Raw genomic sequence first — 55,081 nt, 5'->3', positions numbered from 1 at the left:
CCCGCTCGGCCAGCCACCGGCTCGGCGCGCTGTCGGCCGCCACCCTCTACACCGCGACCGTCGGGCGTGCCCAACTCGCCGCCCGCGCCGATCCGTCGGCCGCGACCGTGCGGCACGCGACCATGACCGGGATCCACGGCATGGTCCCGCTCCAGGCCGCGCTCGCCGCCCGCCGGGGCTCCCTGCTCGGCGCGCTCGCGGTGGTCGCCGCGCTGCCGCTGGCCCGCAGGCTGTCCAGGAAGGTGAGTCCGACATGACCACGTTCCACCTCGGCTACGGCACCAACGGCTTCGCCAACCACCGCCTCGACGACGCGCTGCGGCTGATCGCCGACCTCGGCTACACGGCCGTCGCGCTCACCATCGACCACCACCACCTCGACCCCTACGGCGAGCACGTGCGGGCCGAGACCGACCGGGTCGCCGGGCTGCTCGGTCGCCTCGGGCTGCGCTGCGTGGTCGAGACCGGTGCCCGCTTCCTGTTGGACCCCACCAGGAAACACCATCCGACCCTGGTCTGCGACGAGCCGGAACGCCGGATCGACTTCCTGTGCCGCGCGGTGCGTATCGCCGCCGAGCTGGACGCGGACTGCGTGTCCTTCTGGTCGGGCATCCGTCCCTCCACAGTGGACCCCGAGGTGGCCTGGCAGCGGATGCGCACCGGCGTGGCCAGCGTGCTGGCGGAGGCGACCGCGCGCGGGGTCCGGCTCGGCCTCGAGCCGGAGCCCGGCATGTTCGTCGAGCGCCTCGCCGACGCGCTGCGCCTGCACACCGACCTCGACGCCCCCGAACCGCTCGGCATCACCCTGGACGTCGGCCACTGCGTCGCGGTCGAGCCGATGAACGCGGCCGCGTGCATCCGCGAGGCCGCCGGCCTGCTGGTCAACGTGCAGCTCGACGACATGCGTCCCGGGGTGCACGAGCACCTGGAGTTCGGCGAGGGCGAGCTGAACCTGCCGGCGACCCTGGCCGCGCTGACCGAGGTCGGCTACAGCGGGATCGCGGCGGTCGAACTGCCCCGGCACAGCCACGCGGCCCCGACCGTGGCGGCCAGGGCGATCGGCGCGCTGCGGGCGGCACTGGTGCCCGACCCGGCGCAACGAGCAGAGGAACGCGAGGTGGAGTGGGTGACACAGGTGGACCATCCCTGGTTGGTCGATGCCGAACGCCGGGTCCGCGCCGACCCGGGCACGATCGCGACGTTGTTCCCCGCCGTCGGGCGCAAGGTCGGCCGCGCCGCCCTGCGCCCCGAGTCCGACCAGCAGGGCCTGGTGCACGGCACCGTCGACGACCTCGCCCGCACCCGGCTGCTCACCGTGCTGGCCGAGGTGCTCGACGGCGACACGCTGGCCGAGGAGGTCTCCCGGCTGTACCGCTACGGCGACGACGCCGAACGGCGAGGCGTGCTGCGCGGCCTGCCAGCACTGCCGGCCACGATCGCCCAAACCGGACTGGAGATCGTCAAGGACGCGTTGCGCGCCAACGACATCCGGCTGGTGGCCGGCGCGATGGGTGAGTTCGCGGCCAGGAACCTGGACGCGCACACCTGGCGCCACGGCGTGCTCAAGTGCCTGTTCGTCGGGGTGCCGCTGGCCGCGGTCGCCGATCTCGACCGGCGCGCCGACAGCGAGCTGCTGCGCATGGTCGCCGACTACGCGCAGGAACGACGCGCCGCCGGCCGGGACGTCCCGGCCGACGCCGAACGACTGCTGGAGGTTCGCTCGTGAGGATCTTCGACCCGCACATCCACATGACCTCGCGGACCACCGACGACTACGAGGCGATGTTCTCCGTCGGCGTGCGCGCGTTGGTCGAGCCCGCGTTCTGGCTCGGCCAACCGCGCACCAGCGTCGCGTCGTTCACCGACTACTTCGACAGCCTCATCGGCTGGGAGCGGTTCCGGGCGGCGCAGTTCGGCATCCGCCACCACTGCACGATCGCGCTGAACCCCAAGGAGGCCAACGATCCCCGGTGCCGCGAGGTGCTCGACGTGCTGCCCCGCTACCTCGCCAAGGACGGCGTGGTCGCGGTCGGCGAGGTCGGCTACGACTCGATGACCCCGGAGGAGGACGCGGTCCTGGCCAAGCAGTTGGCGCTCGCCATCGAGCACGAGCTGCCCGCGCTGGTGCACACCCCGCACCGGGACAAGCTCGCCGGCACCCGGCGGACCCTGGACGTGGTCGACGAGTCCGGCCTGCCGCCCGGCCGGGTGCTGATCGACCACCTCAACGAGCCGACGGTCGCCGTGGTCGCCGACTCCGGTTGCTGGATGGGCTTCTCCATCTACCCGGACACCAAGATGGACGAGCAGCGCATGGTGGCGATCCTGCGCGAGTACGGCACCGACCGGATGATCGTGAACTCGGCCGCCGACTGGGGCCGCTCGGACCCGTTGAAGACCTACAAGACCGGCCTGGCCATGCTCGAGGCCGGCTTCGACGAGTCCGATGTGGACAAAGTGCTGTGGCAGAACCCGGTGGAGTTCTACGGGCAGGGCGACCGGCTGGTGCTCGACGAGCTACCGGGGTTCACCGCGTCCGGCGAGACCTTCGCCGGTAACTCGGTGCTGCGCGGCGGTGGCGCGTGACGCCACTGTCCTACTGCACCAACGTGCACCCGGCCGAGGACCTGCCGGGTGTGTTGGCGCAGTTGGACCGGTACGCCGAACCGGTGCGCAGGCTGGTCGGCGTCGACGTGCTCGGGCTCGGGCTGTGGTTGCCGGCCGGGCTCGCCTCGGTGCTGGCCGACGACCCTGCGGCGCGCGCCCGGCTGCGCACCGAGCTGGACGCGCGCGGGCTCGAGGTGTACACGCTGAACGCCTTCCCCTACGGCGGTTTCCACGACGAGGTGGTCAAGCACTCGGTGTACCGTCCGCAGTGGACTGACCGGCGCCGGCTCGAGTACACGTTGGACTGCGCGACCGTGCTGGCCGACCTGCTGCCGGACTCGGCCACCTACGGCAGCATCTCCACCCTGCCGCTGTCCTGGCGCACCCCGTGGGACGAGGCCGACGACGCCGCGGCCACCGCGGCGCTCACCGAGCTGACCGCGGTGCTGGCCGGGATCGCCGACCGCGACGGGCGGCCGATCCGGCTCGCCGTCGAGCCAGAGCCAGGGTGTGTGCTGGACACCGTGGCCGACGCGGTGCGCTGGCTCGCGCCCCGGGTCGACCCGCGCTATGTCGGACTGTGCCTGGACACCTGCCACCTCGCGGTGTCCTTCGCCGACCCGGCCGAGACGGTCGCCGCGATCCACCGGGCGGGCCTGTCGGTGGTCAAGGTGCAGGCCTCGGCCGCGCTGCAGGTGGAGGACCCGGCGAGCGAACCGGCCCAGCTGGCGCTCGCGGACTTCACCGAACCGCGCTACCTGCACCAGGTGCGCGAGCGCACCGGCGACGGCGTGGTGCTCGGCGCGGACGATCTGCCCCAGGCGCTGGCCGAACTGCCGGCCAAGCGCACCTGGCGGGTGCACTTCCATGTGCCGCTGCACGCCCGCCCGGCCGCCCCGCTGTCGGCGACCACCGACGTGCTGCGGGCCGCCGTCGCCGCCCTTGAGTCCACTGTGGATGATCTGCCGCACATCGAGGTGGAGACCTACACCTGGAGTGTGCTGCCCGAGACCGCGGGCAACGGCGGGGACACCGCCCTGATCCGCGGCATCGCCGCCGAGCTGCGCTGGGCCGCCGCCCAGCTGCTCGGCCAGGAGGGAGGGGTCCGGTGACCAAGTCGATCACTCAGCTGGTGTTGCTCGACGTCGTCGGGTTGACGCCGAAACTGTTGCGGCACATGCCGAACCTGTCCGCGCTGGCCCACAGAGGCTGGCAGGCCGAGCTGGGCACCGTGCTGCCGGCGGTGACCTGCAGCGCGCAGTCGACGTTCCTGACCGGCACGATGCCGGCCAAACACGGGATCGTCGGCAACGGCTGGTACTTCCGCGACGTCGGCGAGGTCCACCTGTGGCGCCAGCACAACCGGCTGGTGTCCGGCGACAAGGTCTGGGAGACCGCGCGCGCCCGGCACCCGGAGTTCACCACGGCGAACGTGTGCTGGTGGTACGCCATGGGCGCGAGCACCGACATCACGGTGACCCCGCGGCCGATCTACCACGCCGACGGCCGCAAGTCGCCAGACGCCTACGTGCGCCCGCCCGCCCTGCACGACGAGCTGGTCGGCGCGCTCGGCGAGTTCCCGCTGTTCCAGTACTGGGGCCCGACCGCGTCCCTGCGGTCCAGCGAGTGGATCATCGGCGCGTCCCGCAAGGTGCTCGCCGAGCACCACCCGGACCTGCTCATGGTCTACGTCCCGCACCTGGACTACGACCTGCAGCGCTTCGGCCCGGACGCGCCGCAGGCCGCCAGCGCCGCGCGCGCGGTGGACGCCGCGCTCGGCCCGCTGCTTGCCGACGCGCAGAACGCGGGCGCCACCGTGGTCGCGTTGTCCGAGTACGGCATCACGCCGGTGCGCCGCCCGGTCGATATCAACCGGCTGCTGCGCACCGAGGGGCTGCTCGAGGTCTACACCCAGGCCGGCATGGAGTACCTGGACCCGTGGACCTCGCGGGCCTTCGCCGTGGCCGACCACCAGGTCGCGCACGTGTACGTCGACGACGAGCAGGACCTGCCGAGGGTGCGCGACCTGCTCGGCGGACTGCCAGGGGTGGACGAGGTACTCGGGCGCGACGAGCAGTCCCGGTACGGCATCGACCATCCCCGGGCCGGGGAGTTCGTGGTCACCGCCGAGCCGGACGCCTGGTTCACCTACTACTACTGGCTCGACGACGACCGCGCGCCGGACTTCGCGCGTGGGGTGGAGATCCACCGCAAGCCGGGCTACGACCCGGCCGAGCTGTTCTTCGACCCGGCCGACAAGTTGGCCAAGGCCAAGGCCGGGATGAACCTGGTGCGCAAGAAGGCCGGGCTGCGCTACGCGATGAGCGTGGTGCCGCTCGACCCGACCTGTGTGCGGGGTTCCCACGGCAGGCTGCCCGATCGGCCGGAGGACGGGCCGGTGCTGCTCTGCTCGGTGCCCGATGCCGAACCGGGCGGGGCGCTTGGCGCCACCGAAGTGCACGACCTGCTGTTGCGACTGCAAGGAATCGGCGTACCGGAAGGAGTTCGACGATGAGTCGACCAGTCACCTTGTTCACCGGCCAGTGGGCCGACCTCCCGTTCGAGGAGGTGTGCAAACTCGCCGCGCAGTGGGGCTATGACGGGCTGGAGATCGCCTGCTCCGGCGACCACTTCGAGGTGGACCGGGCGCTGGCCGAGGACGACTACGTGGCGAACAAGCTCGCGCAGTTGGAGTCCCACGGTCTGAAGGTCTGGGCGATCTCCAACCACCTTGTCGGACAGGCGATCTGCGACGACCCGATCGACGAGCGGCACCGCAACATCCTGCCGGCGCGGATCTGGGGTGACGGCGAGGCAGAGGGCGTGCGCCAGCGGGCCGCGGCCGAGCTGGCCGACACCGCGCGGGCCGCCGCCAAGCTCGGTGTGTCCACGGTGATCGGGTTCACCGGGTCGAAGATCTGGAAGTACGTCGCGATGTTCCCGCCGGTGTCCCAGGAGGTGATCGATGACGGGTACGCCGACTTCGCCCGCAGGTGGAACCCGATCCTGGACGTGTTCGACGAGGTGGGTGTGCGGTTCGCGCACGAGGTGCACCCGTCGGAGATCGCCTACGACTACTGGACGACCAAGCGGACGCTGGCCGCGGTGGACAACCGGCCGGCGTTCGGGCTGAACTGGGACCCGTCGCACTTCGTGTGGCAGGACCTCGACCCGGTCGGGTTCATTCTCGACTTCGCCGACCGGATCTACCACGTGGACTGCAAGGACACCAAGAAGCGGTTCGACGGGCGCAACGGCCGGCTCGGCAGCCACCTCGCGTGGGCCGATCCCCGGCGGGGCTGGGACTTCGTGTCCACCGGCCACGGCGACGTGCCGTGGGAGGAGTCGTTCCGCGCGCTCAACGCCATCGGCTACACCGGGCCGATCTCGGTGGAGTGGGAGGACGCCGGCATGGACCGGCTGCGTGGCGCAGAGGAGGCCGTGACCTTCATCCGGAACCTCATCTTCGACAAGCCGACGGCCGCCTTCGACGCCGCGTTCTCCACAAAGGACTGATTGCACGGAAGGGATTCGGCATGGCTCTCTCCAGAAGGACGATGTTGCGCGGGGCGGCGGCCGGTGCGGTCGCGGCCGGCGCGGCGGCGGCGTTACCCGCCACCGCGAGTGCCGATGGCACTGGCCGCTGGTGGTCCAAGCGGGTGCCCCGGGACAAGATCAGCATCCAGCTCTACACCCTGCGGTCGGTCCTCGAGACCGACCTGGAGGGCACCCTCTCGGCGCTGGCCGACATCGGCTACCGGAAGGTGGAGCTGGCCGGGACCTACGGCCGCACCGCCACCGAGTTCCGCAGGATCCTGGACCGCTTCCACCTGCGGGCCAGCTCGACGCATGTCGGCATCGACGGCGACCTCGACCAGGCCATCGCCGACGCGAAGATCCTCGGCAACCGCAAGAGCAACGTGGCGTACGCGAACTACCCGACACTGGCCGAGTGGCGGGAGTTCGCCGGCAGGCTCGACGCGGCCGGCAAGCTCTACCGGCGGGCCGGGATCGAGTTCGGCTACCACAACCACGCGCACGAGTTCGCCGCGATCGATGGCGTGCGGCCGTGGGACGTGCTGGTGAACGGGACCTCGCGGCGCAACGTGAGCCTGGAGATGGACCTGTACTGGGTGGTGGTCGGCGGGGCCGATCCGGTGCGCGAGTTCTACAAGGTCGCTGGGCGGGTCAAGCAGTACCACGTGAAGGACCGGGCGCCCGATGGCGGCTTCGCCGACCTCGGCGAGGGGAACATCGACTTCCCCCGGATCTTCCGGAAGAACTGGCCGCTGGAGGTCGACGAATACATCGTCGAGAACGACGAGCCGGTGGACGCCCTGCGCTGTGCCGAGACCGGGTATGACTACCTCGTCGACGTCAGGTTCTAGTTGACTAGTAGGTAGGCATCGTCCTAGTAGTCAGTTGTCGGAGGTGGTGACCATGCCGCTGGTGGCCGGGATCGACTCGTCGACCCAGTCCTGCAAGGTCGTGGTGCGGGACGCGGAGTCCGGTGCGCTCGTGCGCAGTGGGACCGCCCGGCATCCGGAGGGGACTGAGGTCGATCCGGCGGCGTGGTGGGACGCGTTGCGGCTGGCGGCCGAGCGGGCCGGTGGCGTCGAGGACGTCGCCGCCGTCTCGGTCGCCGGCCAGCAGCACGGCATGGTGTGCCTGTCGGCGGCCGGTGAGGTGGTCCGGCCCGCGCTGCTGTGGAACGACACCCGCTCCGCACCGGCGGCGGCGGCGCTCATCGAGGAGCTTGGCGGCCCGGCCGCCTGGGCCGACGCGGTCGGGGTCGTCCCGGTGGCGTCGGTGACCGTGACCAAGCTGCGCTGGCTGGCCGAACACGAGCCGGCGTCGGTGGCCGAGACCGCGGCGGTCTGCCTGCCGCACGACTATCTGATGTGGAAACTGCGCGGCAGCGGGGACATCGCCGACCTGACCACCGACCGCGGCGACGCGTCCGGCACCGGCTACTACGCGCCGGCGACCGGCAAGTACCGGTCGGACCTGCTGGAGCTGGCCATGGGCCGGGTCCCGGAACTGCCGGCCGTGCTCGGCCCATCGGACACCGCCGGCCGGTTGCCCACCGGTGCGCTGGTCGGCGCCGGCACCGGGGACAACATGGCCGCCGCGCTCGGCGTGGCGGCCGAACCGGGCGACGTGGTGGTGTCGATCGGCACGTCGGGCACGGTGTTCGCGGTGGCCGACAAGCCGAGCGCCGACGCGTCCGGTCTGGTGGCCGGCTTCGCGGACGCGACCGGCCGGTTCCTGCCGCTGGTGTGCACCCTCAACGCCGCCAGGGTCCTGGACATGGTCGCCAGGATGATCGGCGTCGACTACGACACGTTCGCCGAGCTGGCGCTGACCGGCCCGCCCGGCGCCGACGGCCTCGTGCTCGTGCCGTACCTGGAGGGCGAACGCACCCCGAACCTGCCAACGGCGACCGGCGCCCTGCACGGCCTGCGCCTGGTCAACGCGACTCCGCAGCATCAGGCAAGGGCCGCGGTGGAGGGCGTGCTGTGTGGACTGGCCGACGCGATGGACGCGCTGGTGGCGCAGGGTTGCCGAGCGGACCGGATCCTGCTGATCGGTGGCGGGGCGCGGTCGGTGGCCGTGCGGCAGCTGGCGCCACTGGTCCTCGGCCGGCCGGTCGTCGTGCCGGAGCCGGGCGAGTACGTCGCCGACGGCGCGGCCAGGCAGGCGGCGTGGGCGTTGACCGGTACCGACAGCCCACCGCGGTGGCGACTCGGTTCGGTCGAGCAGGTGACCGGCGAGCCGACCCCGGGCCTGCGCGAGCGGTATGCCGAGGCGCGCGCGAAGGTCCTCGACCGGCCAGGTGACAGCTGACCGGCTGGCGCCAGAACCGGTCGTCGCGGTCGCGTCCGGTGGACCTGCTAGAACTGGGGTGCTACCACGGGCTGACCCGGCCTGGCCGACCCAAGGAGACTTTTCGTGGAGTTCGTGCGGCTGTTGCTGGTGTTCCTCCATCTGCTCGGTATGGCTGTGCTGGTCGGTTCGTTCCTGGTGCAGCGCCGGGCGACCACGGATGGGCCGCCGAACGCCGGGTGGTTGCACGGCGCCGGGTTGCAGCTGGTGACTGGCCTGGCGCTGCAGTTGCTGGCGCCCGCAACGGATGCCGAATACAACAACATGAAGCTCGGCATCAAACTGCTGGTGCTGTTGGTGATCGGCGGGTTGGCGCTGACGTTCACGTTGAGGAAGACGACACCGTCGTGGCTGAACCCGACGCTGGGCGGCCTGGTCGTGCTGAACGTCGGGTTGGCGGTGTTCTGGACCTGACCGGGTGTTGGCCCGCCGCCACGGCGGCGGGCCAACACCGTCACGCCCTGTCGCCGGCCTTCCCAGCTCCACTCCGGACGATGGTGAGCACCTCCGCCAACTGCGCCCCGAGCGAGTCCACCTTGTCCCCGATGCGATCCAGCCGGATGCCGTGCTGATGCTGCTGCTCCGCGAGCACGTCGACTTTCTGCTCGAGTCCGGTGAACTTCTCGCTGAGTTCGGCGACGGTGTGATCGAGTCCAGCGACCTTCTTGTCGAGTCCGTCGACCTTCTGCTCGAGGCTGCTGACTCGCTCGTCGAGTCCGGAGACCCGTTCGTCGAGTCCGGAGACCCGCTGGTCCAGTCCGGTGAACTTGTGCTCAAGCCCGGTGAATCTGTGGTCGAGCTTGGCGACCTTCTGTTCGAGTCCGGTGAACCTCTGCCCAAGGCCGACGAACTTGAGGTCCAGTTCGGTGAACCGTTGGTCGTGGTCGAGCAGTTTCTGGTCGAGCCCAGTGAACTTCTGGTCGAGTCCGGTGAGCCTCTGGTCGAGTCCGGTGAGCCTCTGGTCGAGTCCGGTGAACTTCTGGTCGAGCCCAGAGAATTTCTGGTCGAGTCCGGTGAACTTCTGGTCCAGTCCAGCGAACTTCCGGTCCAGTTCGGTGAATCGGCGGTCGTGGTTGAGCAGTTTCTTGTCGAGGCCGTGGACGGTGTGTCCGATGCCCTGGACTGTTTGTTCGATGCCCTGAACTCGTTGGTCCAGGGCGTGGACTGTCCGGGTCAGACCCTGGACACTCTCGTTGATCTCGGTGGTGATTTCGTAGATGGCGATGATGTCGTTCGTGTTCCTGGTGACCGTGCGTTGGAGGTCGGGCTGGGCCATGACGGGATCCTAACTTCGGGGGCGGCGGGTCGATGCCCGCTCGGGGACGGGTGGGTAGGGTCGGCTACTTGCGAGTAGGAAAGGGGTTTCTGGCATGTCGGTGGGCCGTGAGTTCGATGTGGTGTTGTTCGGGGCTACCGGGTTCACCGGCGGGTTGACCGCCGAGTACCTGGCGGCGGAATCGCCGGTCGGTTGTCGGTGGGCGGTGGCCGGTCGGGACCGGGCGAAGCTCGAAACCCTGCGCGACCGCTTGGCGACGATCAACCCGGACTGCGCGAAGCTGGAACTGCTGCACGCCGACATCACCGATGTCGACTCGCTGCGCGACATCGCCGCGCGGAGTCGGGTCGTGGCCAGCACGGTCGGGCCCTACCTCGCCTACGGCGAACCGTTGGTCGCCGCCTGCGCGGACGAGGGCACCGACTACCTCGACCTCAGCGGCGAGCCCGAGTTCGTCGACCGGATGTACCTCGGCTACCACGACCGGGCGGTCGCCACCGGCGCCCGGCTCGTGCACTGCTGTGGGTTCGACTCCATTCCCGCCGACCTCGGCACCTACTTCACCGTGGCGCAGTTGCCGGCGGACGTGCCCATCCAGGTCCAGGCCTACGTCTCGGTCTCGGCCACGGCCTCCAGCGGCACCATGCACTCGGCGATCACCGCCGCCTCCCGGTTGCGCAAGGCGGCCTCGATCGCCGCGCGGCGTCGGCAGGTCGAGGAGCGGCCGGCCGACCGGAGCGTGCACGGCGCCAAGGCGGTCCCCCGCTACGAGAGGACCGTCGGCGCGTGGGCGCTGCCGGCACCGTTCGTCGACCCGTTGGTCGTGCTGCGCTCGGCGCGGGCGTTGCCCCACTACGGGCCGGACTTCTCCTACGGCCACAACATCGCGATCCGGCGGTTGCCGTTCGCCGCCGCGGTGACCGGTGGGGTCGGCGCGCTCGTGCTGCTCGCGCAGCTCCCGCCGGTGCGCAAGCTGATGTTGAGCCGGTTCAGCCCGGGGGCCGGGCCGGACGCCGACCTGCGGGCCCGGTCGTGGTTCCGCGTGCGGTTCGTCGCCGAGGGTGGTGGGCGGCGGGTGCTTGCCGAGGTCAGCGGCGGTGACCCCGGCTACGGGGAGACCGCCAAGATGCTCGGCGAGTCGGCGCTGTGCCTGGCCTTCGACGACCTGCCGGCCACCGCCGGCCAGGTGACCACCGCCGTCGCCATGGGCGAGGCGTTGATCAACCGGCTGACGCGGGCGGGCATCGCCTTCCGGGTGGTGGACGAGCGGGCGTCGGTGTGAGTGCTGGCTGGTGGGATCGCATGCCTCGATAGTGCCGGGGGAACGGCGGGGGTGCGGGGTGTGCCGGCGAACCTGTGGACAACTGGGTGGGTTGTGGACAAGTCGCCGGTGAGGGGCCTTCGAGGCCGTGGATTGTCGGGGTCGTGTGATACAAGCCGGCGCGATCTGTCAGACCGCACGCAGATGTTCACTCTCCGTGCATACCGGACTCAAGACCGAAAACGATTGGGTCACGCGCGTCTACGTGGCGGTAGCGCTCGACCTGCTGCGGAGTACGGTCTCGCGAATAAGTTTGCGTCCGGTGCTCGCCGGGCGTAAGGAGCCCGGGAGGAGAAAGCCTTGCGCTTCAAGCGGGGAGTCGCGGTCACCGCGATCGCTCTGACCAGCGTGCTGTCCGTGGTTGGGTGTGCGAAGGATTCCGCATCCTCGGACGATCCGCCAGGCAACCAGAACGGTGCCGCGGCGGGTTGTCAGACCGTGGACAAGCCGGCGGCAGCCGAGGGAACGACCAGTACGTCCGAGACCGCGGCCGACGTCGACGGCAGCACGCTCAAGGTCGGTCTCGCCTTCGACATCGGCGGCCGTGGTGACGCGTCGTTCAACGACTCGGCCGCGGCCGGGCTCGACGACGCCGTCGCCGACCTGGGTGTGAAGAAGGAGAACACCAAGGAGCTCACGGCCACCGACCAGGAGAGCGAGGACGCCAAGCAGACCCGGCTGCGCCAGCTGGCCCAGGAAGGGCACAACCCGATCATCGCGGTCGGCTTCGCGTACTCCGAGGCGGCGGTCGCGGTCGCCAAGCAGCAGCCGAACGTGAACTTCGCGGTGGTCGACGGCTTCGCCGAGGGCGCGCCCAAGAACGTCACCTTCCTCGGGTTCGCCGAGCACGAGGGCTCGTTCCTGGTCGGCGTCATCGCCGCGCTGAAGAGCGAGAGCTGCACGATCGGCTTCGTCGGCGGCGTCAACGTCCCGCTGATCCAGAAGTTCCAGGCCGGCTTCGAGCAGGGCGTCAAGGCCGTCGCGCCGGATGCCAACGTGGTCTCCCGGTACATCACCGAGGCCGGTGACCTGACCGGCTTCACCGACGCGCCCAAGGGCCAGGTGACCGCGAAGGGCCTGATCGACGAGGGTGCCGACGTCATCTACCACGCCGCGGGCGCGTCCGGTAAGGGTGTGTTCGCCGCGGCGTCGGAGGCCAACGTGATGGCCATCGGCGTCGACTCCGACCAGTACAACCAGGAGACCGTCGCGGAGTACAAGGACGTGATCATCTCGTCCATGCTCAAGCGGGTCGACGTCGCGGTGTTCGACTACATCGCCGCGGTCGCGGCGAAGGACCTCGGGAGCCTCCCGCCGGTGTTCAACCTGGCGGAGGACGGGGTCGGCTACTCCACCACCGGCGGCAAGATCGACGCCGAGACCCAGGAGTGGGTCGACGCGTACAAGCAGCAGATCATCGACGGCAAGGTAACGGTCGCGGACACCCCGGCCGGCAGCTGACGATCGGCGGCGAACCCGTGGGTGCACGGCTTACCAGCTGTGCACCCACGGGTTTGACGTGAGAGAAGGGCGTCATCCGATGACCGATACCGCTGTCGAGCTGACCGGCATCACCAAGCGGTTCCCTGGCGTGGTCGCCAACTCCGACGTGCACCTGACCGTGCGCGTGGCCGAGGTGCACGCCCTCTGCGGGGAGAACGGCGCCGGCAAGTCGACCCTGATGAAGATCCTCTACGGGATGCAGAGCCCGGACGAGGGCACCATCGCGGTGCACGGCGCGCCGGTCAGCTTCCGGTCCCCGGCAGACGCCATCAAGGCCGGCATCGGCATGGTGCACCAGCACTTCATGCTCGCCGACAACCTGACCGTCCTGGAGAACGTCGTCCTCGGCGCCGAGGGCCTGCACGGCATCGGCCGCAAAGCACGGGCCAGGGTCCGCGAGCTCGCCGGCGCGACCGGTCTGGACGTCGACCCGGACACGCTGGTCGAGCGCCTCGGCGTGGCCGACCGGCAGCGGGTCGAGATCCTCAAGGTGCTCTACCGCGGCGCCCGCATCGTCATCCTCGACGAGCCGACCGCGGTGCTCGTCCCGCAGGAGGTCGACGAGCTGTTCGACACCCTGCGCTCGATGCGCGCCGACGGCTACACGTTCCTGTTCATCTCCCACAAGCTCGACGAGGTCCGGGCCATCGCGGACATGGTCACCGTGATCCGCCGCGGCACCACGGTCGGCACGGTCGACCCGAGCACCGTCACCAGCCGCCAGCTGGCCGAGATGATGGTCGGCAGCGAACTGCCCAGTCCGCAGACCCGTACCTCGACGGTCACCGACCTCGAGGTCCTGCAGGTCGAGGGCCTCACCCTGCGCACCCCGGACGGTCGGGCGCTGCTCGACTCGCTGGACCTCGTGGTCCACTCCGGTGAGGTGCTCGGCGTCGCCGGGGTCGAGGGCAACGGGCAGACCGAGCTGGTCGAGACGATCATGGGCATGCGCAAGTTGTCCGCCGGCCGGGTGTTGCTCGCCGGCCGGGACCTGACCAGAGCCGGCACGCTGACCCGGCGCAAGGCCGGCATCGGCTACATCCCCGAGGACCGCACCCGGCACGGGCTGCTGCTCACCCAACCGTTGTGGGCCAACCGGATCCTCGGCTACCAGACCAGGCCGCCGACCGCGCGCGGCGCGATGCTCGACATCGCCGGCGCGCGCCGGGACACCCAGCGCATCGTCGAGGAGTTCGACGTGCGCACCCCCGGCATCGACGTCGCCGCCGCGTCGCTGTCCGGCGGCAACCAGCAGAAACTGGTGATCGGCCGGGAGCTTTCCGGCGATCCGGCGCTGCTGATCGCCTCCCACCCGACCCGTGGCGTCGACGTCGGCGCGCAGGCGGCCATCTGGGACCAGATCCGTGCCGCGCGGGCTCGTGGGCTGGCCGTGCTGCTGGTCTCCGCCGACCTCGACGAGCTGATCGGCCTGTCCGACTCGATCAAGGTCATGTTGCGCGGCCGCTTCGTCGCCGACGCCGACCCGGCCACGGTGACGCCGGAGGACCTCGGCTCGGCCATGACCGGCGCCGGCGAGGTCGACGCGGCCGGGCAACTGGTCGTCGACCACACCGGCGCGCCGGAGGAACGGGAGCGACCGGACAGCAGCGGGGCCGAGGCTGTGGAACGGCCGGACGGCACCGGAGCCGGCATCGCTGAGCGGCCGGACGACACGGAAGGGGAGAAGCGGTGAACGGCGGCGATGCTCCGCTCAACGGAGGCAGGACGCGCGCCAAGCTGCGCTCGTCGCTGCTGGCGCCCGCGCTGGCGATCGCGTTCTCCGCGTTGCTGTGCGCGATCGCCCTGCTGGCGTCGGGTGCCAACCCCGTCAGCGCGCTCGGGGTGATGATCGGTCAGGTCGGCGAGGGCCAGGTCGCGGTCGACATCGTCAACAGCACCGCCATCTACATGCTGGCCGCGTTGGCCGCGGCCATCGGCTTCCAGATGAACCTGCTGAACATCGGGGTCGAGGGCCAGTACCGGATCGGCGCGGTGGTCGCGGCGATCGTTGGCAGCACGCTCGTGCTGCCGCCGGTGCTGCACTGGCTGGTGATCCTCGTGGTGGCTGCGGTCGCCGGCGCGCTCTGGGCCCTCTTACCAGCCGTGCTCAAGGTGACTCGCGGGGTGCACGAGGTGCTCTCCACGATCATGATGAACGCGATCGCCTTCGGGCTGGCCGCCTACCTGATCCGCCGCGACAACTTCGGCATCCTTGTTGGCAACAACGTCTCCACCGAGCGGATCCCGGAGTCGGGCCAGGTGCCCGGCCTCGACCTCGGCGACCGGGGCACGATCTTCGGCCTGGTGCTGCTGGCCGTCGGCGCCGCGGCGGTCTACGGCATCGTGATGCAGCGGACCAGGGTCGGGTTCGAGCTGCGGGCCTCCGGTGAGTCGCCGACCGCGGCCGCCGCCGGTGGGGTCAACGCCAAGAAGATGATCGTGGTCGCGCTGCTGTCCTCCGGCGCGGTCGCCGGCCTGGTCGGCATGCCGGAGATCCTCGGCCGCGACCACGCCTACACGTTGAACTTCGCCGACGGCTACGGGTTCGCCGGGCTCGGGATCGCGCTGCTCGGCCGCAACCATCCGGTGGGCATCGCGTTCGGCGCGCTGCTCTGGGCGTTCCTGGAGAAGGCCCAAGTCGCGCTGGACAACGTCGGCGTGCCGAGGGAGATCGCGACGATCATGCAGGGCTCCATCGTGATCTCGGTGGTGGTCGCCTACGAGATCGTCAAGCGCATGGACCTGGCCGCCGAACAGCGCCGGGTCGGTCGCGCGCTGGGCACCGCGGAACCCGTCGACGCGGACTCGGGGAGTGCGAAATGAGCATGGTCGAGGTCCAGCCGGGCGGCGCGTCCGGCATGACCATGCCGACGGCGCCGAGGCGGCGGATCCTGCCCGGCTGGGCGATCTTCGTGATCGGCGTCGTCGGCGTGATCGGGGTGCTCGCCACCACCTCCTACCTCACCGGCGAGCCGCGCCTGACCTCGTCGTCGACCATGCAGAACACGGTGACCCTCGGGATGCCGATCCTGCTGGCCGGCCTCGGCGGCATCTGGGCCGAGCGGTCCGGCATGATCAACATCGGGCTCGAGGGCATGATGATCCTCGGCACCTGGGGCGCGGCCTGGGGTGGTCTGCAGGGCGGGCCGTGGGTCGCGGTGATCGCCGGCGCGGTCTTCGGCGCGCTCGGCGGCGTGCTGCACGCGATCGCCACCGTGAGCTTCGGCGTCAACCACATCGTCTCCGGGGTGGCGATCAACCTGCTCGGCCTCGGCGTGGCGAAGTACCTGTCCACGCTGCTGTTCGCGCCGCTGTCGAACAACCCGCGCGACTCGCCGCCGATCGAGCGGTTCGAGACGTTCTCCGCGCAGCCGCTCGCCGACTGGCTCGGCGAGCTGGAGGCCGAGCAGCGGGTGGTGATCTCCGACGTCGCCGGGCTGGTGCGGGGGCTGGTGACCAAGGTGTCGCCGATGCTGCTGATCACGATCGCGCTGGTGGTCGCCACCTACGTCGTGCTGTGGCACACCCGGTTCGGGCTGCGGCTGCGCTCCTGCGGGGAGAACCCGGTCGCGGCCGAGTCGCTCGGCGTGAACGTGTACTACCACAAGTACGTGGCCGTGATCGCCTCCGGCGGGTTCGCCGGTCTCGGCGGGGCCGCGCTCGTGCTCGGCTCGAGCCCGGCCATCTACTCCGAGGGCCAGACCGCGAACCGCGGGTTCATCGGCCTGGCCGCGATGATCTTCGGCAACTGGCGGCCCGGCGGCACCCTGGCCGGCGCCGGCCTGTTCGGCTACGCCGACGGGCTGCGGCTCTCGTCGGGACCGGCGACCGTGCACGCGCTGCTCTACGCGGCGGTGATCGCGGCCGGGCTGATGGTGGTGTGGCAGCTGTTCCGGCGCAAGTGGCTGAGCGCGGCGTTGGCGGCGGCCGGTGCGGTGGCGGTGTACGTGCTGTACTACGCCAGCGACGAGCTGCCGACCGAGTTCCTGGCCTACACCCCGCACATCATCACGCTGGTCGTACTGGCGCTCGCGGCCCAGCGACTACGCCCACCCGCCGCGGACGGACTGCCATACCGGCGAGGCGAAGGTGACTAGCGTCGACCAGATGAACTGGGATGAGCTGCGCGCGGCGGCGACGACGGCGGCGGCCTCGGCCTACTGCCCGTACTCCGGGCTGCGGGTCGGTGCGGCCGCGGTGGTGGACGACGGCCGGCAGGTCGTTGGCTGCAACGTGGAGAACGCCTCCTACGGCCTCGGTCTGTGCGCCGAGTGCACGATGGTCGGCCAGCTGCGGCTCACCGGCGGCGGCCGGCTGGTCGCGGTGGCCTGCCGAGGGGGCGACGGCGAGCTGTTGATGCCGTGCGGGCGGTGCCGGCAGGTCATCTACGAGTTCGGCGGCCCGGACTGCCTGCTGGACACCCCGGTCGGGCCGATGCCGATGAGCGAGGTCCTGCCCCACGCCTTCGGTCCGGACGACCTGCCGTGAACTCGATGTCGGCGGTCGACGTCATCCGGGCCAAGCGGGACGGCGCCCGACTCGCCGACGAGCAGATCGACTGGGTCGTCGGCGCGTACACCAGGGGCGAGGTGGCCGACGAGCAGATGTCGGCGCTGGCGATGGCGATCTTCCTGAACGGGATGACCGCCGCCGAGACCGCCCGCTGGACCAGGGCGATGATCGACTCCGGGGACCGGCTGTCCTGGCCGGCCGGGCGGCCGACCGTGGACAAGCACTCGACCGGCGGCGTCGGGGACAAGATCACCCTGCCGCTGGCGCCGCTGGTGGCCGCGTGCGGGGCGGCGGTGCCGCAGCTGTCCGGGCGCGGACTCGGGCACACCGGCGGCACGCTGGACAAGCTGGAGTCGATCCCGGGCTGGCGGGCGCAGCTGTCGACGGCCGAGATCGGGGCGCAGCTGTCCTCGGTCGGCGCGGTGGTGTGCGCGCCGACGGCCGGGCTGGCGCCGGCGGACCGCAAGCTCTACGCGCTGCGGGACGTGACCGGGACGGTCGAGTGTGTGCCGCTGATCGCGTCGTCGATCATGTCCAAGAAGATCGCGGAGGGCGCGGGCGCGCTGGTGCTCGACGTCAAGGCCGGGTCGGGCGCGTTCATGCCGGACGTGGCCGCCGCGCGGGAGTTGGCCTCGGCGTTGGTGGAGATCGGGGTCGATCACGGGCTACGGGTCTCGGCGCTGATCACGGACATGTCGGTGCCGCTCGGGCGCGCGGTCGGCAACGCGGTGGAGGTGGCCGAGGCGGTGGCCGTGCTGCGTGGTGGCGGTCCGGCCGACGTGGTGGAGCTGACGCTGGCGCTGGCGCGGGAGATGCTGGCGCTGGCCGGGATCGCCGTCGACCCGGCGGAGGTGCTGGCGTCGGGCCGGGCGTACGAGACGTGGTGCGCGATGATCACCGCCCAGGGCGGCGACCCGGACGCTCCGCTGCCCCAGCCGGCGCACACCCACCTGGTGACCGCCCAGCGCGACGGGGTGCTGGCGACGCTGGACGCGCGGGCGGTCGGCGTGGCCGCGTGGCGCCTCGGTGCCGGCCGCGCCCGCAAGGAGGACCCGGTACAGGCCGCCGCGGGCATCATCTGTCACGCCAAACCAGGCGACCGGGTCACCACCGGCGACCCGATCCTGGAACTACGCACCGACACCGAGCACGCCATCCCCGCAGCCCTGACGGCCCTCGAACACGCCTACACCGTCACCGACACCCCACCCCCGACCACCCCACTGGTCCTGGAAACCCTCCGCCCCTAGCCACCCGCGAGTCCACCGTTGCCGGCTGGTGGGTTCGTCGTTCCGGGCTCGGCTGTCTGGCGCGGGGGGTTTGCGGGTTCAACGGTCGGGGGCGACGTTCGGCTGGCGTGCGAACGCCCCCGGTGTCTGGCGGCCGGGGGCGTTCGCGGGTGTCAGGTCAGGAGGTGGCTTCGGCGTCGTCGGCCTCGTCGGTGCGGATGACCTTCTGGGGCTTTCCGTTGCGGCGGCGGGCGGTCTGCCGCGGCAGGGTGGCCGGCGGTCGCGGCGGCTGGGCGCCGCCGCCCATCATCAGTTCGGCGAAGGTGGCCATCGCCTCGTCGAGGTGGCCGCCGATGCGGCGCTCGGACTCCTCGTTGCTCTTGCGCACCATCGTCGCCAGCTGGTCGTTGTCCGGCTGGTTGGTCAGGGTGCCTTCGACCTTGAGCAGACCGTCCGTGACCACGCCACCCAGTTCGCCGATCTTCTGGGTGAATCCGTCCTCGACGGTGTCGAGTCGGGTGGTGAGCGAGTCCAGACGGCCGGTCACCTGCTCCAGCCTGGCCGCCAGCGACTCCAGGCGCTCGGTGCCGTCGACCGTCGACTTGGTGTCGTCGATCGCGTCCTGCACCGACTTGCGGGCCTCGGCGACCGCGCCGCGCACGCCGGTGGCCTTCTCGTCGATGTTGTTGTGCAACGCGTTGGCCGTGTCGCCGAGCCTGCCCTGCACCTTGTCGACCGCCTCGGACACCGACTGGCGCAGTGCCTCCTTCGTCGCGTCGACCTGGCCGCGCAGCGCGCCGTCGACCTCGTCGACGCGGCCGCGCAGGTTCTGCTCGGCCAGGTCCAGCCGTTCGCGCACCGGTCCGTGCACCGCCGCCGGCAGCGCGTCGAGCTTGAGGTCCTGCTTGTCGAGGTGCTTGTCCAGGTGCCCGTCGAGCTCGTCGATCCGGCGGTGGATGTTGGCCAGCTTGTCCTCGAGGCCGTCCATCCGCCCCGCGACGCCCTCGAACCGGCCGGTCACGCCGTCGAGCCGGCCGTCGAGCTGGGCGAACGGGGTGGCCAGCTTGTCCACGATGGCCTCGACGGCGCGGGTGAGCGCGGCGATGGCGCCGTCCTGGGCCTCGAGCCGGGCGATCGCGTCCTCGACCCGGGTGCTCAGGGTGTTCAGCTCGGTCCGGTCGGGCATTTCGGACAGGCGCTTGCGCACCGAGCCGATGGACTCCAGGGGGGACAGCCGTGCGTGGATCTCGTCCAGGGTGTCGAAGATCTGCTGCTGTTCGCTCTCACGGATCTCGGCTGCACGCACCAGCATATTGCGCATCCGGTCGAATGACACCGTCGAATTGTTCTCGTTCACAGAGGTGACCTTCGTCGTGGGGAGGGGCAGGGCCGGCCACTGCGAGCCTAGCCACTCCGGGAACGCATCCATACACCACCCGTTAGTTAGTTGCAGGTCTAATGATCGTCATGTTGGGCCAATCAGTGGAGAATCGTGACGCAAATGCCATGACCTGGGCTGACCTTGCGTGGCGCGGTGGCTACTCGATCGGGTGACATCCCCCGTTGAGTACCGTTGCGCCATGTTGACGTCGAACCCCGTTCCGGTGACCCCGGAGGTTGTCCGTTCCGCGCCCAAGGTTCTGCTGCATGATCACCTGGATGGTGGACTCCGTCCGGCAACGGTGATCGAACTCGCCGATGCCGTTGGCTATGCCGATCTCCCCACCGACGACACCGAGGCGCTCGGCCGGTGGTTCCGCGATTCCGCCGACTCCGGCTCGCTGGTGCGCTATCTGGAAACCTTCGCGCACACCTGTGGCGTGATGCAGACCGAGGACGCACTGGTGCGGGTGGCGGCCGAGTGCGCGGAAGACCTCGCCGACGACGGCGTGGTCTACGCGGAGGTCCGGTACGCGCCGGAGTTGTTCAGCGAGAAGGGGTTGCACCTCGACGCGATCGTCGCCGCAGTGCAGGAGGGCTTCCGGCTCGGCGAGCAGCGCGCGCTGGAGCGGGGCAAGCGGATCCGGATCGGCACGTTGCTGTGCGCGATGCGCCAGAACGCCAGGTCGCTGGAGATCGCCGAGCTCGCGGTGCGCCACCGGGACAGCGGCGTGGTCGGGTTCGACATCGCGGGGCCGGAGGCCGGCTTCCCGCCCACCAGGAACCTGGACGCCTTCGAGTACCTGCGCCAGCAGAACATGCACTTCACCATCCACGCCGGTGAGGCGTTCGGGCTGCCGTCGATCTGGGAGGCGATCCAGTACTGCGGCGCCGAGCGGCTCGGCCACGGCGTGCGGATCGTCGACGACATCAAGGTCGACGAGGACGGCACCATCCACTTGGGACGGTTGGCGAGCTACGTGCGGGACCGGCGGATCCCGCTGGAGATGTGCCCGTCGTCGAACGTGCAGACCGGTGCGGCGCCGTCGATCGCCGAGCACCCGATCGGCCTGCTGACCAAGCTGCGCTTCCGGGTCACGGTGAACACCGACAACCGGCTGATGTCCAACTGCCTGCCGTCGACCGAGATGGCCGCGCTCGTGGACGCGTTCGGCTATGGCCTGGCGGACCTGCAGTGGTTCACCATCAACGCGATGAAGTCCGCGTTCATCGGTTTCGACGAACGCCTGGCCATCATCAACGAGATCATCAAGCCGGGCTACGCCGCGTTGCTCGACTGAGGTGCTACGGCCGCAGCTCCAGGCGGTCCTCGAAGGACTCGACCAGGCTCTGCCAGGCCCGCTGCTCGGTGTCGAACGGCGGGCTGGGGGCCAGCCTGGTCGGGTCCGGCCGCAGGATGAACGACACCAGCCAGCCGAGGCTCTCCGACTGGGCGAGCGCCTCGGTCACGGTCTTGTCGTCGGCCCAGTCCGCGGCGTCGGTGAGCAGCTCCACCGCGAGGTCGAGCTGCACCGGGTCGACGGTGTCCGGGCCCTCGCCGAGATCCTCGGCCAGACCGTTGAGCACGTAGGTGTTGTCGGTCTCCACGTCCAGCTCGAGGCTGCCGTCGGTGGCCTTGGCGGCGACTTCCTCCCAGGTCGACACCTCGGCCAGGTCGTTGTCCTCCGGGGCGGTGGCGAGGTATTTGGCCAGTGCGCGCGGGGACTTGGCCACCGTGATCTTGCCATCGGAGCCGAGGAAGATCGGCTCGTCGTCGAGGTAGCAGCGCAGCGTGTAGTACTCCGCCTCGACCGTGACGATCTTGATCGGGTCGATGCCGACCTCGCCCCAGAAGCCGACCGGCGCCGGCTCCTCGTCCTCGGCCACCACCACCGCGGTGTCCTTTTCGGACTCCTCGTCGTCGGTCTCGGTGTCGACGTCCTCGGCGTCCTCCGCGTCCAGGGCGTCCTCGGCCTCTTCGGACTCCGCCTGGTACGCGGCCAGCTCGTCGGTGGTCTGGTCCAGGATCGCCTTGTCGACCTCGGGCACGAGCACGACGTCGTCGATGGCGTCGAGCACCTCGTCCCACCGCTGGGCGATGGTCTCCGCGAGGTCGGTCCACAGCTTCTCGCCCTCGCGCCCGGTGAAGGGGAAGGTCCCCTGCTCGAGCACGGAGAACCCGGCGGCCGAGTTCAGCACCTCGTGCACCTCGTCGAGCTCACACACGTCGGCCAGCGAGCGCACGATGGCGACGATGTCGGCCAGCTCGCCGATGGTCCAGGTGTCCGGCTCCTCGGCGGCGAGCTCGGGCACCCCGACGAGGTCGTAGGTGTGCGCCTCGTCCGGCAGCAGCTCGGGCACCGACAGCTCGGGGACCACGTCCCACGCGGGATGGTCGGACAGGTCGTGCTCGGTGACCGTGCGGACGAACGCCGCGAGGTGCGCGGCGTCGGGGAAGGCGTAGAGGTCGTCCTCGTGGCCGAGGAAGGCCTCCCACTCCTCCCCGTCCTCCCGCCAGCGCGGCGCCCACAGCGTCACAAGGTCGCCCTGCGGCAGGCCGAGCTCGATGGAGACGATGTCCTGAGACATTGCTGGACCTCCTGGTCACGCGATCCATGGGCACACGGAACGTCGGCACTCTACGGGGTGCCGGCTTCGAGGTGGATCACCGGTCGGAGCGTAGCGAGGATGGGTCGAAGGAGGCGAGTTCGTTATCCGGTTCGACACCCTCGCCACCTGCCCGTTCGTCGACCTTACCGGTCGTGGCCTGGCGTTGTCGCTCGTCCCGGCGTGCCTGGAACTCCTCGGCGGTGATACCGCCGTCGCGTTGGCTCCTGGCGGGGGCGGCCCGGCCGGAGAGCTGTTCGAGCGCGTAGGTGAGGTTGTCGCCGAGCAGCAGCGCGACCTTGTTGTAACCCGACTGGGTGGCGTCGTCCATCGCGACGGCGGCGACTCGCACGATCAGTTGGCTGAGCCCGTCGGCGCCGTAGCGGGCGGCCTCCGGGGCGAGCCACAGCCGCAGGAGCTTGCCCCGGCCGTCGACGGTGACCTCGACCGTCTCGTTGCGGTCGTGGGCGGTGCCGGTCACCGTGCCCAGGATCTTGTCCACTTGGGACAGTGCGTCCTGGCGGGCGCGGCCGTCGTCGATCATCTGCTTGGTGCTGCGGTTGAGCGGCTCGCGGTCGATCACGGGCGGCCGTCCCGGTACTTGAGCGGGTCGTCGAAGCCGGCGTCCTGGTCGGCGTCGGCGTCGTCGACCGGGACGTAGCCGAGCGACTCGAGGTCCTGCTCGCCGACCACCGGGGCCAGCGCCTTGTGCATGTTGCCGCCGGCGAGCCTGGTCGCCCGCTCGGCGACCGCGACGATGCGCCGCGCGAGGGTCTCCATGTCGACCTGCAGGGCCGCCGGGGTCAGTCGCAGATCGGTCGGCAGCCCGCCGGGGGCGACCTCGATGCTGATCGTGCCGTCGGGCGAGGTCGCCCGGCCGCTGATCCGACCCGACCTGGCGACCTCGGCCGCCGCCTGGTCGCTCGCCGCGCGCACGCGGCGGTCCACCACCGCGAGCTCGTGGTCGATGTCTATCTCCGCCACGTCCCCTCCCCGTGCTCCCGCCCAAGTGTGCCCGAAGTGCCCGGCATTCGGGGTCAGCCGGTCGGGCGGTAGAAGCCGACGAAGGGCATGCCGGCGTTGGTCGTGCGCAGCGGGCCGACCTGCACCGGGTCGCCCGCCTCGACGATCTGGCCGTTGCCGATGTACATGGCGACGTGGCCCTCCCAGCAGATCAGGTCGCCGGGCAGCAGTTGGTCGGCCGACGGGACCTCGGCGCCGATGTCCTGCTCGCGGGAGGTGCGCGGGATGTCCAGGCCGCCCTCGCCGTAGGCGTACTGGGTGAGCCCGCTGCAGTCCAGGCCGACGCCGGGCGAGGTGCCGCCCCACACGTAGGGCACGCCGAGTTGGCCGAGCGCGGCGCGGACCGCCCGCGCGGCGGTCTCGTTGGGCGCCATCACCGTGCTGCCGTCTGGCAGGTTCACCGCGACTCCGCTGCCGGGTTGGGGCGGGATCGCGACCGGCAGCCGCTTCTTGGTGACCACGCCACCGCCGCCGCCCCCACCTCCGCCGCCACCACCGGAGTCGCCGCCGCCACCGCCCCCGCCGCCGGAGGTGTAGGCGGCCGGCGGGGCCGCCGGCTGCGCGCTCGCGGGGGCGGTGGTGGCGCCCTCGCTGTTGTCCAGCCGGGTGACCACGCCGGTCAGCTGACCCATCACGGCCTCGAGGTTGGTGCTCGACTCGCCGGAGATCTGGGCGGCGAGCCGGATCAGCTCGGAGATCTTGGCCTGCGCGCCGGCGTGGTCGCCCGCCTGGCGCAGCGCCGCGGCGGCCGAGAGCAACGCGGCGGCACGGTCCATGAAGTTGTCGATCAGCCGCTGGTTGGTCGACTGGCCGACCTTGAGGATGCCGGCCGCCTCACGCACCGCCGACTGGACCTCGGCACTGTAGGTGCTGATGTCGCGCGCGGCGGTGGTCATGGTGGCGGCGTCGGTGGCCTGCCGCTGCGACGCGCCGCCCGCCCAGCCCTCCTGCAGCGTCCTGGTCCGGGCGCCGGCGTCGGTGTCGTAGTTGTTGAGGGCGGTCTGCACGCCGCCGTGCACCTGGTCGAGGCCGTCGATGGCGCCGTCGTCGGTGGCGAGTTGGCGTTGCGCGTCGGCGGCGGGGGAGACCAGGGTCTCCACCATGGGGCCGGTGAACGTCATGCTTGCTCACCGCCGGCCTGGCGGATGCCGCGGACGTGCTCGTCCTCGAGGTTGACGTAGTTGGTCCAGGTGTTGTCGACCGCGTCGGCCATCGCGTCGGTGTTGGTCGACAGCCCGTTGATCCGGTCGACCTGGCGCTGGGTGGCGTTGCGCACCGCGTCCGCGAGGCCGACCTCGTTGCCGACCCGGGAGAACACGTTGCCGTCCAGTCCGGTGTTGGTCGCCAGACCGTCGGTGCGTAACCCGTCGGCCAGCGGGCGGAACCCCCTGGTGAACGACTGGAACGCGGCTTCCTCGGCGTCGTAGCCCGGTGGGGGCGGCGGCGGTGGAATCCGATCCTCGTGCGTCATCTGTCCCCTCCTGCAGGCTCAGACGCGGGCCAGCCCCCCGCGGCTCCCACTCGATCGTCCAGGCTATGACATCGGTCGTGGCCTGGCGGCCGAATCGGCCGGAATCCCTACCAGTGGCCGAACCATTGTTTGCATTCGGATCGGATGTCGGTGATCACCTGCCTTTCGGATGCCAGACGGTCTTGGTTTCCAGGAACGCGCGCAGCCGGGAGATGTCGGGGGCCTCGGTCCAGTCCGGCTCGGCCGGCCGGGCGCGCAGCACCCGCTTGACGGTGCCGGCCGCGGCGCGTTCGAGGTCGGCGGTCATCGACTCCGGGGCGCCGGTCAGGTCCAGGGCGTTCACGTCGGCGTGCGCGGCGAGCCACGGCGCGAGTTCGCCGGTGCGGCCGGTGAGGATGTTGACCACGCCGCCCGGCACGTCCGAGGTCGCCAGCACCTCGGACAGGGTGATCGCCGGCAGCGGCCGTTCCTGGCTGGCCACCACGACCACGGTGTTGCCGGTGGCGATCACCGGCGCCAGCACGCTCACCAGGCCGAGCAGCGAGGAGGTCTGCGGCGCGAGCACGCCGACCACCCCGGTCGGTTCGGGCACCGAGAACGAGAAGTACGGCCCCGCGACCGGGTTCGCCGCGCCGAGCACCGTGGCGATCTTGTCCGCCCAGCCCGCGTACCAGACCCAGCGATCGATCGCGGCGTCCACTGTGGACTGTGCGCGTTTGGCGGGGACGCCCTCGCTGGCCGAGGTCTCGGCGGTGAACTGCTCACGCCTGCCCTCCAACAACTCGGCCACCCGGTACAGCACCTGGCCCCGGTTGTAGGCGGTGGCGCCGGACCAGCCGCCGACGGCCTTGCGCGCGGCCACGACCGCCTCCCGCACGTCCTTGCGCGAGGCCTGCGCCGCGTTGGCCAGGAACCCGCCCTTCGCGTCGTGCACCGGGTAGGACCGCCCGGACTCCGACCGGGGGAACGCGCCGCCGAGATAGAGCTTGTAGGTCTTGGCGACGGTCAGGCGTTCAGACATCGAGGTATGCCTCCAGTCCCGCGCGGCCACCCTCCCGGCCGAAGCCGGACTCCTGGTAGCCGCCGAACGGCGCGGTCGGGTCGAACCGGTTGAAGGTGTTGGCCCACACCACACCGGCGCGCAGTTGGTCGGCCATCCACAGGATGCGGGAGCCCTTGTCGGTCCAGATGCCGGCGGACAGCCCGTAGGGGGTGTTGTTGGCCTTGGCGACGGCCTCGTCCGGGGTGCGGAAGGTGAGCACCGACAGCACCGGGCCGAAGATCTCCTCGCGGGCGATCCGCATGGCCTGGCTGACGCCGGCGAACACCGTCGGCGCGAAGAAGAAACCCTTGTCCGGCAAGGGACACGGGCTCACCCACTTCTCCGCGCCCTCCGCCTCGCCCGCCGAGACCAGCTCGGTGATCCTGGTGAGCTGCTCGCGGGAGTTGATCGCGCCGACATCGGTGTTCTTGTCCAGCGGGTCGCCGACGCGCAGGGTGGCGACCCTGGTGCGCAGTTTGTCGAGCAGCTCCTCGGCGACGGACTCCTGCACCAACAACCGTGAGCCGGCGCAGCAGACGTGGCCCTGGTTGAAGAAGATGCCGTTGACGATGCCCTCGACGGCCTGGTCGAGCGGGGCGTCGTCGAAGACGATGTTGGCCGCCTTGCCGCCAAGCTCGAGGGTCAGCTTCCTGCCGGTGCCGGCCAGCGAGCGCTGGATGAGCTTGCCGACGTCGGTGGAGCCGGTGAACGCGACCTTGTCGATGCCGGCGTGGTTGACCAGCGCGGCGCCGACATCGCCCGCGCCGGGCAGGATGTTGACCACGCCGGGCGGCAGGCCGGCCTGCGCGATGATGTCGGCCAGCACCAGCGCGGTCAGCGGGGTGGTCTCGGCCGGCTTGAGCACCACGGTGTTGCCGCAGGCCAGCGCGGGCGCGATCTTCCAGGCGGCCATCAGCAGCGGGAAGTTCCACGGGATCACCTGACCGGCGACGCCCAGTGGCTTCGGGTCGGGGCCGAGGCCGGCGTAGCCGAGCTTGTCCGCCCAGCCGGCGTGGTAGAAGAAGTGTGCCGACGCGGTCGGGATGTCGACGTCGCGGGACTCCCTGATCGGCTTGCCGTTGTCGAGGCTTTCCAGCACGGCCAGCTCGCGGGACCGTTCGGCCATCATCCGCGCGATTCGGTAGATGTACTTGGCCCGCTCAGCGCCCGGCATCTTGCCCCAGACCCGGTCGTGGGCCCGGCGCGCCGCCTTCACCGCTTTGTCCACATCGGACGGTGCGGCGGTGGACACCTCGGCGAGCACCTCCTCGGTGGCCGGGTTGATCGTCTTGAGCGGCTCACCGCCGCCCTCGACGAACTCGCCGTCGAGGAACATCCGGTAGCTGGGTTTGAGGTTGGCGATGTCCCGCGACTCCGGTGCCGGGGCGTACTCCCATGTGTTCACGTCAGTCCACCGTTACGTAGTCCGGGCCGCTGTAGTGGCCGTCGAGTTGGGTACGGCGCTGCATCAGCAGGTCGTTGAGCAGGCTGGAGGCGCCGAAGCGGAACTTGTCCGCGGTGAGCCACTCGGGCCCGGCGACCTCGTGCACGGCCACCAGGTAGCGGATGGCGTCCTTGGTCGTGCGGATGCCGCCCGCCGGCTTGACCCCGATGCGGGTGCCGGTCGCGGTGTGCCAGTCGCGGACGGCCTGCAACATGACGTGCGTGACCGGCAGCGTGGCCGCGGGAGAGACCTTGCCCGTCGAGGTCTTGATGAAGTCGGCCCCGGCCAGCATCGCGAGCCAGGACGCCCGGCGCACGTTGTCGTAGGTGGCCAGCTCGCCGGTCTCCAGGATGACCTTGAGGTGGGCGTCGCCGCTGGCCTGCTTGATGGTGACGATCTCGTCGAAGACGCGACCGTAGCGGCCGGACAGGAACGCGCCCCGGTCGATGACCATGTCCACCTCGGTGGCCCCGGCGGCCACCGCCAGCTCGGTGTCCGCGATCTTGACCGGCAGGCTGGAGCGCCCGCTCGGGAAGGCGGTGGCGACGCTCGCGATGTTGATGGCGGTGCCGTGTAACGCGGCCACCGCGACCGGCACCATGTCCGGGTACACACAGACTGCGGCGACCGGCGGGACCTCGGGGCGCTCCGGGTCTGGCCGGCGGGCCTTGGCGCACAGCGAGCGGATCTTGCCGTCGGTGTCGGCGCCTTCCAGGGTGGTCAGGTCGACCATGCCGATGGCGGTGTCGATCGCCCACAGCTTCGCGGCCTTCTTGATGCTGCGGGTGGCGAGTCCGGCCGCGCGCTGCTCGACGCCGACCTGGTCGACGCCGGGCAGGCCGTGCAGGAAACGACGCAGGGAGGTCTCGTCGCGAGTCGCGTCGGTGAGGCTGGGGGGTAGCCCCGTACTCGCCGTTGAAGGGGAGGACATGGGCCCGAGTCTAGGCGGCCAGACCGGTTCGGACGGTCGTCATCGGCTCGCGAAGGGGGAGTTGTCCACAACCCACCCGGTTGTCCACATGTCGATCTTCACGGGTTGCGCCGGCCGGCTGTTCGTGCTTGCCGGCTACTCCTCGATCAGCTTGTTCCGGTCCCGCTTGCGCTTGCGGCGCTTGACTTCCACCGCGCCCCAGAACGCCAGCCCGGTGATCCGGATGTGCGGCACGCCGGGCCGGGGCTGCATCTGGTCGGAGACCTTGTTCTCGAACGCGCCCATGAAGCCCGATCCGTTGACCTGGACGGTGACGTCCTCGGGCACGTAGATCTCGATGCCACCCATCATCGCGAACGCCTGGATGGTCGTCTCCGCGTCCTCGAACCGGGCGTCGGTCAGGTCGATCTCCACGCCACCCATGAACGCCACCGCGTTGAACGTCGGCGGCAGGGTCCACACGCCCTTGCGCTCGGCCCCGGACATGACCGCGATCGCCGTGGACGACGTGCCCCGGCCGCCGACGCGGTTGGCCGGCACGGGCAGGGCCTGGGACGCGGGGGCCTGCATCGCGGTCGGCTGCTGGCCGGCCGGCAGGTCGCGCGTGATCGGCTCCAGGTCGCCGTAGGTCTTGGCCTCGTAGACCTTGTCGAGCCGTTCCTCCAACTCGCTGACGGTGAGCCGGCCCTCCGCCATCGCGTTGTGCAGGAACTGCGCGACCCGTTCCCGTTCGTCGTTGGACACCCGCATGTCCCGCGGGTCTGGCACGGCAGGCAGGTCACTCACATGTGCGAGGTTAGCGCGCCGGGGTCACCCGACGTGCGGGTGGCGCGTTGACTGGTGAAATCATATCAGATATTGTCGATGTGACTCCAATCACAAGGAGCGGTCGTGTCCGACCTGAAGTCGCAGACCATCTACCGCGCCCTGCGCGAGCGCATCCTGCGCGACGAACTCGCCTCGGGCACCCGGTTGGTCCTGCGCGAACTCGCCAACACCTACGAGACCAGCGACATCCCCGTCCGCGAGGCGCTGCGCATGCTCGAGCGCGACGGGCTGGTCGAGATGGTTCCCTACCGCGGCGCGCGGGTGACCACGCTGACCCAGCGGGAGATCGACGAGACCTACTTCATCCGCGGCCACCTGGAGAGCATCGCCACCGGCCTGGCCGCCGAGCGGATCACCGACGACGAACTGGCCGCCCTCGACGAGCTGATGACGCTGCTGCGCGCGGCCGTCGAGGCTCAGGACGGCCCCCGGTTCTCCGACCTCAACCACCAGTTCCACGAGACGATCGTGGCCGCCTGCGGCAACCGCATGCTGTGCGAGCTGACCATGGACATCTGGCAGCGGCACTCCGGTTTCCAGCGGGTGTTCCGCATGGTCCCCGGCCGCTTGGCCCAGTCCCAGTCCGAGCACGAGGGCATCATGGCCGCGCTGCACGCCCGGGACGCCAAACGCGCCGCGACGCTCGCCCTCTGGCACAAGCGCTCGGTCGGCGAAACCGTCAGCACGCTCGTCGACAAGCCAGCACCCGAAGCCGACGAGGGCACCGCATGAAGTCCGCACATCCCTAGCCGCACCAGCGCTCGACGAGGGAGCCCCGATGCAGCAGACAACGGAGTCCGTTCGCTTCGACCACGTCTACAAGGCATTCGTCGCCAGGGGGCGCGGCAGCCACCCCGTACTGGCACTGCAGGACGTGACCTTCGACGCCGAGCCGGGCGAGTTCGTCAGCCTGGTCGGCCCGTCCGGCTGCGGCAAGTCCACCTGCCTGAACCTGCTCGCCGGCCTGGACGCGCCGTCGGAGGGCACGGTCGCCCACCACGGCGAGCAGGTGCACGGGGTGAACACCGCCGTCGGCTACATCACCCAGGACGACAACCTGCTGCCGTGGCGGTCGCTGCGCGGCAACGTCGAGCTGAGCATGGAACTGCGCGGGGTTCCCCGCCGCGAGCGCCGCGTCCGCGCGCAGGAGTTCATCGAGCTGGTCGGGCTGGCCGGGTTCGAGGACCACTACCCGCACGAGCTGTCCGGCGGCATGCGCAAACGCGCCGGGATCATCCGCACCCTGGTCTACGACTCCGGCGTGGTGCTGATGGACGAGCCGTTCGGCCCGCTGGACGCGCAGACCAGGGTGATCCTGCAGGCCGAGCTGCTGCGGCTGTGGGAGCGGTCGCGGCCGACGGTGTTGTTCGTGACCCACGACCTGGTCGAGGCGATCGCGCTGTCGGACCGGATCCTGGTGTTCACCGGCACGCCGGGCACGATCAAGCGCGACTACCGGGTCGACCTGCCCCGTCCCCGCGACCCGTTCCGTATTCACGAGACGCCCGGGTTCAGCGAGCTGCACGACGCGCTGTGGGCCGATATCCGGGTGGAGATCGAGCAGGCCAGGGGTGTGCGATGACCCTGCTCGCGTCCTCGGCCAACGGCACCGACCGCGGCCGGGAGGTGCTCGCCGAGGTCGGCGCGGCCTATCAGCGGCGCCAGCGGCGGGAACGGCTGGTGCGCTGGTCGGGAATCGCCGGGCTGGGCGCGGTGATCCTGCTGGCCTGGCAGTTCGGCATCGAGTACCTGGTCAACCCGCGCTATGTCAGCGACCCGCTCTCGGTCGCCGCGCGGATGGGCGAGCTGGCCGCCGACGGCGAGATCTTCACCCACGTCGGGGTCACCCTCGGCGAGGCCGGCCTGGGGTTCGTGATCGGCGCGGCCGCCGGCCTGGTGAGCGCGTTCGGGCTGGCCCAGACCCGCCGGGGCTATGAGGTGTTCGAGCCGTTCCTGGTCGGCTTCTACTCGATCCCGAAGATCGCGCTCGCGCCGTTGTTCATCATGTGGTTCGGCCTCGGGCAGACGCCGAAGGTGATCATGGCGGCGCTGTTGGTCTACTTCATCGTCTTCGTCAACACCGCCACCGGGATCCGCGAGGTGAGCCCCGGGTTGTTGCGGGTGTGCCGGGTGTTCGGCGCCCGCCGGCGCGACCTGCTCGGCAAGGTCGTGCTGCCGGCCGCGGCGCCGGCCATCGTGGCGAGCATCCGGATCACGTTCACCAGGGCCATCGAGGGCGCGGTGCTGTCGGAGTTCGTCGCGTCCACCCAGGGCCTCGGCTACCTGGTCGCGCGCGCCTCCCGCGCGTTCGACATCGAGACGGTGTTCGCCGGCATCGTGATCATCGCGGTCGTGGTGATGGCCGCGAACGCGCTGCTGCGGCTGGTCGAGAGCCGGATCCTGCCCGGTCACTACTCGAGGACGGTGCACGGATGACCGCCGCTGTCACTCCCCGTGGCGTCGAGGTGCTCGCCGCCACCGGTCGGGCTCACCGGTCCGCGCGTCGCGCTCACCGGCTGTTCCTACTCGTCGCGCGGTTGGGCATCGTCGCCGTGCTGCTCGTCGGTTGGGAGCTGGCGTCGGGGGAGCTGGTGCGGCCGTTCTTCGTCAGCTCGCCCTCGGCCATCGCCGAGCAGGTCGCGGACTGGGTGGCCAGTGGCGAGCTCTGGTACCACGGCCGGTTCACCGTCACCGCGGCGTTGCTGGGGTACGTGATCGGCGCGGTGGCCGCGGTCCTGGTCGCCTGGCCGTTGGGCCTGCTGCGGCTGGCCTACCGGATCGTCGAGCCGTACTTCCTGGTGGCCTACTCGGTGCCGGCGGTGGCCATGGGGCCGGTGTTCATCCTGTGGTTCGGCATCGGCATGACGCCGAAGGTGTTGCTGGCCGCGTACTTCGTGTTCTTCATCGTGTTCGTCAACACGGTGGCCGGGTTCGGGCAGGTGCCCCGCGGCCTGCTCGACGTGACCAGGGTGATGGGCGCGTCCTGGCGCGACCAGCTGCGCACGGTGATGTTGCCCAGCGCCCTGCCGTTCATCCTCGCCGCACTGCGGATCACGTTGCCCGCGGCCATGATCGGCGCGGTCACCGGCGAGTTCATCTCGGCCAACCGCGGCCTCGGGTTCCTCACCCGCGACGCCGCGGCCGGTTTCTCCAGCGCGGGCGTGCTCGCCGGCGTGCTCTGCCTCAGCGCGATCGTGCTGCTGATGAACCTGATGTTGCGCCCGTTGCGCCACGCGTTGCGTTGGCAGCGGCAGGAGATCGACGTACCGACGAAGGAGGCACCATGAGAGGACGACGGAAGTCCGCGATCCTGGGCGTGCTGGCGTTGGCGTTACCGATCGCGGCCTGCGGTGGCGACGCTGGCGGCGCGGACGGGAACACACGGGTGACGGTGACCTCGTTGCCGAGCGCGTTCCTGGCGTCGATGTATGTCGCGGAGAAGCAGGGCCTGTTCGCCGACGAGGGGCTCGACGTGGAGATCGTTGAGCTGCAGAGCGGGGTCGACGGGGTGTCGGCGGTGGTGTCGGGCTCCGCGCAGTTCGCCGACATGGGCTTCGACGACCTCGCCACGCTCGCCGAGGAGGGCGAGGACAGCCTGGTGATGACGCACAACCTGGTCGGCAGAGTCACGTTCACCCTGGTGATGAACCCGGACGTGGCCGGCGAACGCGGTGTGAGCCGGGAGTCGCCGATCGAGGAGCGTTACGCCTCGTTGGAGGGACTGAAGCTGGGCGTGACCTCACCGGGCGCGGCCAGCGACAAGTACCTGCGGTACTACCTGCGCGAGGCCGGGCTGGACCCGGAACGGGACGTGGAGATCATCGCGATCGGTGACGGCGCGTCGCTGCTGGCCGCCTTGGAGACCGGGCAGATCGACGCCTACCAGCTCTCGCCGCCGACGCCCTACGTCGCCGAGGCGGAGGGCTTCGGCACCGTGCTCATCGACGGTCCGGCCGGCGACGTGCCGCTGTTCAAGGACTACGTGTACACCGGGTTCGCGGTCAACCGGGCGTGGGCGGCGGAGAACCCGGACGCGGCCAAGGGTTTCAGCCGGGCGCTCAACGCCGGCATGGACCAGGTCGCCGAGGATCCGGCGGCCGCGGCGCGGGAGATCGTCGAGCGGATGTCGGATGACAATGTGGAGATCATCGAGCAGACGCTGGACGCGCTGCTGCCCGCACTGTCGCGGGACGGGTGTTTCGACGCGGCGGCGGTGCGCACGACGCTCGAGGTCATGCACGAGATCGAGCTGACCGCGGCGGCGGGCGATCCGGCCGAGGACGCGCTGTGGACCAATGCCTACAACGGCTGCTGAGGAAGGACGTCCATGAAGATCGTTCGCTACCAGACCACCGGGTCCGCCGAGTGGGGAGTTCTCGACGACGGGGTGGTGCTGGCCGCGGAGGGGACGCCCTTCGTCGACCTGCGCTCGACCGGGCGGGCGGTGGAGGGCGCGCGGTTGCTGGCGCCGGTCACGCCGCGCACGGTGTTGTGCGTCGGGCGGAACTACCGGTCCCATGCCGAGGAGTTCGGCAACAAGGTGCCCGACGAGCCGTTGCTGTTCCTGAAACCGCCATCGGCCGTGGTCGGGCCGGAGACGCCGGTGGTGTACCCGGTGTTGTCCGGGCGGGTGGACCCGGAGGCTGAGCTGGTGCTGGTGATCGGCCGGCGGGCGCGGCGGGTGCCGGCGGCCGACGCGTGGTCGGTGATCGGTGGGTACACGTGTGGCAATGACGTGACCGCGCGGGACATCCAGAAGTCGGACGGGCAGTGGACCAGGGGGAAGGGGTTCGACACGTTCTGCCCGCTCGGGCCGTGGGTGGAGACCGACTACGACCCGACGGACGTGGCGGTGACGTGCACCGTGGACGGGGAGGAGCGGCAGAATGGGCGGACCAAGGACCTGATCTTCCCGATCCCCTATCTGATCGAGTACATCACGCGGTTCACGACGTTGGAACCAGGGGACGTGGTGCTCAGCGGGACGCCGGAGGGGGTGCGGCCGGTGGAGCCGGGGAACACGGTCACGGTGTCGGTGGAGGGGTTGGGGTCACTGAGCAATCCGATCGTGGCCGAGGAGGGCTGAGCGGGTCTGCCGGGTGGCGGTTGGGTGGGTTGAGGCTCTCGAGGTGGCCAGGCGCCGCGCAAGCTACCGTGTCGCCCCATGGATGTGCGCACGGTCGATCACCCGCTGGCCAGGACCCGCCTGACCGTCATGCGGGACGCCCGCACCGACAACGCCACCTTCCGGGCCGCGCTGCACGAGCTCACCGTCATGCTCATCTACGAGGCGCTGCGCGACGCCCCGGTGCGTGCCGAACGCATCCACACCCCGGTCGCCCGCACCGACGGCTACTGGCTCGCCGACCCGCCGCTGCTGGTCCCCGTTCTGCGGGCCGGTCTCGGCATGGCCGACCAGGCGCATCGGCTCATCCCCGAGGCGCAGATGGGCTTCGTCGGCCTCGCGCGCAACGAGGACACCCTCGAGCCGACCCCGTATATGGAGTCGCTGCCCGCGTCGTTGGCGGGCCGGCCGGTCTTCGTGCTCGACCCGATGCTCGCGACCGGTGGCTCGATGGAGTACACCATCCGCCTGCTCACCGACCGGGGCGCGACCGACGTGACCGCCGTGTGCGCGCTCGCCGCTCCGGAGGGCATCCGTCACCTGTCCGAGTCGGGGTTGCCGGTGCGGCTGGTCACGGCCAGTATCGACGAGCGACTCAACGACTCCGGCTACATCGTTCCCGGCTTGGGAGACGCTGGAGACCGGCAGTACGGCGCTGTTTGAGGCTCGTCCACCGTGGTATCACGGTGGTACCGTGAAAGGTATGGCGATGACCCTGAGACTCTCGGACGAGGAGAATCAGCGCCTCGCTGAACTCGCGTCCGTCGAAGGCCGCTCCAAGCAGGAGATCATGCGACTGGCTCTCGCCGAGCGCTGGGCCCGGCTGCAGAAGGAACAACAGCTCGCCGAGGTGTTGAGCCGAGTACTACCCCGCTACCAGGGATTACTGGACAGAATCGGAACCGCCTGAATTCTGTCGGTGTGTAGTGGCATGATCGCGCGGTGATCGTGTACCTGGACGCCAGCGACCTACTCGTGCTGGCAGCTGCCGTTACCGGTGGTGACCTCGTTGTGCGCGATCTGGGCCTGCTCGACGCGGCCGCCCACCGCCCGCGCGCGACCGTGCTCGGCGTACAGGCCTACGACACGTTATGGCTCAAGGGCTCCGCGCTGCTCGACTCCATCGTCTGCACCCGTCCGCTCGCCGAGGGCAACTGGCGTCTTGGCTGGGTGGCGGCGGTCGCCATGTGCGACATGAACGGCTGGTGGATCGACGCCGACGAGGACGAGGCGTTGGATCTGGTGCGCGAGGTCGGCCGGGGCAAGATGGGCGTGCCCGAGATGGCCGCGCACCTCGAGCAGTGGGCCAAGCCGAAAGAACACGATATGTAGTTGACCTGGAGCGCACTCCAGCTTCTACCGTCGGGCACGTGACTTATGCGATCGCCGAGGCGGCCCACCGTAGTGGGCTGTCGATCGACACACTCCGTTACTACGAGCGCATCGAACTGATCGACCCGCCCGCCCGCGACTCCGGCGGCCGGCGCGTCTACAACGAGGCGGACCTCGCCTGGCTGGAGTTCCTGACCAGACTGCGCACCACCGGCATGCCGATCCGGATGATGCGCGAGTACGCCAAGCTCCGTCACCAGGGCGTGGCGAGCACTGGGCGGCGCAAGCAGATCCTGGTGTCGCAGCGGGCCGACGTCCTCGACCGGATCGCCGAACTGCACTCCTGCCTGGACGTGCTGAACTACAAGATCGCCAACTACGAGCAGTGCGAGCGTGACCTCGAGGAGCAGGCTCCCGGGATGTTCGCGGAGGCCACCGCCTGACCCTCAGCCCAGGCTCGCGGCGACGGTCGCGCCGAGGTTCCAGCAGGCATCGAGGTCGGCCTTGCTCGGCTCGCCGGTGACCGAGACGTGGGGGGTGACCTGTGCCCAACCGAGGCCGGTGACGACGGACTCGATGCCGCGGACCGCGCCGGTGGTGTCGTTGTTGCCGTGGACGTAGAGGCCGAACGGGCGGCCGCGGGTGGTGTCGAGGCAGGGGTAGTAGGCGAGGTCGAAGAAGACCTTGAGGGCGCCGGACATCATGCCGAGGTTCGCCGGCGTGCCGAGGATGTAGCCGTCGGCGGCCAGCGCGTCGGACGGCGTGGCCGCCAGCGCCGCCCGCCGCACGACGTCGACACCCTCGATCTCGTCGGTGGTCGCACCAGCCACCACCGCCTCGAACATCGCCTGCACCCCGGGCGACGGGGTGTGGTGCACGATCAACAAGGTGGCCATGCCCGCCATTCAACCGGTTTCGGCTCGGGACGGCGCTGTTATGCACGAGCGCGGCGGTCGGGAGGACATGCTGGCCGCCGCCGAGCCGTTGCGGCACGTCCGGTCCTGGCACGTCACCAGGGACCTGACCGCCAGACGACTTCGACGTGCCGCCGCTCCACGTCGGCGACCTAAGTCGTGAGCAGGCTTTCCACCTCGCCGCGCAGGGTTGTCATCCGTTCGCCGGCTTTGGTCTTGGCGGTGGCGAGGTCATCGGTTGGTGGCTCGACGATCTCCAGGTATGCCTTGACCTTCGGCTCGGTGCCCGATGGGCGGATGATCACGCGCAGACCGTCGCCGCGAAGTCGGAGGATGTCGGGAGCCGGGCCGTCCTCGGTGACCGGCGTGCCGGCCATTGTCGTCGGCGGGTTCGCGCGCAGGGCCGCCACCAGCGGGCCGATTCTGGTGATGTCGGTGAACCGCAACGAGATCTGTTCGGTGAGGTGCACGCCGTGCGTGCGGGCCAGGTCGTCGAGGGCGTCGGGGATCGAGCGGGTGGTCGCCTTGAGCGTCGCCGCCAGGTCACAGGCGACCACCGCCGCGGCGATGCCGTCCTTGTCCCGCACGGCGTCCGGGTCGACGCACACGCCGAGCGCCTCCTCGTACGCGTACACCAACCCGTCGCCCGCGCGGGCCAGCCACTTGAACCCGGTCAGGGTCTCGGCGTGGCCTGCGTGGTGGGCCGCGGCGATCCTGGCCAGCATCGAGGACGACACGATCGTCGTGGCCACCAACGGGTCTGGCTTGTCCACAGTGGACAACAGGTACTCGCCGAGCAGGGTGCCGGTCTCGTCGCCGCGCAGCATCCGCCAGCCGTCGGGGAAGCGCACGCCGAGTGCGCAGCGGTCGGCGTCCGGGTCCAGGGCGATGGCCAGGTCCGCGTCCGCCTGCTCGGCCGCCGCCAGCAGGAGGTCGGCGGCGCCGGGCTCCTCGGGGTTGGGGAAGGTCACCGTCGGGAAGTCGGGGTCGGGGTCGGCCTGTTCGGCGACCAGGGTGACGTCGGTGAAACCCGCTGCCCGCAACGCGTTCAGCGCGGTCTCGCCGCCGACGCCGTGCAATGGCGTCAGTACGACGCGCAGGTCGCGGGCGGTGCCCCGGGGTAGGCCGGCCACCCGGGTCAGGTAGCCGGAGATGTCGGTCAGCGGCAGTGCGCCCGGGGCGGTCGGGACCTGGCGGGCCGGTGGGGCGTCCCGGATTCCGGCCTCGATCAGCCGGTCGTCCGGGGGCACGATCTGTGCGCCGTCGTCGGTGTAGACCTTGTAGCCGTTGTCCGCGGGCGGGTTGTGGGACGCGGTGAGCTGGATGCCGGCCACGGCGCCGAGCGCGCGCACCAGGTACGCGGTCACCGGGGTCGGCAGCGGGCCGGGCAGGGTGCGCACCGAGAACCCGGCGGCGACCAGGACTTCCGCCGCGGCCGACGCGAAGTCGGCCGAGCCGTGCCGGGCGTCCCGGCCGACCACGACCGTGCCGCCGGAGTGTCCTTTGTGGACCAGCCAGGCGGCGACGCCGGCGGTGGCGCGCAGGACCACCGCGCGGTTCATGCCGTTGGACCCCGCGCGGACCGGGCCTCGCAGGCCGGCGGTGCCGAACGTCAGCGTGCCGTTCATCCGATCGGTGAGGTCGTCCACCGAACCGGGGGCGCCGCCCATCGCACTGGCTACCACGCGTTGCAGCTCAAGCTTGGTGTCCTGGTCCGGATCGTCCGCCATCCACCGGAACGCCCGGTCCCGCAGCTCCGACGGCAGACTCACCGCGCCCCCTCCGCACCGCAGCGAAGGGCTCCTTCACTGCGTCCACCGCAGCGAAGGGACCCTTCACTGCACCCGGCGCGACGCGGGCGGGTCATGCGCGTTCCACCAGGGCGTGCAGGAGGCCGCCCATGCGGCCGGCGGCGGCCTGGCCTGCCTCGAGGACCTCCTGGTGGTTGAGCGGCTCGCCGGTGACGCCGGCGGCCAGGTTCGTCACCAGCGACAACCCGAACACCTCCATCCCGGCGGCCCTGGCCGCGATCGCCTCGAGGACCGTCGACATGCCGACCAGGTCCGCGCCCATCGTGGCCAGCATGCGGATCTCCGCCGGGGTCTCGAAGTGCGGGCCCGGCAGGCCGGCGTACACACCGTCGACCAGCGACGGGTCGATCTCGCGCGCGAGGGCGCGCAACCGCGGCGAGTACAGGTCGGTCAGGTCCACGAAATCGGCGCCAACCAGCGGGGAGGTCGCCGTCAGGTTCAGGTGGTCGGAGATCAGTACCGGCGAGCCGACCGGGATGCCGTCGCGCAGGCAGCCCGCCGCGTTGGTGAGCACGATCGTGCGACACCCGGCCGCGGCGACCGTGCGCACGCCGTGCACAACCGAGGCGACGCCGCGGCCCTCGTAGCCGTGCGTGCGGCCCAACAACACCAGCACCCGGCGGTCGCCGACGCGCAGCGACCGGATCGTCCCGCCGTGCCCGGCGGCGGTCGGCGCGGCGAACCCGGGCAGGTCCGCCATCGGCACCTCGGCGGTCGGCTCGCCGATCTGGTCGGCCGCCGGCCGCCAGCCGGAGCCGAGCACCACGGCCACGTCATGGGAGTCCTCGCCGGTGCGTTCGAGCAGCTCCTTCGCCGCCTCGTCGGCCAACGCCATGGGGTTCGCGATCTCAGTCACGGCCGCGAGCCTAGCCGTGGCCGGCCGGCAGTACCGGAAGATCAGGAGCGTCAGCCGGTGACCTTGAAGGTGGGGATCAGGCGGTCGAAGATCTCGGCGCGGCCGGAGTCCTCCTGGTCGACCGGGACGGTGACGCCGATGACCCACAGGTCGGCGCCCATGGGATAGAGGTTGGCGAAGGTGACCCGGTTCTGGTTGCGGGCCCGGGGGTCGCCGGGCGCCAGGACGTTGGCGTGGTCGGTGGTGCGGTAGGTCAGCTGCGCCGCGGACTCGTGCCCGTTGTCGGCGATGTTCTCGATCCCGGTGGCGCTGATCTCCTCGTAGAGGACGTTGGGCAGCCCGCCGAGGTCGTTGACGTACTCGTCGATCGTGTGGTCGGGGTAGTAGCCGGCGAACCGCTCGATGGTCAGCGTGCGGGTGCCGTCCGGCGACACGAAGAACACCCTGGTGCTCGGCAGGTCGTCGACCCGGCGCTCCTCGACGAACCGCACCCAGTCCACCGGCACCTGCACCCGGTACCCGCCGCCCTGCGCGCCGGCGACCGTCGCCGCGTCGCCCTGCTGCTCGACCAGCTCGTTCGACGGCGGGTCGGCCGCAGGCGCCGACGTCGACGTCCTGGTCTGCGCCGGCGGCAGGATCGGCTCCCCGCCGGCCACCCTGGCCAGCGCGAACCCGCCTCCGGCCGCGCCGGCGAACAGCAGCACGGCGACCACCGTGAGCAGCGCGGACACCCCGGCACCCCGGCGTCGCCTGCGCACCGGCCGAGGCGGCGTGAACGGCAGCGGCCCGGGCGCTGGCGCGAGCGCGGGCGCCGACGGCTGTGGTGGTGGCGGCGCGGGGGGCGTGGGCGCGGTCACCATGGTGGGCGCCTCGTCACCGCCGGAGCCGTCGAGCCGACGCAGGTCGGCCTCGGACAACAGCGGCGTGGACGGCGGCGGCAACAGCGGGTGCAAACGATTGCGTACCTCGGCGAGGCTGATCCGGTCCGCCGGCTCCTTGACCATCAGCGCGGCGATGATGTCCATCAGCGGACCGGTCGCCGACGGCCGGGGCACCTCGCCGTGCACCACCGCGTTGATGATCGCCAACACCCCGCCGCCGTCGTCGTAGGGCGGCGCGCCCTCCACCGCGGCGAACAGCGTCGCGCCGAGGCCCCACAGGTCGGCCGCGGGCGTCACCGGGTCGCCGGCGGCCACCTCGGGGGCGATGTAGCACGGCGAGCCGAGCATGATCCCGGTACGGGTGATCGTCTTCTCGGAGACGTTGCGCGCGATGCCGAAGTCGGTCAGCTTCACCTGCCCGTCGTCGCACACGAGCACGTTGCCCGGCTTCACGTCGCGGTGGGTGATGCCGACCTGGTGGGCGGCGGCGAGCCCGGCGGCCACCGCGTCGCCGATCGCGGCCACCTTCGCGGTCTCCAGCGGGTGCAGGGCGTAGAGCAGCTCGGCCAGGTTGCGCGCCTGCAGGTACTCGGTCACCACGAACGGCTCGCCGCCCTCGCGGGCGACGTCGTGCAGCGTGATCACGTTCGGATGGGACAGCGCGGCGATCGCCCGCGCCTCGCGCAGCGTCCGTTCGCGCAGCTCGTCGGCCTCCGGGTCCGGCAGGCCAGGAGGCCGCAGCACCTCCTTGACCGCCACCCGGCGGCGCAGGAACTCGTCGTAGGCCTCCCAGACGATGCCCATGGCGCCCTGGCCGAGTTGGCGGCGCAACCGGTATCGCCCGGCGACGAGGCGGTTGACGCTGTCTTCGGACACCCCCCTATTCTGCGGCATTCGCCACAAGCGTCCGGCGTGTACCGGCGAAATCCGTAACATTGGCCGTTATGACCACGGCGGATCGGCTGGCACTTGCCTCGGATTTCCCGGCGGCCACGGCCGACCAGTGGCGCGCACTGGTCGGCGGCGTGTTGCGCAGGTCGGGGGTCGAAACCGACGACGTCGAGGCGGCGCTGGCCAGCCCGACCTATGACGGCTTCGACCTCAAGCCCCTCTACACGGCCAGGGACGGTGCGTCACCGGCCGGTTTCCCGGGGTTGCCACCCTTCGTCCGCGGCGGCACGCCCGCCGGGCAGATCCACGCCGGCTGGGATGTCCGCCAGCGCCACGCCCACCCCGACCCGGCCACCACCACACAGGCGATCCTCGCCGACCTGGAGAACGGCGGCACCTCGCTGTGGCTGGTCGCCGGCGCGTCCGGGCTGCCGGTGGACGCGCTCGCCGACGTGCTCGCCGAGGTCTACCTCGACCTCGCCCCGGTGACCCTCGACGCCGGCCACGACCTCACCGCCGCCGCCGAGGCGCTGCTCGCGGTGTACGCCGACAAGGGCGTGCGGGCCAGCGAGGTCCGCGGCAACCTCGGCGCCGACCCGATCGGGCTGCGCGCGCGTACCGGGACCGACACCGACCTCGACGGCGCCATCGCGCTCGCGGTCTCGACCGCCGCGCGCTACCCCCGGCTGCGCGCGCTGGTCGTCGATGCCCTGCCCTACCACGAGGCCGGCTCGGCCGACAGCCAGGAACTCGGCTACGCCATCGCCACCGGCGTGGCCTACCTGCGGGCGCTCACCGCCGCCGGGCTCGACGTGCCGACCGCCGCCGGGCTGGTGGAGTTCCGCCTCGCGGCCACCGTCGACCAGTTCGCCACGATCGCCAAGCTCCGCGCCGCCCGCAGGCTGTGGGCCAGGGTGACCGAGGTCTGCGGCGCCGGCACCCGCACCGCCCCACAGCACGCGGTGACCTCGTCGACCATGACGACCAGGCGCGACCCGTGGGTGAACATGCTGCGCACCACGATCGCCTGCTTCGCCGCCGGGGTCGGCGGCGCGGACGCGGTCACCGTGCTGCCCTTCGACGCCGCGCTCGGCCTGCCGGACGCCTTCGCCCGCCGGATCGCCCGCAACACCCAGTCGATCCTCATCGAGGAGTCCAAAGTGGCCGGTGTGCTCGACCCGGCGGGCGGCTCCTGGTACCTGGAACGGCGCACCGACGAGCTGGCGCACGCCGGCTGGGCGGTGTTCACCGAGCTGGAGCGCACCGGCGGCATCGTGGCCGCCCTGGACAGCGGGCTGGTCGACGAGCGGATCGCGGCCACCCGCGCGGCCCGCACCGCCCGCTACGCCGAGGGCGCCGAGCACATCACCGGCGTGACCTCGTTCCCCGACGAACACGAGAAACCGTTGGTACGCCAACAGGCCCCGGCCCAACCGGGCGGTGGCCTACCGAAGATCAGGTACGCGGAGCCGTTCGAGGAGGCACAGGCATGATCCCCGACTTCTCCGGGATCGACCTCGGTGAGCCGGCGGCGTCGAGCGCCGCGGACTGGCAGGCCGCCGTGCAGGAGGCCACCGGCAAGGCCCCGGACGCGTTGATGTGGGAGACGCCGGAGGGCATCGGCGTGAAACCGCTCTACACCGCGGCCGACCTCACCGACCTGGACTTCCTGGACACCTATCCGGGCATCGTGCCGTACCTGCGCGGGCCGTACCCGACGATGTATGTCAACCAGCCGTGGACCATCCGCCAGTACGCCGGCTTCTCCACCGCCCAGGAGTCGAACGCCTTCTACCGCCGCAACATCGCCGCCGGCCAAAAAGGACTGTCGGTCGCCTTCGACCTCGCGACCCACCGCGGCTACGACTCCGACCACCCGCGCGTCGCCGGCGACGTCGGCATGGCCGGGGTGGCCATCGACTCGATCTACGACATGCGCCAGCTGTTCGACGGCATCCCGCTGGACCGGATGTCGGTGTCGATGACGATGAACGGTGCGGTGCTGCCGATCCTCGCGCTCTACGTGGTGGCCGCCGAGGAACAGGGCGTGTCGCAGAACCAGCTCGCCGGGACCATCCAGAACGACATCCTCAAGGAGTTCATGGTCCGCAACACCTACATCTACCCGCCGCAGCCGTCGATGCGGATCATCTCCGACATCTTCGCGCACACCTCGGCGCACATGCCGAAGTTCAACTCGATCTCGATCTCCGGCTATCACATGCAGGAAGCCGGCGCGACCGCCGATCTCGAGCTGGCGTACACGCTCGCGGACGGGGTCGAGTACATCCGCGCGGGCGTGGACGCCGGCCTCCCGGTCGACTCGTTCGCGCCCCGGCTGTCGTTCTTCTGGGCCATCGGGATGAACTTCTTCATGGAGGTGGCCAAACTCCGTGCGGCGCGGCTGTTGTGGGCCAAGCTGGTCAAGCAGTTCGCGCCGACCTCGGACAAGTCGCTCTCGCTGCGCACCCACTGCCAGACCTCCGGCTGGTCGCTGACCGCCCAGGACGTCTACAACAACGTGGTGCGCACCTGTGTCGAGGCCATGGCCGCCACCCAGGGACACACCCAGTCCCTGCACACCAACGCGTTGGACGAGGCGCTCGCCCTGCCGACCGACTTCTCCGCGCGCATCGCGCGCAACACCCAACTGTTGCTGCAGCAGGAGTCCAACACCGCCAGGGTGATCGATCCCTGGGGCGGCAGCGCGTTCGTCGAGCGGCTCACCTACGACCTGGCGAGCCGGGCGTGGGGGCACATCAGCGAGGTCGAGTCGGCCGGCGGCATGGCCCGCGCGATCGACGCCGGCATCCCGAAGCTGCGCATCGAGGAGGCCGCGGCGCGCACCCAGGCCAGGATCGACTCCGGCCGCCAGCCGGTGGTCGGGGTCAACAAGTACCGCATCGCCGACGGCGAGGTCGACGAGCAGATCGACGTGCTCAAGGTCGACAACGCCGGCGTGCGCGCCCAACAGCTGGACAAGCTGCGCCGGCTGCGGGCGGAGCGCGACCAGAACGCCGTGGACACCGCCCTGCGCGCGCTGTCGCACGCGGCCAACGGCACGGAGAACCTGCTGGCGCTGGCGATCGACGCGGCCCGCGCGAAGGCCACCGTCGGCGAGATCTCCGACGCGCTCGGCTCGGTGTGGGGCCGGCACTCGGCGCAGATCCGTACCATTTCCGGCGTGTACTCCGAGGAGGTCGGCGCGTCGTCGGAGGTGGACGACGTGCGGGCCGTGGTGGCCGCGTTCGGCGAGGCGGAGGGGCGCCGCCCGCGCATCCTGGTCGCGAAGATGGGCCAGGACGGGCATGACCGCGGCCAGAAGGTGATCGCCACCGCGTTCGCCGACCTCGGCTTCGACGTCGACGTCGGCCCGCTGTTCCAGACCCCGGCCGAGGTCGCCCGCCAGGCGGTGGAGGCCGACGTGCACGTGGTCGGCGTCAACTCGCTGGCCGCCGGGCACCTGACGCTGGTGCCCGCGCTGCGCACGGAGCTGGCCGCGCTCGGCCGCGAGGACATCATGATCGTGGTCGGCGGCGTGATCCCGCCGCAGGACCACGACGAGCTGCGCCAGGCGGGCGCGACCGCGATCTTCGGGCCGGGCACGGTGATCGCGCAGGCCGCCGCCGACCTGGTGCGCACGCTCGCGCGCCAGCACGGACACCCCGCGTAGTGGTGCGCCCGATCGACGTCGGGGGCTACGTCGCGGGGGTGCTGGACGGCGACCGGGGAATCCTGTCCAGGGCGATCACGCTGGTCGAGTCCCGGCGGGCCGACCACCGCGACCTCGCCCAGCGGATGCTCGTCGAGCTGCTGCCCAGGGCGGGCGGCGCGCACCGGGTCGGCATCACCGGCGTGCCGGGTGTCGGTAAGTCGACTTTCATCGACGCGCTCGGTTCACTGCTCACCGAGGCCGGCCACCGGGTCGCGGTGCTCGCCGTCGACCCGTCCTCGACCAGGACCGGCGGCTCCATCCTCGGCGACAAGACCAGGATGTCGCGCCTGGCGGTCGACCCGGCGGCGTTCATCCGCCCGTCGCCGACCTCCGGCACGCTCGGCGGCGTCGCCAGGGCCACCCGGGAGACGATCGTGCTGATGGAGGCCGCCGGCTACGACGTGGTGCTGGTGGAGACCGTCGGCGTCGGTCAGTCGGAGACCTCGGTGGCCAACATGGTCGACTGCTTCCTGCTGCTCACCCTGGCCCGGACCGGCGACCAGCTGCAGGGCATCAAGAAGGGCGTGCTCGAGCTGGCCGACGTGATCGCGGTGAACAAGGCCGACGGTGAGCACGAGGTGCCCGCCCGGGCGGCCGCCAGGGAGCTGTCCGGGGCGCTGCGCCTGCTGCGCGCGGCCGGTGCCGCCTGGACCCCGCCCGTGCTGACCTGCTCCGGTCAGACCGGTAACGGCCTGGACACCGTGTGGGAACAGGTCGAGCGTCATCACCGGACGCTCACCGAGACCGGTGAACTCGCCGCCAAGCGCCGCCGCCAGCAGGTCGACTGGATGTGGACGATGGTCCAGGACACCCTGCTCACCCGATTGCGCGACCACCAGGGCATTCGTGACCTCGCGCCGGGCCTCGAGCGGGCCGTCTCCGACGGCGAGCTGACCCCGACGCTGGCGGCCAGCCGGATACTGGAAGTGTTCGCCGACTCACCCCCCGCTGGTTAGTCTTAGGGAATGCGAACCGCCGCCAGGCTCCTGATCGTGGCCCTGTCAGCGTTGCTCCTGGCACTTCCGGTGTCGGTGTCGGCGGCCGAGCCGCGCGCCGACCACCAACCGCTCGCGGTCGCCGGCCAGCCGGCGTCCGACCCGGCCCAGCCGAGCGCGCCCGCGCCGGACGGGCCGGCCATCGAACAGCCAGAGACCGAGGCCGAACGGGGAGACACCCGGCGCAAACTGGTGATGGGCATCGCCTCGGCGGTCCTGCTCGGCATCGTCGTCTGGGGGCGCAGCATCCGCAGGAAGAAGGCCAAGGCCGGCTGAGCCGGTCGTTGGGCGATTGTGATCGTTTAGCCTGGCCGAAGACCGCCGGCCGTTCGTCGCACTGTGTATACCGGAAATCGGTTGCCCAGCGTCCTTCGTCCGATCCTCAACCGGTGATGGTGCAGGATTGGCGAGGTGACAGTGCTCGATTCGCGGTCCGGCATGCCGGGGGACCGGGACGATGTGGGAGCGGCGGCAAGAACCGGCGTGCTGATAACCGACGAAGGTGTCAGTATGCCGACGGTGGATGACATCGGCGCGGGGCGCGGGCCGAGCTGGCTCGACGGCTGGCTCACGCGCAACGGGCTGGACGTCCTGGCCTGGTATCGCCACCTGCACGCGCACCCGGAGTTGTCCCGGCAGGAGTTCGCGACCACCGACATGGTGGCCCGCCTGTTGTCCTCGGCCGGTCTGCACCCCAAGATCTTCGACAGTGGCACCGGTCTGACCTGCGACATCGGCACCGGCGAACGCTGTGTGGCGCTGCGCGCGGACCTGGACGCCCTGCCGCTCACCGAGCTGACCGGGCTGCCCTACTCCTCGACGGTGCCCGGCGCGGCGCACGCCTGCGGGCACGACGCGCACACCTCGATGCTGCTCGGCGCAGGCCTCGCGCTGGCCTCCGCGCCGGAGCTGCCCGGCCGGGTCCGGCTGATCTTCCAGCCGGCCGAGGAGGTCATGCCCGGCGGTGCCCTGGACGTGATCGAGGCCGGTGGCCTCGACGGCGTCGAGTCGATCTTCGGCCTGCACTGCGACCCCCGGCTGACCGTGGGCAGCGTCGGCTCCCGGGTCGGGGCCATCACCTCGGCGACCGACCTGCTCGAGCTGCGCCTGACCTCGCCAGGTGGGCACACCTCCCGCCCGCACCTGACCGCCGACCTGGTGCACGCGCTGGGCACGGTGATCACCGGCCTGCCGGCGCTGCTGTCCCGGCGCATCGACCCCCGCTCGGGCACGGTGCTGGTCTGGGGCGCGGTGCACGCCGGCGAGGCGCCCAACGCGGTCCCCCAGGACGGCGTGCTGCGCGGCACCCTGCGCACCGCCGACCACGAGGTCTGGGCCGAGCTGGAGCCGCTGGTCGCCGGCCTGATCCAGTCCCTGCTGGCGCCGACCGGGGTGGGCTTCGAGCTGGAGCACCGCCGGGGCGTGCCGCCGGTGGTGAACGGCGAGGAGAGCACGGCCGTGCTGTGCGCGGGCGTCGAGGCCGCGCTCGGTGAGCAGGCGCTGACCACGACCAAGCAGTCCTCCGGTGGCGAGGACTTCGGTTGGTACCTGGAGCAGGTGCCCGGCTCGTTCGCCCGGCTGGGCGTCTGGTCCGGCGAAGGCGCCATGCCCGACCTGCACCAGCCCTCGTTCCACCTGGACGAGCGCGCGCTGCTGACCGGCGTCCGTGTGCTCACCCACACCGCCCTGGCCGCCCTGGCCACCTGAGCAACCGCAGCGAAGGGTCCCTTGCCTGCGTCCACCGCAGCGAAGGGACCCTTCGCTGCGGTTGCGTGGGCTAGTAGTGGTCGCCGCCGTCGCGTTGGTTGGCGAAGATGATCAGCAGGGCCACGATCACCGTGTAGATCGCCAGCGCGATGCCGGCGTCCACCAGCCGGGCGTACCCGCCAACCTTGTCCAGGAACACGCTCAGCGAGCCGAACCCGGCGATCACCGCGAACACCGCGACCGACACCTTCACGAACCGGCCGTAGGAGCACCACCAGGTGCAACTACCCGGGGTGAGGTGCTTGCACAGCGAGTCGCCGTGGCCCGTTCTGGGTAGCTGCTTGGCGCCGTGGCGGCTCACGCGGTCAGGGTCCGATGCCCTGGCAGGGTCGTATTCGCAGGTCGGCGACGTAGTCGGCGGGGGCGCCGGCCGCCTCGGCCGCGTCGGACATCACGCCGAGGTAGCGCGCCGACGGCAGCCCGCCCTCGTAGGCGTCCAGCACGTACAGCCAGGCCAGCACCGAGCCCTCGAGCGTCTGCACCCGCAGCCGGATCTTCGAGTGCAGCCCCAGCTCGGAGCCCTCCCAGCTGTCGAGCCGGACCTCGTCCTCCTGGGTGACGTCGTAGAGCACGACGAACACCTGGGTGTCCCGGTCCTCGACGACCGTGGCCAGCGCGCCTTCCCAGCCGAGGTCCTCGCCGCCGAAGGTCAGCCGCCAACCCACGAGCCAACCGGTACCCGCCATCGGCGAGTGCGGCGCTCGCTGCATCATCTGGGCAGGATCCATGTTGGACCCATACGCGGCGTAGAGCGGCACGACGACAGCGTAGCGATACCTCGGATCATGTGCGCCGGCATGGCGTGGGCGTGTTCGGTTCCCGGACCGCCGCGTACGGTTGGGCCTGTTCGGAACAACGGTGGATGGGAGCCGCAGTGACCCGAATCGTGATCATGGGTGGGGGCCCGGCCGGTTACGAGGCGGCGCTGGTCGCCGCCCAGCACGGTGCCGACGTCACGATCGTCGAACGGGACGGGCTCGGGGGCGCGTGCGTGCTCTACGACTGCGTGCCGTCCAAGACGTTCATCGCCTCGGCCGGCGCCCGCTCGTCGTTCCACAACGCCGACGAGCTCGGCATCCGCACCGACAGCCACCTGCCGCCGGTCGACCTGCCGGTGGTGCACGGGCGGGTCAAGGGGCTCGCCCTCGCGCAGTCGGCCGACGTGCGCAACCGGGTGCAGCGCGAGGGCGTGCGGGTGATCAACGGCACCGCCCGGTTCGTCGACGAGCGCACTGGCCTGGCCGCCCACCGGATCAACGCGTTCGGCCACGACGGCAGCACCGAGACCCTCGACGCGGACGTCGTGCTGATCGCCACCGGCGCGACGCCCCGGGTGCTGCCCGGCGCCGAGCCGGACGGCGAGCGGATCCTCGACTGGCGCCAGATCTACGACCTGCCCGAGCTGCCGGAACACCTGGTGGTGGTCGGCTCGGGGGTCACCGGCGCGGAGTTCGTCTCGGCGTACACCGAGATGGGCGTGCGGGTCACGCTGATCTCCAGCCGGGACCGGGTGCTGCCGCACGAGGACGCCGACGCCGCCGCGGTGCTCGAGGACGTCTACGCCGCGCGCGGCACCGAGGTGGTCAAGCACGCGCGGGCCGAGCGGGTCGAGCGCACCGCCAAGGGCGTGCTGGTGCACCTGCGCGGCGGGCAGACCGTCGAGGCCAGCCACGCGCTGATGACCGTCGGCTCGGTGCCCAACACCGGGGACATCGGGCTGGACAAGGTCGGGCTGCAGACCGCGCAGGGCGGGTTCGTCTCGGTCGACCGGGTGTCGCGCACGAGCGTGCCCGGGGTGTACGCGGCGGGCGACTGCACCGGGCTGCTGATGCTCGCCTCGGTCGCGGCCATGCAGGGCCGGATCGCGATGTGGCACGCGCTCGGCGAGGGGGTGGCCCCGATCAAGCTGAAGACCGTGGCCGCCAACGTGTTCACCCATCCGGAGATCGCCACGGTGGGCATCAGCCAGCAGTCCATCGACTCCGGCGAGGTGCCGGCGCGCACGATCGTGCTGCCGCTGGCGACCAACGCCAGGGCGAAGATGGAGGGCCTGCACCGGGGCTTCGTGAAGCTGTTCTGCCGCCCGGCGACCGGCGTGGTGATCGGCGGCGTGGTGGTCGCGCCGACGGCCAGCGAGCTGATCCTGCCGATCGCGCTGGCGGTGCAGAACCAGCTCACCGTCGAGCACCTGGCGCACACGTTCTCGGTCTACCCGTCACTGTCCGGGTCGATCACCGAGGCCGGCCGCCGGCTGATGCGCCACGACGACCTGGACTGACCCCGGCGCGCGGCCGCCCGTGATCAAACGGGAGGCCACGCGCCGGGGAGGTCACTCAGTCGTCGCCGGAGACCCAGTCGAACGTCCGGGTCACGGCCTTCTTCCACTGGGCGAAGGTCTTGTCCCGCGCGGCGTCGTCCATCGACGGCGTCCACTCCTTGTCCTTGGCCCAGTTGTTGCGGATGTCGTCCTCGCCGGCCCAGAAGCCGACCGCGAGCCCGGCCGCGTAGGCCGCGCCCAACGCGGTGGTCTCCGCGACCACCGGCCGGATCACCGGCACCCCGAGGATGTCGGCCTGGAACTGCATCAGCAGCTCGTTGCCGACCATGCCGCCGTCGACCTTCAACGACTTGAGCGGCACGCCGGAGTCGGCGTTCATCGCGTCGATGACCTCACGGGACTGGAACGCTGTTGCCTCCAGCACCGCCCTGGCCAGGTGACCCTTGTTCACGAACCGGGTCAGCCCGACGATCGCGCCGCGCGCGTCGGCCCGCCAGTATGGCGCGAACAGCCCGGAGAACGCCGGCACGAAGTAGCAGCCGCCGTTGTCCTCGACCTTGCGCGCGTGCTCCTCGATCTCCGGCGCGGTGGCGATCATGCCGAGGTTGTCCCGCAGCCACTGCACCAGCGAGCCGGTGACCGCGATCGAGCCCTCCAGCGCGTACACCGGCGCCTTGTCGCCGATCTTGTAGCAGACCGTGGTCAGCAGGCCGTTCTGCGAGGCGACCTGCTCGGTACCGGTGTTGAGCAGCACGAAGTTGCCGGTGCCGTAGGTGTTCTTGGCCTCGCCGACCGACAGGCACGCCTGGCCGAAGGTGGCCGCCTGCTGGTCGCCGAGGATGCCGGCGATCGGCACCCCGGCCAGCGCGCCGCGGTCCCGGACCTTGCCGTACTCCTCGGAGGACGACCGGATCTCGGGCAGCATCGACAGCGGGATCTTCATGTCCTTGGCGATGGACTCGTCCCAGGACAGCGTGGACAGGTCCATCAGCAGCGTGCGGGAGGCGTTGGTCGGGTCGGTGACGTGCCGGCCGCCGTCGGTGCCGCCGGTCATGTGCCACAGCAACCAGGTGTCCATGTTGCCGAACAGCAGGTCGCCCGCCTCGGCGCGCTCCCGGGCGCCCTCGACGTTGTCCAGGATCCAGCGGATCTTCGGGCCGGAGAAGTAGGTCGCCAGCGGCAGGCCGGTCTTGGCCTTGTACCGGTCCTGACCGCCGCCGAGCGCCTCCAGCTCGGCGCAGATCCTGTCGGTCCTGGTGTCCTGCCAGACGATCGCGTTGTACACCGGCTTGCCGGTCGTCCGGTCCCACACCACCGCGGTCTCCCGCTGGTTGGTGATGCCGATCGCGACGATGTCCTTGGTGTCCAGGTCGGCCTTCGCGAGCGCGCCCGCGGCGACCTCGCGGGCGTTGCGCCAGATCTCCTCCGCGTTGTGCTCGACCCAGCCGGCGCGGGGGAAGATCTGTTCGTGTTCCTTCTGATCGACCGACACAACTTCACCCGCATGGCTGAACACCATGCAGCGGGTGGAGGTGGTGCCCTGGTCGATCGCGGCGATGTAACTCGTCATGAATGTGCCTCTCTGGTTCAGGACGTGGCCGGCAGGGCCTGGAACAGCAGACCGGCCAGGATCGCGCCGACGATCGGGCCGACCACCGGCACCCAGGAGTAGTTCCACTCCGGACTGCCCTTGCCCTTGATGGGTAGCAGGGCGTACGCGATGCGCGGGCCGAGGTCACGTGCCGGGTTGATGGCGTACCCGGTCGGGCCACCGAGCGAGGCACCGATACTGATCACCACGAACGACACGGCCGCGTACCCCAGTGCGGAGTTGCCCAAACTCGGCACCCCGTCCTCCCCGGCCGACGCTCCTGGGCTCACCAGGATCCAGAACACCAGCACGAACGTGGCGATGATCTCGGTGACCAGGTTCCAGGTGTAGTTGGGCACGGTCGGACCGGTGGCGAAGATACCTCGGGTACCCCCCGGATCGTCGTGCGTGTCGAACTGGAGTTTGTAGGCGGCCCAGGCCAGCGTGGCGCCGAGAATCGCGCCGAGGATCTGGCCGAGGAAGTACGCCGGCGCGAGCGCCCAGCCGAAGTCCGAATTGCCGCCGGCCAGCAGGCCGATGGTCACCGCCGGGTTGATGTGGGCACCGGTCGGGTTGGCGATGCTCGCGCCGACGAACACCGCGAAACCCCAGCCGATGTTGATGAGTAGCCAGCCGCCGTTGACCCCGAGGTTCTTCTTGAGCACGGTGTTGGCGACCACGCCGACACCCAACAGAATCAGTGCCGCGGTGCCGAGTAGTTCCCAGAGAAAGATTTCACCGAAAGACAGATCCACGACCCACTCCTTCGAGATGAAGTGGTAGGCGGCCGTGGCCAGAGGGTTGGGCGCCGGTGCCTACCCTGAGCGTTTTCGGACGCTACGGGAGCAAGGTCAACTTGTCCAGAGATCGATACCGGCACGAAACGGGCCCCTCGGACGCCTGGCCGGTAGCGTGGATCAGGTCCGGGCCAGCAGTAGTCGAGGAGGGGCCGTGACCGACCCGAACACGCACTCCGCTTCCGAGACGATCGGTGGCCGGCTGGGCACCGAGGAACGTGCCGAGGCCTGGCGGCGGCTGGGTTCGGAGATGTTCGACCTGGTGGTGATCGGCGGCGGCGTGGTCGGTGCCGGCACCGCGTTGGACGCCGCGACCCGTGGCCTGCGGGTCGCCATGGTGGAGGCGCGCGACCTGGCTTCCGGCACGTCGAGCCGGTCGAGCAAGCTGTTCCACGGTGGCCTGCGCTACCTGGAGCAGCTGGAGTTCGGCCTGGTGCGCGAGGCGCTGCGGGAGCGGGAGCTGATGCTCACCCGGCTGGCGCCGCACCTGGTGAAGCCGGTGAGCTTCCTGTACCCGCTGACCCACCGGCTGTGGGAGCGCCCGTACACCGCGGCCGGCCTGTTCCTGTACGACTCGATGGGCGGCGCGCGGTCGGTGCCCGGGCAGAAGCACCTGTCCCGCGCCGGGGCGCTGCGGATGGTGCCGGCGCTGAAGCGGTCCTCGCTCATCGGCGGCATCCGGTACTACGACGCGCAGGCCGACGACGCCCGGCACACGATGACCGTGGCCCGCACGGCCGCGCACTACGGCGCGGTGATCCGCACGTCCACGCAGGTGGTCGGGTTCATCCGGGAGGCCGACCGGGTGTCTGGCGTGCGCGTGCACGACGTGGAGAACGGCGAGGAGCTGGAGATCCAGGCCAACGCGGTGATCAACTGCACCGGCACCTGGACCGACGAGCTGCAGCGGATGTCCGGGTCGCGGGGCCGGTTCCGGGTGCGGGCGTCCAAGGGCGTGCACATCGTGGTGCCCCGGGACCGGATCGTGTCCGAGTCGGGGCTGATCCTGCGTACGGAGAAGTCGGTGCTGTTCGTGATCCCGTGGCGCAACCACTGGATCATCGGCACCACCGACACCGAGTGGAACCTCGACCTGGCCCACCCGGCGGCGACCAAACACGACATCGACTACCTGCTCGAGCACGTCAACCAGGTGCTCGCGACCCCGTTGACCCAGGACGACATCGAGGGCGTCTACGCCGGTCTGCGCCCGCTGCTGGCCGGGGAGAGCGAGGAGACCTCGAAGCTGTCCAGGGAACACGCGGTGGCCAGGGTTTCACCCGGTCTGGTGGCGATCGCGGGCGGGAAGTACACCACCTATCGGGTGATGGCCGCGGACGCGGTGGACGCGGCGTCGGCCGACCTGCCCGGCCGGCTGCAGCCGTCGATCACCGACAAGGTGCCGCTGCTAGGCGCCGACGGGTACCACGCGCTGGTGAACCAGGTTGACCAGCTGGGCGCGCGGCACGGCCTGCACCCCTACCGGGTGCGCCACCTGCTCGACCGGTACGGGTCGATGGTGCACGAGGTGCTCGCCGTGGCCGACAGCCGGCCGGAGCTGCTGCGCCCGCTCACCGCCGCCCCCGACTACCTCCAGGTGGAGGTCGTCTACGCCACCTCGCACGAGGGCGCCCTGCACGTGGAGGACACCCTCTCCCGCCGAACGCGGATCTCCATCGAGTACCCGCACCGCGGCGTCGACTGCGCTGCCCAGGTGGCCGAGCTGATGGCCGGCGTCCTGGGCTGGGACGAGGACACCGTCCGCCGCGAGATCGAGGTCTACACCGCCCGCGTGGCCGCCGAACGCGACTCCCAGACCGAGCCGGACGACCACACCGCCGACGCCCGCCGCTCCGCCGCCCCCGAAGCCCGCCCCGAACTCCTCGAACCCGAACCCGCCTGACCCCGCCCCGGCCCCACCTGACGCAGCGAAGGGTCCCTTCACTGCACGCCACGCAGCGAAGGGACCCTTCGCTGCGTTGAGGCCGAGGCGTCAGGCCGGGTCGGTGTGGAGGGCGGTCAGGTGTTGGAGCATGCGGCGGTGGTCGGCCGGGGAGATGGTGGTCCACGGCTCGGCGTCCGGGTCGGCGCGGCGTAGCTGGAGGTAGCGGCCGTCGGCGGTGTCGAAGAAGCTGATCACCCTCGGCGCCCGCACCCGGCGTCGCCACCGGTCCCTGGTCGCGCTGCCGAACTGGCCCTGGTGCACCACGTCACCGAGCATCGCCGCCAGCTCGCGGGCGTCCGACGTCCGGATGCCCCGCGCCAGCAGCGCCGCCTCGAAACCCTTGCGGTCGCCGCCCTCCCTGGCCGCGGCCTCGAAGTCGGCTGTGGGCAGCGTGAGTGATCGGCCGGCACCCGCGGGCGCGGGCGGCAGCACCGACAGCGCGAACCGGGGCAGGCCGGTCGCGTCCGCGGCCCGCAGGGTCAGCGAGGACGCCGACAACGTCGCCAGCACCGCCTCGTCCCCGGTGGCCGCCGCGAACACCCGCAGCGGCGAACCGACCCACAACCGGGCGTCGATCTCCCGGTCCGGCCGGCACAGCAGCGACAGCAGCCGCACGAGCCGAGGGTCGAGGTCGACCTGCCCACCGAGCCCGCGCGCCGACAGCGACGACCACACCTGCTCGACCAGCGTCGCCCGCTCGTCGTCGGTCCGCCCCGGCGACGGGACGCGCAGTACCAGCGGCATCGCGTCCAGCCCGTGGTGTTCCCACAGCACGTCGAACTCGAGCGCCGAGATCGTGATCGGATCCTCGGTCTCGGTGAACAAACCAGCGATCATCGACCGGTCGGACCGTCCCCGATCACGTTCGGCGGCAGCCGGTGCTCCTCGTCGAGGACCGATACCGCCTCGGTGACCTCCACCGGTTCCCGGAAGTCCCGCCGCCGGCGCGGGCTCTCCCCGACGACCGGCTCATCGGTGTCCCCGAACCACTGGTTGGACCCGATCGCCTCCATGCCGAACCGGCGCATCGCCATCCGGTCCTGCTGGCCGACGCCGGTCGGGGCGCCCGCCGCGGGCGCCAGCGGCGCACCGGCGTGCTGCGCCGCGGCCGCCGCCTGGCTGG

53 protein-coding genes and 2 pseudogenes are annotated in these 55,081 nt (G+C 70.9%); 34 read left to right on the top strand and 21 right to left on the bottom strand.

The window, feature by feature from the left end; translation table 11 throughout:
* The 9 genes and pseudogenes from ACYVIP_RS39160 to ACYVIP_RS39120 form a co-directional block, all read left to right on the top strand.
* Positions 1 to 257: pseudogene (locus ACYVIP_RS39160) on the top strand (SCO3242 family prenyltransferase); the annotation flags it as partial.
* Complete coding sequence (locus tag ACYVIP_RS39155; protein WP_460405927.1) at positions 254 to 1,726, top strand: EboA domain-containing protein; 1,473 nt, start codon at positions 254 to 256, stop codon at positions 1,724 to 1,726. The pseudogene ACYVIP_RS39160 and the gene ACYVIP_RS39155, both read left to right, overlap by 4 nt.
* Positions 1,723 to 2,586: a TatD family hydrolase gene (locus tag ACYVIP_RS39150; protein WP_460405925.1), complete on the top strand. Its 864-nt coding sequence runs from the start codon at positions 1,723 to 1,725 to the stop codon at positions 2,584 to 2,586. The genes ACYVIP_RS39155 and ACYVIP_RS39150 overlap by 4 nt, the downstream gene beginning before the upstream one ends.
* Complete coding sequence (gene eboE / locus ACYVIP_RS39145; protein WP_460405923.1) at positions 2,583 to 3,719, top strand: metabolite traffic protein EboE; 1,137 nt, start codon at positions 2,583 to 2,585, stop codon at positions 3,717 to 3,719. The genes ACYVIP_RS39150 and eboE overlap by 4 nt, the downstream gene beginning before the upstream one ends.
* Before the next feature lie 8 nt (positions 3,720 to 3,727).
* Positions 3,728 to 5,122: an alkaline phosphatase family protein gene (locus ACYVIP_RS39140; protein WP_460405937.1), complete on the top strand. Its 1,395-nt coding sequence runs from the start codon at positions 3,728 to 3,730 to the stop codon at positions 5,120 to 5,122.
* Positions 5,119 to 6,123 carry a sugar phosphate isomerase/epimerase family protein gene (locus tag ACYVIP_RS39135; RefSeq protein WP_460405921.1) on the top strand — a complete coding sequence of 335 codons (1,005 nt, stop codon included), beginning with the start codon at positions 5,119 to 5,121 and terminating at the stop codon, positions 6,121 to 6,123. The genes ACYVIP_RS39140 and ACYVIP_RS39135 overlap by 4 nt, the downstream gene beginning before the upstream one ends.
* Positions 6,124 to 6,143: 20 nt before the next feature.
* On the top strand, positions 6,144 to 6,995 hold the full coding sequence (locus ACYVIP_RS39130; RefSeq protein WP_460405919.1) for a sugar phosphate isomerase/epimerase family protein: 852 nt from the start codon (positions 6,144 to 6,146) through the stop codon (positions 6,993 to 6,995).
* Positions 6,996 to 7,047: 52 nt separating this feature from the next.
* Positions 7,048 to 8,454 carry a xylulokinase gene (gene xylB, locus ACYVIP_RS39125; RefSeq protein WP_460405917.1) on the top strand — a complete coding sequence of 469 codons (1,407 nt, stop codon included), beginning with the start codon at positions 7,048 to 7,050 and terminating at the stop codon, positions 8,452 to 8,454.
* A 114-nt stretch (positions 8,455 to 8,568) separates the two neighbouring features.
* Positions 8,569 to 8,907: a hypothetical protein gene (locus tag ACYVIP_RS39120; protein ID WP_460405915.1), complete on the top strand. Its 339-nt coding sequence runs from the start codon at positions 8,569 to 8,571 to the stop codon at positions 8,905 to 8,907.
* Positions 8,908 to 8,947: 40 nt separating this feature from the next.
* Here ACYVIP_RS39120 and ACYVIP_RS39115 read toward each other — a convergent pair whose 3' ends face one another.
* On the bottom strand, positions 8,948 to 9,769 hold the full coding sequence (locus ACYVIP_RS39115; protein WP_460405913.1) for a hypothetical protein: 822 nt from the start codon (positions 9,767 to 9,769) through the stop codon (positions 8,948 to 8,950).
* Between the two features lie 94 nt (positions 9,770 to 9,863).
* Between ACYVIP_RS39115 and ACYVIP_RS39110 the strand changes: the two genes are divergently transcribed.
* From ACYVIP_RS39110 to ACYVIP_RS39080, 7 genes and pseudogenes are all read left to right on the top strand, one after another.
* Positions 9,864 to 11,051 (top strand): saccharopine dehydrogenase family protein, encoded by a 1,188-nt coding sequence (locus tag ACYVIP_RS39110; RefSeq protein WP_460405911.1) that lies wholly within the window; start codon positions 9,864 to 9,866, stop codon positions 11,049 to 11,051.
* A gap of 339 nt (positions 11,052 to 11,390) precedes the next feature.
* Positions 11,391 to 12,551: a BMP family lipoprotein gene (locus ACYVIP_RS39105; protein ID WP_460405909.1), complete on the top strand. Its 1,161-nt coding sequence runs from the start codon at positions 11,391 to 11,393 to the stop codon at positions 12,549 to 12,551.
* Between the two features lie 79 nt (positions 12,552 to 12,630).
* Positions 12,631 to 14,130: pseudogene (locus ACYVIP_RS39100) on the top strand (ABC transporter ATP-binding protein); the annotation flags it as partial.
* 152 nt (positions 14,131 to 14,282) lie between these two features.
* Positions 14,283 to 15,416 carry an ABC transporter permease gene (locus tag ACYVIP_RS39095; protein WP_460405907.1) on the top strand — a complete coding sequence of 378 codons (1,134 nt, stop codon included), beginning with the start codon at positions 14,283 to 14,285 and terminating at the stop codon, positions 15,414 to 15,416.
* Positions 15,413 to 16,690: an ABC transporter permease gene (locus ACYVIP_RS39090; protein ID WP_460405905.1), complete on the top strand. Its 1,278-nt coding sequence runs from the start codon at positions 15,413 to 15,415 to the stop codon at positions 16,688 to 16,690. The genes ACYVIP_RS39095 and ACYVIP_RS39090 overlap by 4 nt, the downstream gene beginning before the upstream one ends.
* A 10-nt stretch (positions 16,691 to 16,700) precedes the next feature.
* Positions 16,701 to 17,081: a cytidine deaminase gene (locus tag ACYVIP_RS39085; protein ID WP_460405903.1), complete on the top strand. Its 381-nt coding sequence runs from the start codon at positions 16,701 to 16,703 to the stop codon at positions 17,079 to 17,081.
* A gap of 5 nt (positions 17,082 to 17,086) precedes the next feature.
* Positions 17,087 to 18,355, top strand: coding sequence for a thymidine phosphorylase (locus tag ACYVIP_RS39080; protein ID WP_460405901.1), 1,269 nt, complete (start codon positions 17,087 to 17,089; stop codon positions 18,353 to 18,355).
* Between the two features lie 157 nt (positions 18,356 to 18,512).
* On the opposite strand, the gene ACYVIP_RS39075 is transcribed toward ACYVIP_RS39080, so the two are convergent.
* On the bottom strand, positions 18,513 to 19,655 hold the full coding sequence (locus ACYVIP_RS39075; RefSeq protein ID WP_460405899.1) for a hypothetical protein: 1,143 nt from the start codon (positions 19,653 to 19,655) through the stop codon (positions 18,513 to 18,515).
* A 259-nt stretch (positions 19,656 to 19,914) separates the two neighbouring features.
* Between ACYVIP_RS39075 and ACYVIP_RS39070 the strand changes: the two genes are divergently transcribed.
* On the top strand, positions 19,915 to 21,015 hold the full coding sequence (locus ACYVIP_RS39070; protein ID WP_460405897.1) for an adenosine deaminase: 1,101 nt from the start codon (positions 19,915 to 19,917) through the stop codon (positions 21,013 to 21,015).
* A 4-nt stretch (positions 21,016 to 21,019) separates the two neighbouring features.
* On the opposite strand, the gene ACYVIP_RS39065 is transcribed toward ACYVIP_RS39070, so the two are convergent.
* From ACYVIP_RS39065 to ACYVIP_RS39025, 9 genes are all read right to left on the bottom strand, one after another.
* The gene (locus ACYVIP_RS39065; protein ID WP_460405895.1) at positions 21,020 to 22,303 is read right to left on the bottom strand and encodes a primosomal protein; all 1,284 of its coding nucleotides are present in this window, start codon (positions 22,301 to 22,303) and stop codon (positions 21,020 to 21,022) included.
* Between the two features lie 76 nt (positions 22,304 to 22,379).
* Positions 22,380 to 22,904, bottom strand: a complete 525-nt coding sequence (locus tag ACYVIP_RS39060) for a YbaB/EbfC family nucleoid-associated protein (protein ID WP_460405893.1) — start codon at positions 22,902 to 22,904, stop codon at positions 22,380 to 22,382.
* Complete coding sequence (locus ACYVIP_RS39055) at positions 22,901 to 23,305, bottom strand: YbaB/EbfC family nucleoid-associated protein (protein WP_460405891.1); 405 nt, start codon at positions 23,303 to 23,305, stop codon at positions 22,901 to 22,903. Before ACYVIP_RS39055 ends, ACYVIP_RS39060 begins: the two co-directional genes overlap by 4 nt.
* A 53-nt stretch (positions 23,306 to 23,358) precedes the next feature.
* Positions 23,359 to 24,465: a C40 family peptidase gene (locus ACYVIP_RS39050; RefSeq protein ID WP_460405889.1), complete on the bottom strand. Its 1,107-nt coding sequence runs from the start codon at positions 24,463 to 24,465 to the stop codon at positions 23,359 to 23,361.
* Positions 24,462 to 24,815: a hypothetical protein gene (locus ACYVIP_RS39045; RefSeq protein WP_460405887.1), complete on the bottom strand. Its 354-nt coding sequence runs from the start codon at positions 24,813 to 24,815 to the stop codon at positions 24,462 to 24,464. Before ACYVIP_RS39045 ends, ACYVIP_RS39050 begins: the two co-directional genes overlap by 4 nt.
* Before the next feature lie 154 nt (positions 24,816 to 24,969).
* Positions 24,970 to 25,836 (bottom strand): aldehyde dehydrogenase family protein, encoded by an 867-nt coding sequence (locus ACYVIP_RS39040; RefSeq protein WP_460405885.1) that lies wholly within the window; start codon positions 25,834 to 25,836, stop codon positions 24,970 to 24,972.
* Entirely contained in the window at positions 25,829 to 27,262 is a 1,434-nt protein-coding gene (locus tag ACYVIP_RS39035; RefSeq protein ID WP_460405883.1) for an aldehyde dehydrogenase family protein, read from the bottom strand. Before ACYVIP_RS39035 ends, ACYVIP_RS39040 begins: the two co-directional genes overlap by 8 nt.
* Position 27,263: 1 nt before the next feature.
* Positions 27,264 to 28,232 carry a deoxyribose-phosphate aldolase gene (deoC, locus tag ACYVIP_RS39030; protein WP_460405881.1) on the bottom strand — a complete coding sequence of 323 codons (969 nt, stop codon included), beginning with the start codon at positions 28,230 to 28,232 and terminating at the stop codon, positions 27,264 to 27,266.
* A gap of 135 nt (positions 28,233 to 28,367) precedes the next feature.
* The gene (locus ACYVIP_RS39025; RefSeq protein WP_460405879.1) at positions 28,368 to 29,018 is read right to left on the bottom strand and encodes a DUF1707 SHOCT-like domain-containing protein; all 651 of its coding nucleotides are present in this window, start codon (positions 29,016 to 29,018) and stop codon (positions 28,368 to 28,370) included.
* A 105-nt stretch (positions 29,019 to 29,123) separates the two neighbouring features.
* On the opposite strand from ACYVIP_RS39025, the gene ACYVIP_RS39020 reads away from it, so the two are divergent.
* From ACYVIP_RS39020 to ACYVIP_RS38975, 10 genes are all read left to right on the top strand, one after another.
* On the top strand, positions 29,124 to 29,792 hold the full coding sequence (locus tag ACYVIP_RS39020; protein WP_460405877.1) for a GntR family transcriptional regulator: 669 nt from the start codon (positions 29,124 to 29,126) through the stop codon (positions 29,790 to 29,792).
* A 46-nt stretch (positions 29,793 to 29,838) separates the two neighbouring features.
* Positions 29,839 to 30,642 (top strand): ABC transporter ATP-binding protein, encoded by an 804-nt coding sequence (locus tag ACYVIP_RS39015; RefSeq protein ID WP_460405875.1) that lies wholly within the window; start codon positions 29,839 to 29,841, stop codon positions 30,640 to 30,642.
* Positions 30,639 to 31,496, top strand: coding sequence for an ABC transporter permease (locus ACYVIP_RS39010; protein WP_460405873.1), 858 nt, complete (start codon positions 30,639 to 30,641; stop codon positions 31,494 to 31,496). The genes ACYVIP_RS39015 and ACYVIP_RS39010 overlap by 4 nt, the downstream gene beginning before the upstream one ends.
* A complete protein-coding gene (locus tag ACYVIP_RS39005; RefSeq protein ID WP_460405871.1) occupies positions 31,493 to 32,347 on the top strand; it encodes an ABC transporter permease in 855 nt (284 codons plus the stop codon). The genes ACYVIP_RS39010 and ACYVIP_RS39005 overlap by 4 nt, the downstream gene beginning before the upstream one ends.
* On the top strand, positions 32,344 to 33,375 hold the full coding sequence (locus tag ACYVIP_RS39000) for an ABC transporter substrate-binding protein (protein ID WP_460405869.1): 1,032 nt from the start codon (positions 32,344 to 32,346) through the stop codon (positions 33,373 to 33,375). Before ACYVIP_RS39005 ends, ACYVIP_RS39000 begins: the two co-directional genes overlap by 4 nt.
* Positions 33,376 to 33,387: 12 nt before the next feature.
* Positions 33,388 to 34,146, top strand: coding sequence for a fumarylacetoacetate hydrolase family protein (locus tag ACYVIP_RS38995; protein ID WP_460405867.1), 759 nt, complete (start codon positions 33,388 to 33,390; stop codon positions 34,144 to 34,146).
* A 78-nt stretch (positions 34,147 to 34,224) separates the two neighbouring features.
* Positions 34,225 to 34,848 (top strand): uracil phosphoribosyltransferase, encoded by a 624-nt coding sequence (gene upp, locus ACYVIP_RS38990; protein ID WP_460405865.1) that lies wholly within the window; start codon positions 34,225 to 34,227, stop codon positions 34,846 to 34,848.
* A 40-nt stretch (positions 34,849 to 34,888) separates the two neighbouring features.
* Positions 34,889 to 35,095 carry a type II toxin-antitoxin system VapB family antitoxin gene (locus ACYVIP_RS38985; RefSeq protein WP_460405863.1) on the top strand — a complete coding sequence of 69 codons (207 nt, stop codon included), beginning with the start codon at positions 34,889 to 34,891 and terminating at the stop codon, positions 35,093 to 35,095.
* Between the two features lie 32 nt (positions 35,096 to 35,127).
* A complete protein-coding gene (locus ACYVIP_RS38980; RefSeq protein ID WP_460405861.1) occupies positions 35,128 to 35,517 on the top strand; it encodes a type II toxin-antitoxin system death-on-curing family toxin in 390 nt (129 codons plus the stop codon).
* Positions 35,518 to 35,555: 38 nt separating this feature from the next.
* On the top strand, positions 35,556 to 35,960 hold the full coding sequence (locus ACYVIP_RS38975) for a MerR family transcriptional regulator (protein ID WP_460405859.1): 405 nt from the start codon (positions 35,556 to 35,558) through the stop codon (positions 35,958 to 35,960).
* Positions 35,961 to 35,963: 3 nt separating this feature from the next.
* On the opposite strand, the gene ACYVIP_RS38970 is transcribed toward ACYVIP_RS38975, so the two are convergent.
* From ACYVIP_RS38970 to ACYVIP_RS38955, 4 genes are all read right to left on the bottom strand, one after another.
* Positions 35,964 to 36,413 carry a flavodoxin family protein gene (locus tag ACYVIP_RS38970; protein ID WP_460405857.1) on the bottom strand — a complete coding sequence of 150 codons (450 nt, stop codon included), beginning with the start codon at positions 36,411 to 36,413 and terminating at the stop codon, positions 35,964 to 35,966.
* Between the two features lie 170 nt (positions 36,414 to 36,583).
* Positions 36,584 to 38,161 (bottom strand): phospho-sugar mutase, encoded by a 1,578-nt coding sequence (locus tag ACYVIP_RS38965; protein ID WP_460405935.1) that lies wholly within the window; start codon positions 38,159 to 38,161, stop codon positions 36,584 to 36,586.
* A 133-nt stretch (positions 38,162 to 38,294) separates the two neighbouring features.
* Entirely contained in the window at positions 38,295 to 39,077 is a 783-nt protein-coding gene (locus tag ACYVIP_RS38960; RefSeq protein ID WP_460405933.1) for a purine-nucleoside phosphorylase, read from the bottom strand.
* A 71-nt stretch (positions 39,078 to 39,148) separates the two neighbouring features.
* Complete coding sequence (locus ACYVIP_RS38955) at positions 39,149 to 40,855, bottom strand: serine/threonine-protein kinase (protein WP_460405855.1); 1,707 nt, start codon at positions 40,853 to 40,855, stop codon at positions 39,149 to 39,151.
* A gap of 68 nt (positions 40,856 to 40,923) precedes the next feature.
* Here ACYVIP_RS38955 and ACYVIP_RS38950 point away from each other — a divergent pair, with 68 nt between their 5' ends.
* The 5 genes from ACYVIP_RS38950 to ACYVIP_RS38930 all read left to right on the top strand — a co-directional run bounded on the left by ACYVIP_RS38950 (position 40,924) and on the right by ACYVIP_RS38930 (position 47,287).
* On the top strand, positions 40,924 to 42,363 hold the full coding sequence (locus tag ACYVIP_RS38950; RefSeq protein WP_460405853.1) for a methylmalonyl-CoA mutase subunit beta: 1,440 nt from the start codon (positions 40,924 to 40,926) through the stop codon (positions 42,361 to 42,363).
* On the top strand, positions 42,360 to 44,543 hold the full coding sequence (gene scpA, locus ACYVIP_RS38945) for a methylmalonyl-CoA mutase (RefSeq protein ID WP_460405851.1): 2,184 nt from the start codon (positions 42,360 to 42,362) through the stop codon (positions 44,541 to 44,543). Before ACYVIP_RS38950 ends, scpA begins: the two co-directional genes overlap by 4 nt.
* Positions 44,543 to 45,541: a methylmalonyl Co-A mutase-associated GTPase MeaB gene (gene meaB / locus ACYVIP_RS38940; protein WP_460405849.1), complete on the top strand. Its 999-nt coding sequence runs from the start codon at positions 44,543 to 44,545 to the stop codon at positions 45,539 to 45,541. The genes scpA and meaB overlap by 1 nt, the downstream gene beginning before the upstream one ends.
* Positions 45,542 to 45,577: 36 nt before the next feature.
* A complete protein-coding gene (locus ACYVIP_RS38935) occupies positions 45,578 to 45,856 on the top strand; it encodes a hypothetical protein (protein ID WP_460405847.1) in 279 nt (92 codons plus the stop codon).
* Positions 45,857 to 45,991: 135 nt separating this feature from the next.
* Positions 45,992 to 47,287: a M20 family metallopeptidase gene (locus tag ACYVIP_RS38930; RefSeq protein WP_460405845.1), complete on the top strand. Its 1,296-nt coding sequence runs from the start codon at positions 45,992 to 45,994 to the stop codon at positions 47,285 to 47,287.
* A 70-nt stretch (positions 47,288 to 47,357) separates the two neighbouring features.
* Here ACYVIP_RS38930 and ACYVIP_RS38925 read toward each other — a convergent pair whose 3' ends face one another.
* Together ACYVIP_RS38925 and ACYVIP_RS38920 are read right to left on the bottom strand one after the other, a co-directional pair.
* The gene (locus ACYVIP_RS38925; protein ID WP_460405843.1) at positions 47,358 to 47,648 is read right to left on the bottom strand and encodes a hypothetical protein; all 291 of its coding nucleotides are present in this window, start codon (positions 47,646 to 47,648) and stop codon (positions 47,358 to 47,360) included.
* A gap of 4 nt (positions 47,649 to 47,652) precedes the next feature.
* The gene (locus tag ACYVIP_RS38920; protein WP_460405841.1) at positions 47,653 to 48,105 is read right to left on the bottom strand and encodes a gamma-glutamylcyclotransferase; all 453 of its coding nucleotides are present in this window, start codon (positions 48,103 to 48,105) and stop codon (positions 47,653 to 47,655) included.
* A gap of 116 nt (positions 48,106 to 48,221) precedes the next feature.
* Here ACYVIP_RS38920 and ACYVIP_RS38915 point away from each other — a divergent pair, with 116 nt between their 5' ends.
* Positions 48,222 to 49,625 (top strand): NAD(P)H-quinone dehydrogenase, encoded by a 1,404-nt coding sequence (locus ACYVIP_RS38915; RefSeq protein ID WP_460405839.1) that lies wholly within the window; start codon positions 48,222 to 48,224, stop codon positions 49,623 to 49,625.
* Positions 49,626 to 49,680: 55 nt separating this feature from the next.
* On the opposite strand, the gene glpK is transcribed toward ACYVIP_RS38915, so the two are convergent.
* Positions 49,681 to 51,195: a glycerol kinase GlpK gene (gene glpK, locus ACYVIP_RS38910; RefSeq protein ID WP_460405837.1), complete on the bottom strand. Its 1,515-nt coding sequence runs from the start codon at positions 51,193 to 51,195 to the stop codon at positions 49,681 to 49,683.
* A gap of 17 nt (positions 51,196 to 51,212) precedes the next feature.
* Positions 51,213 to 51,965 (bottom strand): MIP/aquaporin family protein, encoded by a 753-nt coding sequence (locus tag ACYVIP_RS38905; RefSeq protein ID WP_460405931.1) that lies wholly within the window; start codon positions 51,963 to 51,965, stop codon positions 51,213 to 51,215.
* Positions 51,966 to 52,263: 298 nt separating this feature from the next.
* Between ACYVIP_RS38905 and glpD the strand changes: the two genes are divergently transcribed.
* On the top strand, positions 52,264 to 53,916 hold the full coding sequence (gene glpD / locus ACYVIP_RS38900; RefSeq protein WP_460405929.1) for a glycerol-3-phosphate dehydrogenase: 1,653 nt from the start codon (positions 52,264 to 52,266) through the stop codon (positions 53,914 to 53,916).
* 90 nt (positions 53,917 to 54,006) lie between these two features.
* Here the strand turns inward: glpD and ACYVIP_RS38895 are convergent, their stop codons facing one another.
* Together ACYVIP_RS38895 and ACYVIP_RS38890 are read right to left on the bottom strand one after the other, a co-directional pair.
* Positions 54,007 to 54,795 carry an ESX secretion-associated protein EspG gene (locus tag ACYVIP_RS38895; protein ID WP_460405835.1) on the bottom strand — a complete coding sequence of 263 codons (789 nt, stop codon included), beginning with the start codon at positions 54,793 to 54,795 and terminating at the stop codon, positions 54,007 to 54,009.
* Positions 54,792 to 55,081 (bottom strand): hypothetical protein (locus ACYVIP_RS38890; protein ID WP_460405834.1); only part of this gene is annotated, 290 nt, incomplete at its 5' end. The genes ACYVIP_RS38895 and ACYVIP_RS38890, both read right to left, overlap by 4 nt.

The organism is Actinophytocola sediminis (assembly GCF_054779715.1).
Note: the sequence above shows the minus strand (reverse complement) of the source record. Positions and strands in the feature narration are given on the sequence as shown.

Excerpts from the sequence above, each read along its gene's own strand:
- ACYVIP_RS38995 (WP_460405867.1), top strand. The coding sequence starts at position 33,388 with ATGAAGATCGTTCGCTACCAGACCACCGGGTCCGCCGAGTGGGGAGTT.
- ACYVIP_RS38895 (WP_460405835.1), bottom strand. The coding sequence starts at position 54,795 with ATGATCGCTGGTTTGTTCACCGAGACCGAGGATCCGATCACGATCTCG.
- ACYVIP_RS38960 (WP_460405933.1), bottom strand. The coding sequence starts at position 39,077 with ATGGCGTTGGCCGACGAGGCGGCGAAGGAGCTGCTCGAACGCACCGGC.
- ACYVIP_RS39005 (WP_460405871.1), top strand. The coding sequence starts at position 31,493 with ATGACCGCCGCTGTCACTCCCCGTGGCGTCGAGGTGCTCGCCGCCACC.
- ACYVIP_RS38965 (WP_460405935.1), bottom strand. The coding sequence starts at position 38,161 with ATGGCGGACGATCCGGACCAGGACACCAAGCTTGAGCTGCAACGCGTG.
- ACYVIP_RS39075 (WP_460405899.1), bottom strand. The coding sequence starts at position 19,655 with ATGCGCAATATGCTGGTGCGTGCAGCCGAGATCCGTGAGAGCGAACAG.
- upp (WP_460405865.1), top strand. The coding sequence starts at position 34,225 with ATGGATGTGCGCACGGTCGATCACCCGCTGGCCAGGACCCGCCTGACC.
- ACYVIP_RS39045 (WP_460405887.1), bottom strand. The coding sequence starts at position 24,815 with ATGACGCACGAGGATCGGATTCCACCGCCGCCGCCCCCACCGGGCTAC.
- ACYVIP_RS39130 (WP_460405919.1), top strand. The coding sequence starts at position 6,144 with ATGGCTCTCTCCAGAAGGACGATGTTGCGCGGGGCGGCGGCCGGTGCG.
- ACYVIP_RS39050 (WP_460405889.1), bottom strand. The coding sequence starts at position 24,465 with ATGACGTTCACCGGCCCCATGGTGGAGACCCTGGTCTCCCCCGCCGCC.
- ACYVIP_RS39155 (WP_460405927.1), top strand. The coding sequence starts at position 254 with ATGACCACGTTCCACCTCGGCTACGGCACCAACGGCTTCGCCAACCAC.
- glpD (WP_460405929.1), top strand. The coding sequence starts at position 52,264 with ATGTTCGACCTGGTGGTGATCGGCGGCGGCGTGGTCGGTGCCGGCACC.
- ACYVIP_RS39115 (WP_460405913.1), bottom strand. The coding sequence starts at position 9,769 with ATGGCCCAGCCCGACCTCCAACGCACGGTCACCAGGAACACGAACGAC.
- ACYVIP_RS39070 (WP_460405897.1), top strand. The coding sequence starts at position 19,915 with ATGTTGACGTCGAACCCCGTTCCGGTGACCCCGGAGGTTGTCCGTTCC.
- xylB (WP_460405917.1), top strand. The coding sequence starts at position 7,048 with ATGCCGCTGGTGGCCGGGATCGACTCGTCGACCCAGTCCTGCAAGGTC.
- glpK (WP_460405837.1), bottom strand. The coding sequence starts at position 51,195 with ATGACGAGTTACATCGCCGCGATCGACCAGGGCACCACCTCCACCCGC.
- ACYVIP_RS38985 (WP_460405863.1), top strand. The coding sequence starts at position 34,889 with ATGGCGATGACCCTGAGACTCTCGGACGAGGAGAATCAGCGCCTCGCT.
- ACYVIP_RS38970 (WP_460405857.1), bottom strand. The coding sequence starts at position 36,413 with ATGGCCACCTTGTTGATCGTGCACCACACCCCGTCGCCCGGGGTGCAG.
- deoC (WP_460405881.1), bottom strand. The coding sequence starts at position 28,232 with ATGTCCTCCCCTTCAACGGCGAGTACGGGGCTACCCCCCAGCCTCACC.
- ACYVIP_RS39090 (WP_460405905.1), top strand. The coding sequence starts at position 15,413 with ATGAGCATGGTCGAGGTCCAGCCGGGCGGCGCGTCCGGCATGACCATG.
- scpA (WP_460405851.1), top strand. The coding sequence starts at position 42,360 with ATGATCCCCGACTTCTCCGGGATCGACCTCGGTGAGCCGGCGGCGTCG.
- ACYVIP_RS39135 (WP_460405921.1), top strand. The coding sequence starts at position 5,119 with ATGAGTCGACCAGTCACCTTGTTCACCGGCCAGTGGGCCGACCTCCCG.
- ACYVIP_RS39085 (WP_460405903.1), top strand. The coding sequence starts at position 16,701 with ATGAACTGGGATGAGCTGCGCGCGGCGGCGACGACGGCGGCGGCCTCG.
- ACYVIP_RS39080 (WP_460405901.1), top strand. The coding sequence starts at position 17,087 with ATGTCGGCGGTCGACGTCATCCGGGCCAAGCGGGACGGCGCCCGACTC.
- ACYVIP_RS39015 (WP_460405875.1), top strand. The coding sequence starts at position 29,839 with ATGCAGCAGACAACGGAGTCCGTTCGCTTCGACCACGTCTACAAGGCA.
- ACYVIP_RS39010 (WP_460405873.1), top strand. The coding sequence starts at position 30,639 with ATGACCCTGCTCGCGTCCTCGGCCAACGGCACCGACCGCGGCCGGGAG.
- ACYVIP_RS39040 (WP_460405885.1), bottom strand. The coding sequence starts at position 25,836 with ATGTCTGAACGCCTGACCGTCGCCAAGACCTACAAGCTCTATCTCGGC.
- ACYVIP_RS38950 (WP_460405853.1), top strand. The coding sequence starts at position 40,924 with ATGACCACGGCGGATCGGCTGGCACTTGCCTCGGATTTCCCGGCGGCC.
- ACYVIP_RS39065 (WP_460405895.1), bottom strand. The coding sequence starts at position 22,303 with ATGTCTCAGGACATCGTCTCCATCGAGCTCGGCCTGCCGCAGGGCGAC.
- ACYVIP_RS39110 (WP_460405911.1), top strand. The coding sequence starts at position 9,864 with ATGTCGGTGGGCCGTGAGTTCGATGTGGTGTTGTTCGGGGCTACCGGG.
- ACYVIP_RS39000 (WP_460405869.1), top strand. The coding sequence starts at position 32,344 with ATGAGAGGACGACGGAAGTCCGCGATCCTGGGCGTGCTGGCGTTGGCG.